52 protein-coding genes and 1 pseudogene (1 of these 53 cut by a window edge) are annotated in these 56,104 nt (G+C 63.5%); 20 read left to right on the top strand and 33 right to left on the bottom strand.

What is annotated here, in order from left to right; translation table 11 throughout:
- Positions 1-857 carry the 3' portion of a sugar kinase gene (locus ACR9YP_RS33495; protein WP_438110072.1) on the top strand. The gene continues 37 nt to the left of window position 1, outside the view, so only the last 857 of its 894 coding nucleotides appear in the window; its start codon lies beyond the left edge, outside the window; its stop codon occupies positions 855-857.
- A 14-nt stretch (positions 858-871) separates the two neighbouring features.
- Positions 872-1,780 (top strand): ribokinase, encoded by a 909-nt coding sequence (gene rbsK / locus ACR9YP_RS33500; protein WP_474217897.1) that lies wholly within the window; start codon positions 872-874, stop codon positions 1,778-1,780.
- A gap of 168 nt (positions 1,781-1,948) precedes the next feature.
- Here the strand turns inward: rbsK and ACR9YP_RS33505 are convergent, their stop codons facing one another.
- Positions 1,949-3,169 carry an NAD(P)/FAD-dependent oxidoreductase gene (locus ACR9YP_RS33505; RefSeq protein WP_438110076.1) on the bottom strand — a complete coding sequence of 407 codons (1,221 nt, stop codon included), beginning with the start codon at positions 3,167-3,169 and terminating at the stop codon, positions 1,949-1,951.
- Between the two features lie 228 nt (positions 3,170-3,397).
- Between ACR9YP_RS33505 and ACR9YP_RS33510 the strand changes: the two genes are divergently transcribed.
- Complete coding sequence (locus ACR9YP_RS33510; RefSeq protein WP_438110078.1) at positions 3,398-4,192, top strand: enoyl-CoA hydratase/isomerase family protein; 795 nt, start codon at positions 3,398-3,400, stop codon at positions 4,190-4,192.
- 16 nt (positions 4,193-4,208) lie between these two features.
- On the opposite strand, the gene ACR9YP_RS33515 is transcribed toward ACR9YP_RS33510, so the two are convergent.
- From ACR9YP_RS33515 to ACR9YP_RS33530, 4 genes are all read right to left on the bottom strand, one after another.
- Positions 4,209-5,549: a TRAP transporter large permease gene (locus ACR9YP_RS33515; RefSeq protein WP_438110079.1), complete on the bottom strand. Its 1,341-nt coding sequence runs from the start codon at positions 5,547-5,549 to the stop codon at positions 4,209-4,211.
- Entirely contained in the window at positions 5,546-6,124 is a 579-nt protein-coding gene (locus ACR9YP_RS33520) for a TRAP transporter small permease (protein WP_438110081.1), read from the bottom strand. Before ACR9YP_RS33520 ends, ACR9YP_RS33515 begins: the two co-directional genes overlap by 4 nt.
- A 210-nt stretch (positions 6,125-6,334) precedes the next feature.
- Positions 6,335-7,342 carry a TRAP transporter substrate-binding protein gene (locus tag ACR9YP_RS33525; protein ID WP_438110083.1) on the bottom strand — a complete coding sequence of 336 codons (1,008 nt, stop codon included), beginning with the start codon at positions 7,340-7,342 and terminating at the stop codon, positions 6,335-6,337.
- Between the two features lie 61 nt (positions 7,343-7,403).
- Positions 7,404-9,122, bottom strand: coding sequence for an IlvD/Edd family dehydratase (locus tag ACR9YP_RS33530; RefSeq protein WP_474217898.1), 1,719 nt, complete (start codon positions 9,120-9,122; stop codon positions 7,404-7,406).
- Between the two features lie 176 nt (positions 9,123-9,298).
- Here ACR9YP_RS33530 and ACR9YP_RS33535 point away from each other — a divergent pair, with 176 nt between their 5' ends.
- From ACR9YP_RS33535 to ACR9YP_RS33545, 3 genes are all read left to right on the top strand, one after another.
- Positions 9,299-9,985, top strand: a complete 687-nt coding sequence (locus ACR9YP_RS33535; RefSeq protein ID WP_438110087.1) for a GntR family transcriptional regulator — start codon at positions 9,299-9,301, stop codon at positions 9,983-9,985.
- A gap of 184 nt (positions 9,986-10,169) precedes the next feature.
- A complete protein-coding gene (locus ACR9YP_RS33540; RefSeq protein WP_091891678.1) occupies positions 10,170-11,342 on the top strand; it encodes a TAXI family TRAP transporter solute-binding subunit in 1,173 nt (390 codons plus the stop codon).
- A gap of 35 nt (positions 11,343-11,377) precedes the next feature.
- Positions 11,378-11,953 (top strand): hypothetical protein, encoded by a 576-nt coding sequence (locus tag ACR9YP_RS33545; RefSeq protein ID WP_438110089.1) that lies wholly within the window; start codon positions 11,378-11,380, stop codon positions 11,951-11,953.
- A gap of 190 nt (positions 11,954-12,143) precedes the next feature.
- Here ACR9YP_RS33545 and ACR9YP_RS33550 read toward each other — a convergent pair whose 3' ends face one another.
- The 3 genes from ACR9YP_RS33550 to ACR9YP_RS33560 are packed head-to-tail and all read right to left on the bottom strand — an operon-like array spanning position 12,144 to position 14,635.
- Positions 12,144-12,686, bottom strand: coding sequence for a 4-hydroxylaminobenzoate lyase (locus ACR9YP_RS33550; protein ID WP_091891737.1), 543 nt, complete (start codon positions 12,684-12,686; stop codon positions 12,144-12,146).
- Between the two features lie 24 nt (positions 12,687-12,710).
- Positions 12,711-13,439 (bottom strand): nitroreductase, encoded by a 729-nt coding sequence (locus ACR9YP_RS33555; RefSeq protein ID WP_438110091.1) that lies wholly within the window; start codon positions 13,437-13,439, stop codon positions 12,711-12,713.
- Positions 13,415-14,635, bottom strand: a complete 1,221-nt coding sequence (locus ACR9YP_RS33560; protein ID WP_438110093.1) for an ABC transporter substrate-binding protein — start codon at positions 14,633-14,635, stop codon at positions 13,415-13,417. Before ACR9YP_RS33560 ends, ACR9YP_RS33555 begins: the two co-directional genes overlap by 25 nt.
- Before the next feature lie 209 nt (positions 14,636-14,844).
- On the opposite strand from ACR9YP_RS33560, the gene ACR9YP_RS33565 reads away from it, so the two are divergent.
- Positions 14,845-15,822 (top strand): LysR family transcriptional regulator, encoded by a 978-nt coding sequence (locus tag ACR9YP_RS33565; RefSeq protein ID WP_474217899.1) that lies wholly within the window; start codon positions 14,845-14,847, stop codon positions 15,820-15,822.
- Between the two features lie 43 nt (positions 15,823-15,865).
- Here ACR9YP_RS33565 and ACR9YP_RS33570 read toward each other — a convergent pair whose 3' ends face one another.
- A complete protein-coding gene (locus ACR9YP_RS33570) occupies positions 15,866-16,690 on the bottom strand; it encodes an NAD-dependent epimerase/dehydratase family protein (RefSeq protein WP_438110095.1) in 825 nt (274 codons plus the stop codon).
- Positions 16,691-16,780: 90 nt separating this feature from the next.
- Between ACR9YP_RS33570 and ACR9YP_RS33575 the strand changes: the two genes are divergently transcribed.
- Positions 16,781-17,761 (top strand): SMP-30/gluconolactonase/LRE family protein, encoded by a 981-nt coding sequence (locus ACR9YP_RS33575; protein WP_438110096.1) that lies wholly within the window; start codon positions 16,781-16,783, stop codon positions 17,759-17,761.
- A 159-nt stretch (positions 17,762-17,920) separates the two neighbouring features.
- Here the strand turns inward: ACR9YP_RS33575 and ACR9YP_RS33580 are convergent, their stop codons facing one another.
- Together ACR9YP_RS33580 and ACR9YP_RS33585 are read right to left on the bottom strand one after the other, a co-directional pair.
- Entirely contained in the window at positions 17,921-19,351 is a 1,431-nt protein-coding gene (locus ACR9YP_RS33580; RefSeq protein ID WP_438110098.1) for an aldehyde dehydrogenase family protein, read from the bottom strand.
- A gap of 189 nt (positions 19,352-19,540) precedes the next feature.
- Positions 19,541-21,904: a transketolase gene (locus ACR9YP_RS33585; RefSeq protein ID WP_438110100.1), complete on the bottom strand. Its 2,364-nt coding sequence runs from the start codon at positions 21,902-21,904 to the stop codon at positions 19,541-19,543.
- 135 nt (positions 21,905-22,039) lie between these two features.
- Here ACR9YP_RS33585 and ACR9YP_RS33590 point away from each other — a divergent pair, with 135 nt between their 5' ends.
- Positions 22,040-22,501: an Lrp/AsnC family transcriptional regulator gene (locus tag ACR9YP_RS33590; protein ID WP_438110101.1), complete on the top strand. Its 462-nt coding sequence runs from the start codon at positions 22,040-22,042 to the stop codon at positions 22,499-22,501.
- 240 nt (positions 22,502-22,741) lie between these two features.
- Here the strand turns inward: ACR9YP_RS33590 and ACR9YP_RS33595 are convergent, their stop codons facing one another.
- The 12 genes from ACR9YP_RS33595 to ACR9YP_RS33650 form a co-directional block, all read right to left on the bottom strand.
- On the bottom strand, positions 22,742-23,821 hold the full coding sequence (locus ACR9YP_RS33595; RefSeq protein WP_474217900.1) for a zinc-binding dehydrogenase: 1,080 nt from the start codon (positions 23,819-23,821) through the stop codon (positions 22,742-22,744).
- Between the two features lie 59 nt (positions 23,822-23,880).
- Complete coding sequence (locus tag ACR9YP_RS33600) at positions 23,881-24,822, bottom strand: DMT family transporter (RefSeq protein WP_438110860.1); 942 nt, start codon at positions 24,820-24,822, stop codon at positions 23,881-23,883.
- A gap of 188 nt (positions 24,823-25,010) precedes the next feature.
- Positions 25,011-25,850 (bottom strand): aldo/keto reductase, encoded by an 840-nt coding sequence (locus ACR9YP_RS33605; protein ID WP_438110105.1) that lies wholly within the window; start codon positions 25,848-25,850, stop codon positions 25,011-25,013.
- A gap of 178 nt (positions 25,851-26,028) precedes the next feature.
- Positions 26,029-26,925 carry an SMP-30/gluconolactonase/LRE family protein gene (locus ACR9YP_RS33610; protein WP_474221157.1) on the bottom strand — a complete coding sequence of 299 codons (897 nt, stop codon included), beginning with the start codon at positions 26,923-26,925 and terminating at the stop codon, positions 26,029-26,031.
- Between the two features lie 264 nt (positions 26,926-27,189).
- The gene (locus tag ACR9YP_RS33615; protein ID WP_438110107.1) at positions 27,190-29,892 is read right to left on the bottom strand and encodes a nitrate reductase; all 2,703 of its coding nucleotides are present in this window, start codon (positions 29,890-29,892) and stop codon (positions 27,190-27,192) included.
- Positions 29,893-29,919: 27 nt separating this feature from the next.
- Entirely contained in the window at positions 29,920-31,137 is a 1,218-nt protein-coding gene (locus ACR9YP_RS33620) for an NAD(P)/FAD-dependent oxidoreductase (protein WP_438110109.1), read from the bottom strand.
- Positions 31,138-31,147: 10 nt separating this feature from the next.
- Positions 31,148-31,576 carry a globin family protein gene (locus ACR9YP_RS33625; protein WP_370985068.1) on the bottom strand — a complete coding sequence of 143 codons (429 nt, stop codon included), beginning with the start codon at positions 31,574-31,576 and terminating at the stop codon, positions 31,148-31,150.
- A 122-nt stretch (positions 31,577-31,698) separates the two neighbouring features.
- Positions 31,699-33,078: an MFS transporter gene (locus ACR9YP_RS33630; RefSeq protein WP_370985067.1), complete on the bottom strand. Its 1,380-nt coding sequence runs from the start codon at positions 33,076-33,078 to the stop codon at positions 31,699-31,701.
- A 337-nt stretch (positions 33,079-33,415) separates the two neighbouring features.
- On the bottom strand, positions 33,416-34,210 hold the full coding sequence (locus tag ACR9YP_RS33635; protein WP_474217901.1) for an ABC transporter ATP-binding protein: 795 nt from the start codon (positions 34,208-34,210) through the stop codon (positions 33,416-33,418).
- A gap of 12 nt (positions 34,211-34,222) precedes the next feature.
- Positions 34,223-35,119, bottom strand: coding sequence for a nitrate ABC transporter permease (gene ntrB, locus ACR9YP_RS33640; RefSeq protein ID WP_438110112.1), 897 nt, complete (start codon positions 35,117-35,119; stop codon positions 34,223-34,225).
- A gap of 60 nt (positions 35,120-35,179) precedes the next feature.
- Positions 35,180-36,499, bottom strand: a complete 1,320-nt coding sequence (locus ACR9YP_RS33645) for a CmpA/NrtA family ABC transporter substrate-binding protein (RefSeq protein WP_474217902.1) — start codon at positions 36,497-36,499, stop codon at positions 35,180-35,182.
- Between the two features lie 297 nt (positions 36,500-36,796).
- A complete protein-coding gene (locus tag ACR9YP_RS33650) occupies positions 36,797-36,931 on the bottom strand; it encodes a hypothetical protein (RefSeq protein WP_474217903.1) in 135 nt (44 codons plus the stop codon).
- Positions 36,932-37,170: 239 nt separating this feature from the next.
- Here ACR9YP_RS33650 and ACR9YP_RS33655 point away from each other — a divergent pair, with 239 nt between their 5' ends.
- Together ACR9YP_RS33655 and ACR9YP_RS33660 are read left to right on the top strand one after the other, a co-directional pair.
- Positions 37,171-38,010, top strand: a complete 840-nt coding sequence (locus tag ACR9YP_RS33655; RefSeq protein ID WP_474217904.1) for a formate/nitrite transporter family protein — start codon at positions 37,171-37,173, stop codon at positions 38,008-38,010.
- Positions 38,011-38,069: 59 nt separating this feature from the next.
- Complete coding sequence (locus ACR9YP_RS33660) at positions 38,070-39,806, top strand: bifunctional protein-serine/threonine kinase/phosphatase (protein ID WP_474217905.1); 1,737 nt, start codon at positions 38,070-38,072, stop codon at positions 39,804-39,806.
- A 129-nt stretch (positions 39,807-39,935) separates the two neighbouring features.
- Here the strand turns inward: ACR9YP_RS33660 and ACR9YP_RS33665 are convergent, their stop codons facing one another.
- Entirely contained in the window at positions 39,936-40,853 is a 918-nt protein-coding gene (locus tag ACR9YP_RS33665) for an intradiol ring-cleavage dioxygenase (RefSeq protein WP_091892781.1), read from the bottom strand.
- 177 nt (positions 40,854-41,030) lie between these two features.
- Between ACR9YP_RS33665 and ACR9YP_RS33670 the strand changes: the two genes are divergently transcribed.
- The gene (locus tag ACR9YP_RS33670) at positions 41,031-42,305 is read left to right on the top strand and encodes a serine hydrolase domain-containing protein (protein ID WP_438110116.1); all 1,275 of its coding nucleotides are present in this window, start codon (positions 41,031-41,033) and stop codon (positions 42,303-42,305) included.
- A 65-nt stretch (positions 42,306-42,370) separates the two neighbouring features.
- Here ACR9YP_RS33670 and ACR9YP_RS33675 read toward each other — a convergent pair whose 3' ends face one another.
- The 4 genes from ACR9YP_RS33675 to ACR9YP_RS33690 form a co-directional block, all read right to left on the bottom strand.
- Positions 42,371-43,690, bottom strand: coding sequence for a TRAP transporter large permease (locus ACR9YP_RS33675; protein WP_438110118.1), 1,320 nt, complete (start codon positions 43,688-43,690; stop codon positions 42,371-42,373).
- Positions 43,687-44,202 carry a TRAP transporter small permease gene (locus tag ACR9YP_RS33680; RefSeq protein ID WP_438110120.1) on the bottom strand — a complete coding sequence of 172 codons (516 nt, stop codon included), beginning with the start codon at positions 44,200-44,202 and terminating at the stop codon, positions 43,687-43,689. The genes ACR9YP_RS33675 and ACR9YP_RS33680 overlap by 4 nt, the downstream gene beginning before the upstream one ends.
- An 81-nt stretch (positions 44,203-44,283) precedes the next feature.
- Positions 44,284-45,282: a TRAP transporter substrate-binding protein gene (locus ACR9YP_RS33685; RefSeq protein WP_474217906.1), complete on the bottom strand. Its 999-nt coding sequence runs from the start codon at positions 45,280-45,282 to the stop codon at positions 44,284-44,286.
- Positions 45,283-45,685: 403 nt separating this feature from the next.
- Positions 45,686-45,889 carry a hypothetical protein gene (locus ACR9YP_RS33690; RefSeq protein WP_438110124.1) on the bottom strand — a complete coding sequence of 68 codons (204 nt, stop codon included), beginning with the start codon at positions 45,887-45,889 and terminating at the stop codon, positions 45,686-45,688.
- A 168-nt stretch (positions 45,890-46,057) separates the two neighbouring features.
- On the opposite strand from ACR9YP_RS33690, the gene ACR9YP_RS33695 reads away from it, so the two are divergent.
- Complete coding sequence (locus ACR9YP_RS33695) at positions 46,058-46,402, top strand: DUF1236 domain-containing protein (protein WP_370985059.1); 345 nt, start codon at positions 46,058-46,060, stop codon at positions 46,400-46,402.
- 341 nt (positions 46,403-46,743) lie between these two features.
- A pseudogene (locus ACR9YP_RS33700) lies at positions 46,744-46,932 on the top strand (sensor histidine kinase); the annotation flags it as partial.
- 147 nt (positions 46,933-47,079) lie between these two features.
- Here the strand turns inward: ACR9YP_RS33700 and ACR9YP_RS33705 are convergent.
- From ACR9YP_RS33705 to ACR9YP_RS33715, 3 genes are all read right to left on the bottom strand, one after another.
- Positions 47,080-47,544, bottom strand: a complete 465-nt coding sequence (locus ACR9YP_RS33705) for a DoxX family protein (protein WP_438110125.1) — start codon at positions 47,542-47,544, stop codon at positions 47,080-47,082.
- Positions 47,545-47,611: 67 nt separating this feature from the next.
- A complete protein-coding gene (locus ACR9YP_RS33710) occupies positions 47,612-48,970 on the bottom strand; it encodes an MFS transporter (RefSeq protein WP_438110127.1) in 1,359 nt (452 codons plus the stop codon).
- Positions 48,939-50,006: an amidohydrolase family protein gene (locus ACR9YP_RS33715; protein WP_474217907.1), complete on the bottom strand. Its 1,068-nt coding sequence runs from the start codon at positions 50,004-50,006 to the stop codon at positions 48,939-48,941. Before ACR9YP_RS33715 ends, ACR9YP_RS33710 begins: the two co-directional genes overlap by 32 nt.
- A gap of 159 nt (positions 50,007-50,165) precedes the next feature.
- On the opposite strand from ACR9YP_RS33715, the gene ACR9YP_RS33720 reads away from it, so the two are divergent.
- The 4 genes from ACR9YP_RS33720 (at position 50,166) to ACR9YP_RS33735 (ending at position 52,793) form a co-directional block, all read left to right on the top strand.
- A complete protein-coding gene (locus ACR9YP_RS33720; protein WP_438110131.1) occupies positions 50,166-50,720 on the top strand; it encodes a MarR family winged helix-turn-helix transcriptional regulator in 555 nt (184 codons plus the stop codon).
- 20 nt (positions 50,721-50,740) lie between these two features.
- A complete protein-coding gene (locus ACR9YP_RS33725; RefSeq protein WP_474217908.1) occupies positions 50,741-51,433 on the top strand; it encodes an FAD-dependent oxidoreductase in 693 nt (230 codons plus the stop codon).
- A 16-nt stretch (positions 51,434-51,449) separates the two neighbouring features.
- Positions 51,450-52,198 (top strand): IS5 family transposase gene (locus ACR9YP_RS33730; RefSeq protein WP_438102468.1). Its coding sequence is split into 2 segments (ribosomal slippage): positions 51,450-51,780 and positions 51,780-52,198, totalling 750 coding nucleotides; the frame shifts between segments, so codons are not numbered across the junction.
- A 19-nt stretch (positions 52,199-52,217) separates the two neighbouring features.
- On the top strand, positions 52,218-52,793 hold the full coding sequence (locus tag ACR9YP_RS33735) for an FAD-dependent monooxygenase (protein WP_474217909.1): 576 nt from the start codon (positions 52,218-52,220) through the stop codon (positions 52,791-52,793).
- A gap of 25 nt (positions 52,794-52,818) precedes the next feature.
- Here the strand turns inward: ACR9YP_RS33735 and ACR9YP_RS33740 are convergent, their stop codons facing one another.
- Positions 52,819-53,550 carry a cytochrome c biogenesis CcdA family protein gene (locus ACR9YP_RS33740; protein WP_091892757.1) on the bottom strand — a complete coding sequence of 244 codons (732 nt, stop codon included), beginning with the start codon at positions 53,548-53,550 and terminating at the stop codon, positions 52,819-52,821.
- 203 nt (positions 53,551-53,753) lie between these two features.
- The gene (locus tag ACR9YP_RS33745) at positions 53,754-53,990 is read right to left on the bottom strand and encodes a hypothetical protein (protein WP_244551239.1); all 237 of its coding nucleotides are present in this window, start codon (positions 53,988-53,990) and stop codon (positions 53,754-53,756) included.
- A 511-nt stretch (positions 53,991-54,501) separates the two neighbouring features.
- Here ACR9YP_RS33745 and ACR9YP_RS33750 point away from each other — a divergent pair.
- Positions 54,502-55,551, top strand: coding sequence for a LysR family transcriptional regulator (locus ACR9YP_RS33750; RefSeq protein WP_474217910.1), 1,050 nt, complete (start codon positions 54,502-54,504; stop codon positions 55,549-55,551).
- Positions 55,552-55,577: 26 nt separating this feature from the next.
- Complete coding sequence (locus tag ACR9YP_RS33755) at positions 55,578-55,949, top strand: helix-turn-helix domain-containing protein (protein ID WP_020608151.1); 372 nt, start codon at positions 55,578-55,580, stop codon at positions 55,947-55,949.
- Positions 55,950-56,104 lie beyond the last annotated feature (155 nt).

The raw sequence follows: 56,104 nt of genomic DNA on the forward strand, positions 1-56,104 counted from the left end.
TCGTCTTCATCACCGACCACATGCCGACCGGCGACGAGAAGCACGTGGCTTCGGACTACGCGGTTTCCTTCGGCGGCAACGCGGTGACGGCGGCGTTCTGCTGCGCCAAGCTCGGCATCGTGCCCGACCTCATCGCCACCGCCGCCAATGACTGGCTGGGGCGGATGTTCCAGGACATGTGTGCAAAATACGCGATCTCGCTGCATGCGCGGAAGGTGAAGCAATCTTCGCTCTCCTTCATCATGCCGAAGGACGGCAAGCGTGCCATCGTCCGTTGCCGCGACGACGAGCACATTCATCCGTTCCCGATGCTCAATCTCGGCGGCTGCCGCGCGCTGCACGTCGACGGCCACCAGCCGGATGCGGCGATCCACTATGCCAAGGTCTGCCGCGAGGCCGGCATTTTGACCTCGCTCGACGGCGGCGGCCTGCGCACCAACACTCACGAGCTGCTGGAATATATCGACGTCGCCATCGTCGCCGAGCGGCTGTGCGAGCAGATGGATCTGACGCCGGAGAAAATGCTCGATTACCTCAAGAGCCGCGGCTGCAAGATCGGCGGCGTCACCATGGGCGAGAAGGGCCTGCTCTGGTACGACGAGACCGGGACGGTGCAGGTGATGCCGGCGATGCCGATCCCGCGCGAGCGCGTGATCGACACCAACGGCGCCGGCGACGTCTTTCACGGCGCCTATGTCTATTCCTACCTCGCCCATCCCGGCAAAAGCTGGCGCGAGCATTTTGATTTTGCCCGCGCCGCATCGACTTACAAGATCCAGCGCCTCGGCAACGAGGCCGGCCTGCCGACGCTCGTCGACATCGCCAAGGTCAGGCACGAATTCGAGGTCAGGGTCTAGCGGAAGGGTGTGTCATGGGGCGCGTGTTCGTCGCCGGCAGCATCAACATGGATGTGGTGGCGACGGCCGATCGCCATCCCAAGGTCGGCGAGACCGTCGCCGGCCGCCAGGTGCTGTATTTCCCGGGCGGCAAGGGCGCGAACCAGGCGGTGGCGGCGTCGCGGCTCGGCGCCAGGACCACGCTGATCGGGCGGCTGGGGAAGGACTCCTTCGGAGCTGAGCTTAAGGTTTTCCTGCGCAGTCAGGGGATCGATCTCGGCTATCTCCAGGAGGCGGCTGACGCGCACACCGGCACGGCCATCATCACGGTGGCGGAGGCCGACAACACCATCGTCGTCATCCCCGGCGCCAACGCGTTGGTCGACGCCGATGACGTCAGCGTCGTGCCGCTGCTGGAGGGCGACGTCGCGGTCAGCCAGTTCGAAATTCCGCTGCCGGCGATTGCCGCGTTCTTCCAGCGCGCACGCGCCGCCGGAGCCACGACGCTGCTCAACCCGGCGCCGGCGCAAAGCATGCCCGGCGAGCTGCTCGCGCTGGTCGACATCCTCGTGCTGAACGAGACCGAGCTCGGCTTCCTCGCCGGCACCGAGCTCTCCGACGGCGACGAGGCCGCGCGGATCATCGAGGTGGCACGGCAGCTTCAGGCGCGGCCGGATCAGACCATCTGCGTCACGCTCGGCAGGCGCGGCGTGCTCGCGCTGGCAGGGCGCGAGGAGATTTCGGTGCCGGGGCGCGCGGTGCAGGCGGTCGACACCACCGGCGCCGGCGACTGCTTCGTCGGCGCGCTCGCGGCGCGCCTCGCCGATGGCACGGCCTTGCACGACGCGCTCACCTTTGCCAACGCCGCCGCTTCGATCAGCGTGCAGCGCATGGGCGCCGGGCCGTCGATGCCGACGGCAAAGGAAGTGGCTGCGGTCTTGTAAGACGGAGCGCTTTCTTCACCTCGCCCCGCTTGCGGGGAGAGGTCGGATTGCATGGAAGATGCAATCCGGGTGAGGGGGAATCTCCGCGAGCCCCGGCTATCACCGTCCCCGCGGAAAGTCCCCCTCACCCCGACCCTCTCCCCGCAAGCGGGGCGAGGGAGAAGAGACTCAAGCCAGCGCGCTCTTTAGGTCAAAGCTCTCGTCGGCGGCCTGCTCCGGCGTGATCGAGCGATCCATCGCCTGCAAGCGGCGGCCGAACATGTGGTCGCCGGCGCGGTTGATCGATTCGATGCCGAGCAGCTTGTCGCCGTGGTAGCAGAACGCCGAGAACGCCTTCTTGGCGGGATCGCCGCGCAGCACGACGCGGTCGTAGCCGGTGGTGAGGCCGGCAATCTGGAGCTTGTCCTCGCCCTGGTCGCTCCAGAACCAGGGATGGCCGTCATAGGGCGTTCGGTCGCCGGTCAACCGCGCCGCGAGGCAGCGGGCGTGATCGGTGGCGTTTTGCACCGATTCCAGCCGCAGCGAGCCGCCGAAGCGCGGGCTTGCGAACAGCGCGCAATCACCGATCGCGGAGATATTGGGATCAGCCGTCACAAGATATTCGTCGACGATGATGCCGGCGGCAACCGGCAGCCCCGCTTCCGCGGCAAGCTCGATGTTCGGCAGCACGCCGACGCCGACCACGACGAGATCGGCGGGCAGATGCCGTCCGTCGCTCAAGGAGACGCCGGTGACCTTGCCGCCCTCCGCCTCGATGCTGGTTGCCTGCACACCGAGGTGAATGCGGATGCCGGCCTCGCGATGCCGCGCCTGAAAATACTCCGAGACCTCCGCCGTCACCGCGCGCGCCATGACGCGCGGGGCGAGCTCGAGCACGTCGACCTCGAGGCCCTTGATCCGCGCGGTGGCGGCGAATTCGAGGCCGATGAAGCCGGCGCCGATCACCACGACGCGCGTCTTCGAAGGGATGATCTGGCGCAGCGCCTCGCTCTCGTCGAGGATGCGCAAGTATTTCACGTCGGGCAGATTGGCGTTGGGCAGGTCGAGCAGGCGGTTGCGCGCGCCCGTGGCCAGCACGAGGTGGCCGTAAGGCAGTGTCTCGCCCGAGGCGAGATGCAGCTTGCGGCCGGCGCGGTCGATCGACACCGCGCGGCCAGCGATCAGCTCGATGGTCTGGTCGTGGTAAAACTTCTCGGGGCGGAACATCAGGCTCTCCGGCCCGGCCGAGCCCTTGATGTAGGCCTTGGACAGCGGCGGCCGCTGATACGGCAGATGCGCCTCGTCATTGATCAGGCAGATGCGCTGCGAAAAGCCCGCCTGGCGCAGGGATGCCGCAACCTGGTAGCCGCCATGGCCGGCACCGACAATGATCACCGGACCATCCGTCATTGCAACAGCCCACTTCCGGAGACACGAGCGTGACCCATGTCGTCTCCTCTCTCGCTGATTTTGATTTGCTGGCCTTACGAGGAGCCGGCGCTCGTGTCCGTCCCTTGGCGAAGGCGGGCCCATTTGAGCCTATCGTTCCGCCCAGCGCAAGAGCGGCGGACGGGGATTGTCACCCCTCGCCTTCTGCGATTTAGTTGCAGCAACGAACCTCTTGCCGGGGATTTCAAGATGCCAGCTCCCGTCTCCCAGCCCGATGATCCTGCCCTGCTGCGGATCGATGGCCCGATCGCGACCATCACACTCAACCGCCCCGCCGCGTTCAATTCCATCAACCTCGCCATCGCGCAGAGGCTCGAACAGCTCGCGTCCCAAATCGAAGACGACGCCAGCATCCGCGTCGTCGTCCTCGAAGGTGAAGGCCGTGCCTTCAGCGCCGGCGGCGATTTGCAGACGATCGGTGCTGCCGCCGAAGCGGGCACGGTGACACCCGTGGTCGGCGAACTGCTCAAGCATTATCATGCCTTCATCGAGATCCTCCGCCGTATGCCAAAGATCTCGCTGTCGAGCGTCCACGGTTCGGCCGCCGGCGCCGGCATGGGCCTCGCTTTCGTCACCGATCTCTGCATCGCCGCAGACGACGCCAAGTTCACGCCGGCCTATGCCAAGATCGGGGTGTCGCCGGACGGCGGCTCGACGGTCGGCATCGTCGGCACGGTCGGCTCCCGCCGCGCGCTGCAAATCTTCCTGGCCGAGGATAATTTTACCGCGCAGCAGGCCCACGACTGGGGTCTGGTCGCCAAGATCGTTCCTGCCGCGGAGCTGAAGGCGGCGACGCGGCAACTCGCCGAGCGGCTGGCGCAGAACCCGCCGGCGGCGATCGCCGGCACAAAGTCCCTGGTCTACCAGGCCGCGACCACGCCGGTGAAGCAGCAGTTAGATGCCGAGGAGCACAAGATCATCATGGCGATGAACACGGAGGCGTTCCGCACCGCCGTGAAGAAGTTCACCAGCAAGAGCAAGTAGCGCTCACTCAAGAGGCCTACTGCGGACAGATATAGCCCGTGCCGCCGGGCGATTTGAAGCAGCCGACCGACTCGGGGAGCACGTGCCGCGGCAGCCACAGCACCACGCTCGGGAAATAGATCGCAAACGCGATGGTCGCCAGGAACACCAGATAGATCGGCAACGCCGCCCGCAAGGCCTTGGCAAAACTGATGCCGACGAATTTCGACGCCATCAGCAGCACCAGCCCATAAGGCGGCGTGATCAGGCCGAAGGCGAGCGTCGCGATCAGCACCACACCCATATGCACGGCGTTGATCTCGCCGGCCTCCGTCAGCGCATTGACCAGCGGCATGAAGATGATGATGGTCGGCACCGGCTCGATGAAGTCCCCGACGATGGTGAAGAGCAGCACCATCAACAGCATGATTAAATGCGGATCGTTCCCGGCGATCGAGGTGATCCACTCGGCGATGTAGGTCGCCCCGCGCAAATAGGCCAGCATCCAGCCGAAGGCGTTGGCAGCGCCGATCGTGATCAGCGGCAGCGAGAAGATCAGGCCGGCCAGGCAGAAATCGTAGGGGATTTTCCTGAAGTGCCCGCGGTTGAGCGCGGGGATCACGACCAGGACGATCCAGACCACGGCGACGACGCCGGCTTCCGTCGGCGTGAACCAGCCGGTCAGGATGCCGCCGAGCAGGATCACGGGGATCATCAGCGGCAAGGCGGCATCGCCGGCGGCGAACACCACCTGTCGCAGCGGCGCACGCGGCTTGCGCAGGCCGGAGGGGCCGAAGAAGTAGCAGTAGATCATCAGGCCAAAGCCAATCGTCAGGCCCGGCACCACGCCCGCCATGAACAGGCCGGCGATCGAGACGTTGCCAACCGCGCCATAGACCACCGCGGTGATGCTCGGCGGCACTAAGGCGGCGATAGTCGAGGCAGAGGCAATGATGGCGGCGATGAAGGCGGGCTCATAGCCCTCGCGTTTCATCGGCCCACCCAGCGCGCGGCTCATCACGGCGACGTCGGCCGTGGTCGAGCCCGACATCTCCGAGAAGAACATGCTGAAGACCACCACGACTTGCGACAGCCCACCCCTGATATGCCCGACCAGCGACACCGAAAGATTGGCTATTCGCACCACCACATTGGCCGAGCTCATGAGCTCGCCGACCAGCAGGAAGAACGGGATCGCCAGCAGCGCCTCGGAATCGACGCCGTCAAAGATCTTCTGGATGATCGCGGCGAGCGACACGTCCGACAGGAGCGCGCCGATGAAGACGCCGGCCATCAGCGAGAACGGCACCGGCACGCCGAGATAGCCGAAGGACAGAAAGCAGACCGTCATCAAGGCCAGGACGATGGGTGCGCTCACGGCTGCGCCCTCATCTGTGCGGCAGCGGCGATCGGCTCCGCATCCTCATCCGGCGGCTCGGGGTGATCGAAGCCGTTGCGCAGGCCATTGACGAGCTGCTCGATGGTAAACAGGCCGATCAGCACGCCCGACAGTGGAATGATCGCATAGAGCGAGGCGATCGGCGTGCCCGACGGCAGACGAAAGCTGCCGAAGCCGCGCAGATAATTCTGGTAGCCGTACCAGATCAGGCAGAAGGCGACGCCGAGCACGACGAGGCGGATGATCACCTCGACGATGAGCCGCGAGGTGCCGTGCATCGCCTCGGAGATCGCAGTGAGATAGAGGTGGTCGTTGCGCCGGGTCGCAGCCGCCGTGCCGATGAAGATCGCGTAGATGAACAGCGTCGACGTCACCTCCTGCAGCCACAGCCAGGGATGTCCGATGGTGCGGGTGATGATGTCGGCGGTCACCGACAGCGAGAAGCCGAAGCACAGCAGGCCGCAGAGGATCATCAGCGCAAGCTCGAGCCAGTCGAGCCCGCGCCATTTCAGGTGGCGTTGGCGTTGAACGAGCAGTTTGTCGGCGATAGCCATTCAATGTCCCCCGTCGTTCCGACGTGGTCCGGAATGATTTAGTTGAGTCGGTGGCTGTGGGTTGTCTGAACCTCTCCCGCTTGCGGGAGAGGTCGGCGCGGAGCGCCGGGTGAGGGCTCTCGCCTCATTGGGAGTCTCTCCGAGGAGACACCCTCTCCCCTACCCTCTCCCGCAAGCGGGAGAGGGAGCGCACCGTCTTCCGGCACCACATCAATTAATCGACCGGATCAAATCCTTGATCTTCTCGGCATGCGGGCCGAGCTCCTTGGCGAGCTTGTCGAGATAGGGATCGGCGACCGCCGTAAAGCTCTTCTTGTCGACGTCCTGGACGAGCTTGACGCCCATCTTCTTCAGCTTCTCAGCCGCGGTTCGCTCAAGCTCGAACGCTTTCGCCGGCTCCTTGGTGCTGATCTCGTTGGCCGCCGTCTGCACCCACCCCTTCTGCTCGGCCGACAGGCTCTGCCAGAGCTTGTCGGAGACGAACACCAGCGCGTTGTTGGCCTCGTGCTCGGTGATGTTGAGGACGGGCGCGACCTCGTAATGCTTGTTGACGAGGTAGACGTTGATGCTGTTCTCGGCGGCGTCGACCACGCCGGTTTGCAAGCTCGTGTAGACGCTGCCGAACGGCATGTGCACGGTCTGGGCGCCATAGGCGGGGAACATGGTGTCCTCGGTCGCGGTGGCCTGCACCCGGACCTTCAGGTTCTTGACGTCGCCGACGTTGTGGATCTCTTTCTTGGAGTACATATGGCGCACACCCTGCGATCCCGTCGCGATGACGTGCAGGCCCTGCGTGGTCTCGTCGATCATGGCCCTGAGCGCTTCGAACACGCGGGGATCGGCCAGCCCCTTGATCACGTGCTTCTCGTCGCGGAATAAATAATGCAGCGACATCACGCCGGCCTGCGGCGAGATCGTCGCGGTGTTGGCCGAGGAGATGATCGAGAATTCGACGTCTCCGGCCTTCACGAGCTGGAGCACCTGCGGCTCCTGCCCGAGCTGGGCGCCCGGATATTGATCGATGATCATGGTGCCTTTGCTCGATTCCTTGAGCTTCTCGGCAAAGAGGTCGCCCGCGATGGAATAGCCGGTGTTGCGGGGCTGGTCATAGGCGAAGCGATAATGCTTCACCTCCTGTGCCCCGGCCCCCGTGACGAACAGCACGGCGGCCATGGCCGCCAACCCATGTAAGAATCTTGGCATGGATCGCGCAATCATCGTTTCCCCCCTGTTTTATCGCCCGCCGCTTGTGCGGTCTGAGCGCTCGTTCGAGTCTTGATCAGCCCTTCTCGGTCTTCTTCCCAGTCCTTTGCATGAAATCGAAGTCGCAGCCCTCGTCGGCCTGCATCATGGTCTCGTTGAACAGCCAGGCGTAGCCGCGCCTTGCCTCTTCCGGCGCTGCGGCCGGCTTCAACGCGGCGCGGCGCCGCTCCAGCTCGGCCGCATCGACCAGCAGCTCGATGCTGCGCTTGGCCACATCGAGGCGGATCATGTCGCCGTTCTGCACCAGCGCCAGCGGCCCGCCGACGGCGGATTCGGGTGTGATGTGCAGCACGATGGTGCCGAACGCGGTGCCGCTCATGCGCGCATCCGAAATGCGCACCATGTCCTTGGTGCCGCCGCGCGCCAGCTTCTTCGGGATCGGCAGATAGCCCGCCTCGGGCATGCCCGGCGCACCCTTGGGGCCGGCATTGCGCAGCACCAGCACGTCGTCGGAGTTCACGTCGAGATCGGGATCGTCGACGCGCAGGGTCATGTCCTCGACGGATTCGAACACCACCGCGCGCCCGGTATGCTGCAGCAGTTTTGGACTGGCGGCCGACTGCTTGATCACTGCACCGCGCGGCGCGAGATTGCCGTGCAGGACGGCAAGGCCGCCCTCTTTCTTGATCGGATTGTCGCGCGGACGGATCGCGTCCTGGCCGGGCACATCCTCCGCATTCGCCGCGATATCGCGCAGCGTCTGGCCGGTGATTGTCCTGGCGTCGAGATCGACGAGATCGCCAAGCTGGGCCAGCAATTTCGGCACGCCACCGGCGTGATGGAAATGCTCCATGTAATGTTCGCCGGACGGCTTGAGATCGACCAGCACCGGCACCTCGCGGCCGATCTGGTCGAACACTTCGAGATCGAGCCGGTGCGGCGAGCGATGCGCCATCGCGGTCAGATGGATCAGGCCGTTGGTCGAGCCGCCGATCGCCTGAAGCACGACCTGCGCGTTCCTGAAGGACGCCGGCGTCAGCAACTCGCTCGGCTTCGGCCCCTTGGTCTTCGCCATCTCGGCGGCCACCTTGCCGCTCGCCTCCGCCAGACGGAAACGCTCGGCATGCGGCGCCGGAATCGTCGCGCTCATCGGCAACGACAAGCCCATCGCCTCGATCATGCAGGCCATGGTCGAGGCCGTGCCCATCACCATGCAGGTGCCGACCGACGGCGCGAGGCGCCCGTTCACCGCCTCGATCTCGGCATCGTCCATGTCGCCGGCGCGATATTTTGCCCACAGCCGGCGGCAGTCGGTGCAGGCGCCCAGCACTTCACCCCTGTGATGGCCGACCACCATGGGGCCGACCGGAATGACCACCGTCGGCAAATCGGCGCTGATCGCCGCCATCACCTGCGCTGGCAGCGTCTTGTCGCAGCCGCCGATCACGATGACCGCATCCATCGGCTGGGCGCGGATCATCTCCTCGGTGTCCATCGCCATCAGATTGCGCAAGTACATCGAGGTCGGATGCGCAAAGCTCTCGGCAATCGAGATGGTGGGGAATACGAATGGCATCGCGCCCGACAGCATCACGCCGCGCTTGGCGGCTTCGATGATCTGCGGGACGTTGCCGTGGCAGGGATTGTAGTCGCTATAGGTGTTGGTGATGCCGACGATCGGGCGCTCCAGCGCGTCGTCGGAATAGCCCATGGCCTTGATGAACGCCTTGCGCAGGAACAGCGAGAAGCCGGCATCGCCATAGCTCGTCAGACCCTTGCGCAAACCACTCGTCATCGTGCCGCTCCATTCACCTTGCCATTGTGGTACAGGCTGCCCCTCGATTGTCAATAAGATTGGCCAATACTGTCGCACTTTCTGGCTTTTCGCATCGCTTGCGGCACAAATTATTGACAATCCAGGCTTCCCCTGCTCCACAGGGCGAACCGGCCAACCGCCGGGAGGCCGAGGGCATGTCCGACATTCGCACTGCAGACAGCATGCCGGTCCGGCGCGACGATCCGGACGACGTCGTCGCGCGCCTGGAGGAGGACATCATCTTCGGCCGCCTCGCACCGGGCGCGCGCCTCACCGAGGACGCGCTGATGTCGCGCTACGGCACCTCCAGGCACTTCGTGCGCCAGGCGCTGGTGGATGCCGAGCGGCGCGGCATCGTCCGCCGCGAGAAGAACGTCGGCGCCACCGTAAGGTTCTACTCGGCGGAGGAAGTCCGGCAGATCTACGAGGTGCGGGAGATGCTGACGCGGCAGGCCGCGCTGATGATCCCCCTGCCCGCACCGAAATCCCTGATCGACGAACTCTCCGCGCTGCAACGGCAATATTGCGCGAAGGCGGATGTGCAGGATCTGCGCGGCATTCACGAAGCCAACGACGCCTTCCACCTTGCGCTGTTCTCGGCCTGCGGCAATCCGTATCTGGTGCGCTCACTCCAGGACTACATGAACCTGACGCTACCGATGCGCGCAAAGAATCTCGCCGACCGCGACGGCCTCGCTCAATCGCGCCGCCAGCACGAGCTGATGATCGAGCTGCTCAAGGGCCGCGACAGCTGGGCGTTGGCGCAGCTGTGTGTCGACCACATGCAGTTCAGCAAGTCGGATTATCTCAAGCGCATCGCTGAGGATAAGGCCGGGCTCTAGGTGAGGGCTTCCCGCCACGAAACGAGCCTTATTCGCTCCCCGGAACGTCGCAAGCCCCGGCGCGTTGGAAGGCTCGAGCGAGCTTCATTCGCCCGTCATGCTTTGGACGTGGCCGGGTGACGATCGATCAGCATGTCGGCCCAAGGGAGGGCCGGCTATTTGAACAATGAGGGTCTGCGGAGCGATGCGGGCCGGTTTGTTCATCGCTTTGATTGCAGCGGCCTGGCTCGGCGGACAGGTCCAGGAGTCCCTCGCACAAAAGCGGCTGCCCGCGTCTCCGAGCGAAACCGGGAAAGCTCTGCGAAAAGAAAGCACCCCGCGGAAGGAAACGGGACGATCTGCGGACCCGTATACGGTGGGATTCGTAACCGGTACACCGCAATGCACTGAATTCGCGATCGCTCAGGACATTGCAACCACGCTCGCCGGCGGCCAAGAGACCGGCCCTCGTGGCGAGGTCGCCTTGCGGGTCCTGCCCATCGTGGGAAACGGCGGTATCCGCAACGTCCTTGATGTGCTCACCCTCGCAGGCGCCGACGTGGCGATCGCGCCCGTCGTCCTGGTCGACCGGCTCCGGGAGACAAGGACCTTCGGAGATATCTCTGACAAGCTGACCTACATTGCCCCGCTCCATATCGAAGAGTTCCATCTTCTCGCGCGGCTGGAGATCAGAAGTCTGTCGGAGCTGTCGGGAAAGAGGGTCAATCTCGGGGACGACGGCAGTGCCGGCGCCATACTCGGCCGCGAAGTGTTGAACCGTCTGGGCGTCAAGGTCAGCGAGTCGAACTTGGGACCGGAGGCCGCGCTGGATGGTCTGAGGAAGGGAGATCTCTCCGCCGCTCTGTTGGTCTCAGGAAAACCGGTCAACTTCCTGACGCAGGTCTCGCAGCTCGATGATATTCACCTCCTGCCCATCCCCTACTCCAAAGAGCTACTGCAACAAGACTATCTACCATCGACGCTTCGCCATCAGGACTACCCGAACATCATCGCGGCCGAAGCAAGTGTCGACACGATCGCGATCAAATCCGCTCTCTTCGCCTACAACTGGCCAAGCGGCAACGAGCGATTTCGGTTGCTGGAATTCTTCGTCCAGACATTGTTCGCGCGCTTTCCCGAATTTCTCGGCGACGCACATCACCCAAAATGGCGCGAGGTGAACCTGGCCGCGCTGCTCCCGGGATGGCAACGATTCCGACCGGCAGAGCGCTGGCTCCAGCAGCAATCCGGGGGCGAGGCCGCGCTTCGCAAGGCGTTCGGCCGGTTCCTCGAGGGAAAGCCAACCGCCAATCCGCCAGACCGCGAAGAATTGTTCCGGGACTTCCTGCGCTGGCGAGAACGCAATCCGGATAAGTGAGCAAAATTTGGCAGGCAAATCCGGGGGAGGTGTCGATGCGCAACGCGCTTATGAAGGCAGCCCTGGTTGCGTTGCTCGCCTTGATCGCCGACGTAAGGCGTCCTGCCGCCCAATTTGCTCCCTTCTTTCCGCCAGCGCCGCAGACGCTCGCGCCAGCCACCGCGCCGCCGGCCGCCAAGGTCGATCAAACCAGGACAGCCCCTCACCGAGGCAGCAAGGCGCACAGGAAGCACGAAGAGAAGCCCGAAGTCGTTCGTCGGCCGCCAAATCAGCGGAAGGTCGCCGAAAAAAACGGATATAAGCGGGTCAGCGATCTCGTGAACTTCCCGAAATTCTTTCCGGGCCTCGGCATCATCTTCGTCAAGCCCGACACTTTGCCGCTGGGGCCGTTCCTGTGCTTCGATCGCAGGGATCGCTTGGTGGCGACCGTGTACATGGTCCCGAACAAGGACATCGACGATCACAAGTCATTGGAGGGGGCTGGGTCCGCGGCACCAGTTGACCACGTCAGCCTCTACTTCAACGCGGGTCATCCCGGCGTGGATGTACCGCATTACCATGTGGTGCTCTGGCATGTGACCAAGAAACAGGAAGCGCGCGTTGCAAAATGACGTGCGACAGCTCGTGCGATCAAAGGGGCCCGCTTGTTCGAACACGTCACGGACGATCTGCGCGCGGCGCTCGCGGAGATGCGGTGATCGACGACAATTGCCCGGCTTGAGCCGCAAGCCGGGCGCTTGCCCGGCCGCAGCAATTGTCAGGAATTGACGAGAGCGCACCCGAGCGCTTCGCGTCGCGCAATCATCCGGCCGGCGCCTTGAAATCGTATGAGATGCGCCCAGCCGGCAGATAGAACAGTGCAATGACCGCGCCGCCCCTGACTTCAGGATAGTGCCTGCTGCCTGGATCAGGCGCCGTCCAGCCGGCTCCCTGCCACCCCTGTAATCCCTTCAACTCCGCGCCCTTGTTCAAGGGCACCACAAGGTTGAGCTCGCCGTAGGGATGGCCGTGATATTGTCCCCGCAACACGTCGTGATCGTCCTCGTCCTTGAAGCGGCGCGGATCGGCGCTGTTCATGTACACAGCAGTGATGCTGAACTGGAACGTGTCAGCCGTCGGCTCCAGGATGCGGCTGCGCCGGTAGTTTGGGCCGTCCACCTCCTGGTTTGCGGCCCATCCTTCCTCGACCCCAACCTTGATCAGGCGAGCGAGATCCTGATAGAGCGCGCTCTCTTCCCCATATGTCTCGTTGAGCCAACGCTCCATCTCAGCTCCTGGGGTCATGTCCTTGACCTCCCGAAGAAACGGAATGCTGCACTGGATCAGTTCTTCTCGGCTTTGCATCGTGATCTCCTCTTCGACCAACCTTCAATCTTCGAAACCAAGGAACGTCGCGAACTCATCGATGTCCGCCCGAGGCATCAATCTGTCCTGCCCCTGAAGCTTGGCCTTGCCGACCGAGATGCCGCACACCACCATCTGCTCCGCCGGAATCGACAGCAGCGGGCGCAACACCCGGTGGTATTTTGCGAACGTTTCTTGCGGGCACGATTGAAGCCCGTGTCCTGCCGCCGCGAGCATTATGTTCTGCACGAACATGCCGAGGTCGAGCCAGCTACCGACTTCCAGGCGACGGTCGATGGTCACGATCAATCCCACGGGCGCGCCGAAGAATGTGTAGTTCTTCGCGGTCTGTCTGCTCCTCCCCTCGGAATCGGCTTGATGAATGCCGAGCGAGCCATAGAACAGCCGGCCGAACTCCTGCCGCCGTTTGAGATACAGACCGGGTAAATCACTGGCGTAGTATTTGTACTCTGAGACGTGTTCGTCACGAGAGGTCTCGTGCGCCTCCAGCAGCGCCGCCGACACCTTGCCCTTGACCTCGCCCGTCAGCACGTAGACATGCCAGGGCTGGATGTTCGCACCGCTGGGCGCGAATCGCGCGACACGGAGGATCTGCTCGATCGTTGGTCGGGCGACGGGAGCGTTGCAGAACTCGCGGCATGCAAACCGGCCGGTCAGGATCGCGTCGATGGGGCTCTGCGCAACGACACGCGCCTCATCTCCGGCCATCACGGCTTCTTCAGGAGCGGGCATCCTCCGTCCTCCATCGGCCTGAAGGCCTCTTCTCCGGGAATGGTCGCGAGCAGCTCATAGTAGTCGAACTTATGTTTCGATTCCTGCGGTGACTTGACCCGGAAGAGATACATGTCCCGGATCAATCTGCCGTCTTGGCGGATCCGGCCATTCTTCGTCATGAAATCATTCACCGGCATCTCGCGCATCTTGGCGGCAACGGCAGGTCCATCGAGCGTGCCCGCCGCTTCGGCCGCCTTGAGATAGTGCATCACCGCGCCGTAAGTGCCGGCATGGATCATGGTCGGGACCTTCTGGGTCTTCTCGATGAAGCGCTTCGCCCATGCACGCGTGTCGTCGTTCATATCCCAGTAGAATGCCGAGCTGAGCATCAAGCCTTGAGCACTCTGCAATCCCAGACTGTGAATGTCCGCGATGAAAACGATCAGACCGGCAAGCTTTTGCCCGCGCGTGATCCCGAACTCGCCGGCCTGCTTGACCGCATTGATGAAATCACCGCCAGCATCGGCCAGTGCGATCACATCCGCCTTCGAAGATTGCGCCTGCAGCAGGAAGGAGGAGAAATCCGGCGTGTTGATCGGGTGCTTGACCGCGCCCACGACCTTGCCACCGGTCGCGCCGATGACCCGGCGGCTATCGGCCTCGAGCTGTGCGCCGAGCGAATAATCAGCGGAGAGGAAGAACCAAGTCTTTGCGCCAAGGCGGGCGATCGCTTTGGTTGTGCCCTGCGACAAAGCAAAGGTATCGTAGGTCCAGTGAATGCCGGTCAGCGAGCATTCGTCGCCGGTGAGACGCGAAGTGGCGGCGCCAGTGGCGAGAAACAGCTTCTTCTTGTCACGGGCAATGCCTTGTACAGCCAACGCGACGGCCGAATTGGGGACATCGAGAATCACCTCGACACCCTCGTTCTCGATCCAGCGCCGTACAATCACCGATCCTACGTCAGCCTTGTTCTGGTGGTCGCCGGCAATGATCTGGACGGGACGCCCCAAAACCCTGCCCTTGAAATCGTCAACGGCCATTTGCGCCGCGACCACTGACCCTTGCCCGCCATTGTCGGCATAAAGCGAGGACATGTCGGTCAGCACCCCGAGCTTGATCGGTGCCTCGTCGGCAATCGCGGCGGTCGTGAGCATCAGCGAAATCAACGTCGCAACAACCGCCTTACCGGTACCTGTCGTCGCGGTCGATCGCATCGCTCACCTCCTCCGAACACAGCGATTGAATAATGCCGGGATCGGTCTCTTGCGGAAGTGAAACTCTTGCAGATTGATCCTGAACCGCCTTCAGTTTGCCCGGGACTCAAGGCTTGGTTCGATCGTTTGCACCGGTTGCATCTACGGCGCCCCTGACCTTAACTGGTCGCCGTCGCGGCGCGCCGTCAGCCATCAACTGGATCCTCATCGTGTCGGTTTCATTCAAGACATTGGACCTGAATCTGCTCAAAGTGTTCGACGCCGTCATGGAGGAAAGGAGCGTATTGCGCGCCAGCCAGAAAGTCGCACTCAGCCAGTCCGCCGTAAGCCACTCGCTCGCCCGGCTTCGAGAGATGCTGGAAGACGAACTGTTCGTGCGCACGGCCGCGGGCATGCAACCGACGGCGCGGGCCTTGACGATGGCCCCCCAAATTCGCGAGGCGCTACGCGTGCTCGAGGCAGCTGTGGAACTGCCGACCTTCGTTCCTGCGACGTCAACCAAGCAGTTTACGCTGGCTGCCAATGACTTCGCCACGATGGTGCTGGCGTCGCCTCTCTTGAAGATACTCGGGCGCGAGGCGCCCCACATTGACCTGACGATCAAGCCGGTCACGCGGATCGACCTTGCCGAGCAGATCGACCTCGGTCGCATCGACGTTGCGATCGGCGTCTTCTCGCTCCCGCCGAGCCGTTTCCGCACGTCGCTGCTATTCGAATATGACGACGTGCTGATTGTCGGCAAAAAGCGCAAGCTTGGCCGGCTGGACAAGGCGATGCTTGCACGGCTGCCGCTGGTGGTGGTCTCCTTCGGTGGAGAGCAGGAGGGCGCGATCGGCGGCTTCATCTCCGAACGCGGCCTGGCGCGGCGCTCGGAAATGTACGACCGCGATGCGCTCGAGCGGGCACTCGCCGAGAGCGACCAGCCGCCGCGAATGGCGGTGTCATTGCCGCATTTTCTTGCCGTCCCAGCGCTGCTTCGGGATTCCGAACTGGCAGCCATCGTCCCGCGCCCGCTCGCGCAAGCACTGGAGCAGAACTATCCGATCGCGATCTACGAGCTTCCCTACACAGCGACTCCGCTGGAGGTCCGGCTGCTATGGCACGAGCGTGTCGACGGCGAGCCCTCGCACGAATGGCTCCATGACGTCCTTAGACGCGCTGCCGAGAACCTCAGACGCGGAGGCTAGGACGGCGAGCTTACGGAAGTACTGAACAAGATTATCAACATCCCTACCGCTTATTCCAGTCGATGATGCGGCTCGCATCACCGTCGAACTCGCTGCTGCAGAAGGCGCCGCCCTGGTAGTGGTCGCCGATCGGATCGGGCATGAGCTTGGCCTGCTCGGCCATGGCGTGCGCCACATGATCCTCGGAGCGGCCGGTGGGGCGGTAGCCGAGCTCGTAGGCACGGTGGTTGTCCCACCAGGCGCGGTCGTTCAGGGACACGCCGTAGAAGATCTCGAAATGGATGTCGGGATGCTCGAGCCCGATCTGGCAGAGCTGCACGAGGTCGTCGGGCTTGAGCCAGATCGCGAGCCGGCGCTGGTCGAGCGGCATGTCGCCGAAATTGCCGATGCGCAGGCAAGTCACCTTCAGCCCATGCTTGTCGGCGTAGAGCGCGCCGACGGCCTCGCCGAACACCTTGCTGACGCCATAGCGGCCGTCGGGGCGCGGGGTGACGTCGGTGCCGATCTTGTGGTGGCGCGGATAGAAGCCGACGGCGTGGTTCGACGAGGCGAACACCACGCGCTTGACGCCCTTGCGGTACGCGGCCTCGAACAGATTGTAGCAGCCGATGATGTTGGCCTGAAGGATGTCGTCCCAGGGGCCTTCGACCGAATAGCCGCCGAAATGGATGATGCCGTCGACGCCCTCGCAGATCGCCTCGACCTGCGCCATGTCGGACAGGTCCGCCGCTTTGAACTGCTCGTCAGGGCCGAGATCAGCCGGCTTGCGGATGTCGCTCAGCAGCAGGTCCGGATAGATCGGAGGCAGCAGTTTCCGCAGGCGCGTTCCAATTCCGCCCGAAGCTCCCGTCATCAAGATGCGCGGCATGTCTTTCCTCATAAGTAGCGACCGATTTGCGGCCGTAGATATCTGATGCTAGCAGACTTGCACAGAGGGAACGCAACAACGAGACTGCACATGAACGATGCATCGTCCCACACCCAAGAACGGCCGCAAGGCTGGCGGCCGGCGACCTGTTACCCCGATCCGGCGATACGTGCACTCGATCCCCGCTTCGAAAAATACTGGCTGAAACTGTCGGCGGTGGAGCGGCTGACGACCGGCCTGCGCTGGGCCGAGGGGCCGGTGTGGTTCGGCGACGGGCGCTATCTGCTGTGCAGCGACATCCCGAACCAGCGCATCATCAAGTGGGAGGAGGAAACCGGCGCCGTCAGCGTGTTCCGCAAGCCGTCGAATTTCGCCAACGGCAACACCAGGGATCGCCATGGCCGGCTCGTCACCTGCGAGCATGGCGGCCGGCGCGTGGTGCGCACCGAATATGACGGCAGCATCACCGTGCTGATGGATCAATTCAACGGCAAGAGGTTGAACTCACCGAACGATGTCGTTGTTAAATCGGACGGCTCGATCTGGTTCACCGATCCGACCTTCGGCCTGCTCGGCAATTACGAGGGCTACAAGGCCGAGCCCGAGATCGAGCCGAACGTCTACCGGCTCGATCCCGCGACCGGCAAGGCGACGATCGTCGCAGAAGGCGTGTTAGGGCCGAACGGGCTGTGCTTCTCGCCGGACGAGAAGATTCTGTACGTCGTGGAATCGCGTGGGCAACCGAACCGAAAGATCCTCGCCTATGATGTCTCGCCTGATGGCACCACGATCTCGGGCAAGCGCGTACACATCGATGCAGGTCCCGGCACGCCGGACGGCATGCGCTGCGACATCGATGGCAATCTCTGGTGCGGCTGGGGCATGGGCGATCCCGAGCTTGACGGCGTCGTGGTGTTCGCGCCCGACGGCGTCATGATCGGCCGCATCGCGCTGCCCGAGCGCTGCGCCAATCTCTGCTTCGGCGGCGTCAAGCGCAACCGCCTGTTCATGGCGGCGAGCCAGTCGATCTACGCGCTGTATGTGAATACGCAAGGCGCGGTTGGGGGATGAGGTCTCTCCACCGTCATTGCGAGGAGCACTTGCGACGAAGCAATCCAGACTATCTCCGCGGAACGATGCTGGATTGCTTCGCTTCGCTCGCAATGACGAAAACAAAAAACGCCGGAGCGGTTTCCCGCTCCGGCGTCGTGTTCATTCAGACGATAAAGCTTACGCCGCGTTGAAGCCGGCGACGGCCTTCACTTCGAGGAAGTCCTCGAGGCCGTACTTGCCCCACTCACGGCCGTTGCCGGACTGCTTGTAGCCGCCGAACGGCGCGGTGCGGTCGTTGGGCGCGCCCTGGAGGTTGACGTTGCCGGCGCGGATCTGGCGGGCAACGCGCTTGGCGCTTTCCACCGTGTCGGCCGAAACGTAGCCGGCAAGACCATACGGCGTGTCGTTGGCGATCTTCACCGCGTCGGCCTCGTCCTTGGCGCCGATGATGGTCAGCACCGGTCCGAAGATTTCCTCACGGGCGATCGTCATGTCAGGGGTGACGTCGGCGAAGATGGTCGGGCGGACATAGAAGCCCTTGTTGACGCCTTCGGGCAGGCCCGGGCCGCCGGCGACGAGCGTTGCGCCCTCGTCGATGCCCTTCTTGATCAGCGCCTGGATCTTGTCCCACTGGCCGCGGTTGACGACCGGGCCGATGGTGGTGCCTTCGCCGCGGGGATCACCGGCCTTGGTCTTGTCGGCGACGGCCTTCGCGATCGCGGCGACTTCCTTCATCTTCGAGGCCGGCACGATCATGCGCGAGGGCGCGTTGCAGGACTGGCCGGAGTTGTTGAACATGTGCATCACGCCCCCGGTCACCGCCTTCGTGAGGTCGGCGCCTTCCAGGATGACGTTCGGCGACTTGCCGCCGAGCTCCTGGCTGACGCGCTTCACGGTCGGCGCCGCGCGCTTCGCCACGTCGATGCCGGCACGGGTCGAGCCGGTGAAGGAGATCATGTCGATATCGGGGTGCTCGCTCATGGCCGCGCCGACCTCGGGGCCGAGGCCGTTGACGAGGTTGAACACGCCCTTCGGCACGCCGGCGTCATGGAGGATTTCCGCGAAGATCAGCGCCGAGGTCGGCGTGAACTCCGACGGCTTCAGGATCATGGTGCAGCCGGCGGCGAGCGCGGGCGCGACCTTGCAGGCGATCTGGTTGAGCGGCCAGTTCCAGGGCGTGATCATGCCGACCACCCCGATCGGCTCGCGCAGCACCATGGCGGTGCCAACCGGCTCCTCGAAATGATAGCTCTTGAGCACGTCGAGCGTGGTCATGAGATGGCCGAGGCCGGCGCCGGCCTGGAGCTTCTCCGCCATCGGCAGCGGCGCGCCCATCTCATCGGAGACGGCAGCGCCGATCTCCTTGAGCCGGCCCTTGTAGATCTCGATGATCTTGGAGAACAGCGCGACGCGCTCTTCGCGGCTGGTCTGGGAGAACGTCGCAAAGGCGCGCTTGGCAGCGGCCACGGCCTTGTCCACGTCGGCCTTGGAGCCCAGCGCAACCTCGTACATCGCCTCTTCCGTCGCCGGATTGACCACGGCGGTGGACTTCTTGACGGCGGGATCGACCCAGGCGCCGTCGATGTAGAATTGCATGCGATTGACCATCGTTAACCTCTTCTTGGGGGCTTGGAGGGGGCGTTTCGGCAGGCATCCTTGCACGAAAGCGCCAGCAATTGAACCCGCCATATGCGGGGCCAGCGTTGCGGCGGACGGAGATTATATGAGCCGGCGGCGGGAGCGAGGCAAGGTCTCAACTGCGGTCGTCCTGGCGAAGGCCAGGACGACGACGGAGACTTACACCGCCATCTTCCGATGCAGCACCGGCGCACCGGTGGTGAGGCTTTCGGCCGCATCGATGATGGCGTTGGCATCCAGGCCGTAGTAACGGTGGAGGTCCGCTATCGTGCCGGTCTGGCCGAACTGCTCGACGCCGAGCGCCTCGACGCGGTGGCCACGGACGCTGCCGAGCCAGCCGAGCGCGGAGGGATGGCCGTCGATCACGGTCACGATGCCGCAGTCGCGCGGCAACGGCGCCAGCAGTTTTTCGATGGGGCTGAGGTGCTGCAGGCCGCGGCGGTCGCGGCGCAATTTTCGCGCGGCAGTCCAGCCTGCGTGGAGGCGGTCGGCCGAGGTGATCGCGAGCAGGCCGACGTCGCGGCGGCTCTCGCCGATGAAGCCGGTCGCCTCGATCGCCTCCGGCGCGACCGCGCCGGTATAGGCGATCACGACTTCGGCATTCGGCCCCGGCTTGCGCAGCCAATAGGCGCCGTCGGTGATGCCCTGCCTCAGCTCCGGCGTCATGATGCGCTGCGCCTGCTCAATGCTGCGCGTGGAAAGCCTTAAGTAAACCGAGCCGCCCTCGCCGGCTTCGCGCTGCATGTGCTCGAAACCGAAAGCCATGATCACGGCGAGCTCGTCGACGAAGGCCGGCTCGAACGAGGCCAGGCCATCCTGCGCCATGCCGATCAACGGCGTTGCGATCGACTGGTGCGCGCCGCCTTCGGGCGCGAGCGTGATGCCCGATGGCGTCGCCGCCACCATGAAGCGCGCGTCCTGGTAGCAGGCATAGTTCAGCGCATCGAGCCCGCGCTCGATGAAGGGATCGTAGAGCGTGCCGACCGGCAGCAGCCGCTCGCCGTTGATCTGGTGCGACAGGCCGAGCGCCGAGAGCATGATGAACAGGTTCATCTCGGCGATGCCGAGCTCGAGATGCTGCCCCTTGGGGGAAGCATCCCAATTGTAGGTCGAGGGAATTTTCTCGCTGCGGAATAAGTCCGCCTTCTCGGCGCGCGCGAACAGGCCGCGGCGATTGACCCAGGGGCCGAGATTGGTCGAGACGGTGACATCAGGCGAGGTCGTGACGATGCGCCTCGCGAGCTCGCTGTCGCTGCGTGCGATCTCGTTCAGCACGAGACCAAAACCCTGCTGGGTCGACATCTGCGGCGACGGCTTGAACGCGAGCTGCTGCGGCACCTCGACGACAGGCGCGCTCAACCGGCGGCCGTCCTGGTTGAACGGCACGCGCGCGAGGAAAGCCTCGAGCTCGGCCGCATCCTGCACGAGGCCCTCGAACTTGTCCCATTCGTGCCCGGGACGGATGTTCTGGCTGTCGCGATATTTCTCCATCTGCGCGACGGTCATCAGGCCGGCGTGGTTGTCCTTGTGGCCCTGGAACGGCAGGCCGACGCCTTTGATGGTGTAGGCGATGAAGCAGACCGGGCGATCGTGGTCGATGGACTCGAACGCCTCCAGCATGCTCGCCATGTCGTGGCCGCCGAGATTCGACATCAGCGCCAGCAGCTCGTCGTCGTTGCGCTTGTCGATCAGTTTGGTGATCGGGCCCTGATCGCCGATCTCGTCATGCAGATGCTTGCGAAACGCCGCACCGCCCTGGAAGCACAGCGCGGCGTAGAGCGCGTTCGGACAATTGTCGATCCAGCGCTTCAGCGCCTCGCCGCCGGGCTCGGCAAAGGCCTCGCGCATCAGCCGGCCGTATTTCACGATCACCACGTCCCAGCCGAAATTGCGGAACATGGTCTCGAACTTTTCCCAGAGCCCTTCGCGCACGACGGCGTCGAGCGACTGGCGGTTGTAGTCGACTACCCACCAGGTGTTGCGCAGGCCGTGCTTCCAGCCTTCTGCAAGGGCTTCGAAGATGTTGCCCTCGTCCATCTCGGCGTCGCCGACGAGTGCAATCATCCGCCCCTCGCGGCGATCCTTCATCCAGCCATGCGCCTTGACGTAGTCCTGCACGAGCGAAGAGAACAGCGTCTGCGCGACGCCGAGGCCGACCGAGCCGGTGGAGAAATCGACGTCGTCGACGTCCTTGGTGCGCGAGGGATAGGACTGCGCGCCCTTGAAGCCGCGAAAATTCTCCAGCTTCTCGCGGGTCTGCCGGCCGAACAGATATTGGATGGCATGGAACACCGGGCTCGCATGCGGCTTCACCGCGACGCGATCCTCAGGGCGCAACACATGGAAGTACAGCGCCGACATGATCGTGGCGAGCGAGGCGGATGAGGCCTGATGGCCGCCGACCTTGAGCCCGTCCGCATTGGCGCGGATGTGGTTGGCGTGGTGGATGGTCCAGGACGACAGCCACAGCGCCTTGCGGCTAAGAGCGGTCAATGTGTCAAGACGAGCGGAATCAACGGGCATGGCAATGCTCCCGGGAAACAGACGCTGCGATGATACGCCTGCGGGCGGCGCCAAACTTCTCAATTTTTCGCGCCATACCTCCAGATATTGGGATATTTTACCAAGGTAGCCCGACTAAGGACAGGTTCCATTCCAATGCCCGAGCTCGACGCCATCGACCGCAAGATCCTCGCTTTGCTCCAGACCGACAGCCGCATGACCATGCAGGAACTCGCCGACAAGGTCGGGCTCTCGGTCTCGCCCTGCCATCGCCGCGTCAAGCTCCTGGAAGATCGTGGCGTCATCTCGCGCTACGTTGCGACCGTCGACCAGAAGGCGCTTGGCCTGCATGTCAGCGTCTTCATCTCGATCAAGCTGGCGCGGCAGAAGGAGGAGGACCTCAACCGCTTCGCCCGCGCGATCTCGAAATGGGACGAGGTGCTGGAATGCTATCTGATGACCGGCAACCGCGACTATCTGCTGCGCGTCGTGGCGGCCGACCTCGCCTCCTATGAGACGTTTCTCAAGACCAAGCTGACCCGGCTCGACGGCATCGCCTCGATCGAGTCCAGCTTCGCGCTGAGTCAGGTGAAGTATTCAATCGCGCTGCCGGTGTGATGGTTGTGGCCACCTCTCCCGCTCCTGTCCGCCGAAGCCTTGGCGGAGGCGGATGCGGGAGAGGCGTAGGCCGCCTCCGGCGGCCGTCATCTCAAAAGACGCCGAGGCAAAGCCTCGGCTATGGCGCAGCGCCGGGTGAGGGTTCTTTCCTCTAGGGGGTTGTCCCGATGCGGATGCACCCTCTCCCCAACCCTCCCCCGCAGGCGGGGGAGGGAGCGCACTGCCGTCGCGGCTAGATGGTCACCGCCACGGCTGCACGATGATCTTGGTGTGCGCCTCCGGATTGGCGAGATCGGCGAAGGCCTTTGCGACGCCGTCGATACCCACCTCCGCAGTCACCATCGCCGCGGCATCCACCCGCCCTTCCGCGATCAGGCGCAACGACGCTGCGAATTCGTCCGGCGTGTAGCCGAGCACATACTGGACATTGAGCTCCTTCATGATGCCCAGCATCGGCTCGCTTGTGTCGGTTTCCATGCAGACACCGACCACGACAATGCGCGCGTCACGCGGCGCGCCTTCGAACACCTGCTGCAACAGGCCAGGCACGCCGACACATTCGAAGATGATCGCAGGCTTCAACGCCGGCAGCATGGCCTGGAACGGCGGCCGCGGCGCTTTCTCCGCGCCCGACATCTGTGCGTGCGCGGCCCAGGCCGTATAAGGCTGCGACACCTTGGGGTCGACGACGATATCGGCGCCGAGCCTCGCCGCAAGCGCACGCCGCGCCGGCGAATAGTCGGCGGCGACAATCGGATGCAAGCCCTTGAGCTTCAGCGCTGCGATCACCGCGAGGCCGACCGGGCCGCAGCCGATCACGAGCGGCACCTCGTCACCACGGATATTGGCTTTTGCGACGGCGTGAACCCCGACCGCGAGCGGTTCAGTCAGCGCGGCATGTTCCGGCGCAAGACCGTTGGGCACCTCGAGCAGCAGCGCTTCGCTGAGCAGCATCGCCTCGGAATAACCGCCGATATTGTCATTGGAATAGCCGATGCCTTCGATTCCCGCAGGCGTCACCAGCGCCGGCAGCGAGCAGACGCGCGTGCCCGGCTTGAGCTTGCGCGCGGTGCCTGGACCGTAGTCGACGATCTCGCAGCAGAACTCATGACCGAACACGACGTCGCGGCTGAGGTCCATCGGCTTGCGCCCGGTCTTCCGCGCCATCTCCACCATGCGGTGGGCGTGCTGGCGCGCGTGCAGATCGGAACCGCAAATGCCGCAGGCGAGCGTCTTGACCAGAACCTGACCGGGACCCGGCGTCGGCTCCGCCATCCGGTCGACGACAATCTCACCGTTCCTGAAAATCGCAGCGCGCATCCGGCTCCTCCCCTGGTGTTGGAGCCGTTGATAGCACGACGCGGGACGCCGATCTTGCGTCAGGGGTTCGGGGAACGCTCTTCCAGCACCAGGAGCTGGGCGCGGCGCACCCGCTCGCGATGGGCGATGTAGAGGCCGCTCGCGACGATGAAGGCCGCGCCGATGATGGTCCAGAGATCAGGCACCTCACCAAAGATGAAGAAGCCCAAAATGCTGACCCAGAGCAGCTGGGTGTAGGAGAACGGCGCCAGCACCGAGGCATCGCCGTAGCGGTAGGCGAGCACGATGATCCACTGGCCGACGGTGGAGGCAACGCCGATCACAATGCCGAGCCCGATCGCGGTCCAGTTCGGCGTGACCCAGACGAACGGCACCATCACGGAAAGGATCGCAACGCCCGTCAGCGCGGAATAGGCCATGGTGGTGAGCACGGCCTCGCGACCGCTCATCATACGCGTCAGGATCAGCGCGGCAGCCCAGCAGAACGCCGAGATGATCGGGAAGAACGCGGCGGCATGAAACGCGCTGGAGCCGGGGCGCAGGATGATCATCACGCCGGTCAGACCGATCGCGGTGGCGATCCAGCGGCGCAGGCCGACCTTTTCGCTCAGGAAGATAATCGACAGCGCGGTGACGAACAGCGGCGAGACGAAGCCGGTGGCAGAGGCTTCCGCAATGGGGAGGAACCGCAGACCGGTGATGAAGAACAGCGAGGAGCCAAGCAGCGCGGCGCCGCGCATTAGCTGCAGGCCGATCCGCTCGGTGCGCATCGCATGCAGCGGTGAGCCCGGCAGCATCACCGGCGTGAACATCAGCGCGAAGGTGACGAAGCGGATCCAGGTGATCTCGATCGAAGGCAGACTGGTCGAGAGATATTTCGCGGTCACGTCGGAGGTGCCGAGAAACACCGTCGACAGCAGCACCAGCGCAATGCCCTTGAAGGGATGATCGACGCGCGCGGGCGCACGGCGAGCCGCCTGCTTCTTCTCCGGCACGGGCATGGGAATATTGTCGAGCCTTGCGGCTGCGGCGGGCGGCGGTGTCACGGCTGGAACCCGGAAATAATGCGAATCGAGAACGCTCGTAAAAAACGACAAATGCGCCGCGTTCACAACTTCCGAAAACAGGATGCCGATATGCGCTGACGTCCGCGCGCGTCAATATTCCATTAATAATGGGTGTTTTTGTACTACAACATGGGCAGGCTGCGCGGCTTCGGCCCGCGCGGAAACGCCGCATCGAGCGCCGCAATCTCCTCTTTCGTCAGCACGAGATCGCCGGCGGCCGCATTTTCGGCGGCATGTTCCGCGCATGAGGCTTTCGGAATCGCGAACACCGTAGTTGCACGGGTGAGGAAGCTCAGCACGACCTGACGCGGTGTCGCGCGACGCGTCTCCGCGATCTTCACCAGCACGGCGCCGCCCTTGCTGCGCACATCCGGAAAATCATCGTGACCGAACGGCGAATAGGCGACCACGGCGACACCATGCCGCTCACACCAGGGAATCACGGCATGCTCGATCGCGCGTTCCTTGAGATGATAGAGCACCTGATTGCATGCGATCCGTCCCTCGCCCGCAACGTCGAGAATGTCGTCGAGATCGTCGGCATCGAAGTTGGAGACGCCCCAGGACTTGATCTTGCCCGCTTTCACCAGCTCCTCGAACGCAGCGACGGTGTCCTCGAGCGGATAGGAGCCGCGCCAGTGCAACAGATAGCAGTCGAGCCGATCGGTCTTCAGCCGCTGCAGCGAACGCTCACACGCCGTGATCGTGCCGCGGCGCGAGGCGTTGCTCGGCAGCACTTTTGAAACTAGGAACACCTCATCGCGCCGGCCGGCAATCGCATCCGCAATGACGAGCTCGGCGTCACCGTACATCTCCGCGGTGTCGATGTGGGTCATGCCGAGATCGAGCCCACGCTGAAGCGCGGCAATGGCGCGCTTGCGGTCGCCGTGGTCGAGGTACCAGGTGCCCTGCCCGATGACGGAGACGTTGGCGCCGGTCTTGCCGAAAGGGTTTGTGTTCATGTTCTTTTCCGATCTCCGCTCTGTTCTCTCCCTCTCCCCGTTCTTACGGGGAGAGGGTTGGGGTGAGGGGCTGCCTCCGCCAATTCGCTAGCAGTTGGACTCGCGAGACTCCCCCTCACCCGCCGCGCTTCGCGCGTCGGCCTCTCCCCGCAAGCGGGGCGAGGCGAAGAGCCACGCGCTACAGACCGCTGATGTCAGCGACTAGTACGCTCCCGGTCGAGGACTCCGTGATATAGAGACGATCCTTCCTTTCGCCACCGATCGCGACATTCGTGCAATTCGGCCCCGCGCACGACTTGATCCGCGCAATCAATTCGCCGTTGGGCGCGAATACGAAGACGTGACCGAGCGAAGCGTGGCCGACGAACAGGCGACCTTTGGCATCCATGGTCAGGCCATCGGGGCCGCTGGTGCCGAACAGCGAGCAGAAGCGGCCGACCTTCGACACGCTGCCATCCTTCATGAACGGCAGCCGCCACACCGCATTATCGCGCGTCATTGCGACGAACAGGACGGTCTCGGTCGGATCGAGCACGAGGCCGTTCGGGCTGATGCCGGTGTTGATCAGGCAGTCGAGCCGGCCACTCGATGCCAGCCGATAGACCCGACCACTCGGATCGTGCAGGCCGGTCTGGCCCTGATCGGTGAAATAGATGTCACCGTTGGACGCGAGATGCAGATCGTTGCAGCCGCGAAACGATTCTGAATTGCGCGCGGTCAGGACCGGCGTGACGCGGCCGGCTTTGGCATCGAGCTCCATGATGCCATGCATGTAATCGGCAATCAGGATGCGGCCGTCGGATGCGATCTTCAGCCCGTTCGGCCAGCCCTCATATTCGGCGACCTGCGACCACGCGCCGTCAGGCGCAATACGGAAGATGCGGCCGAAGGGAATATCGACGATGTAGAGATTGCCTTCCTTGTCGAAGGATGGCCCCTCGATGAAGCTATCGGTCGGCACGCCCGGACGGTTGGCGTCGGCCCAATCCGTCCGCACGCCCTTGCGGCGGAACTTGTCAGGCATGGTGGAGAAGATTCTTGTTTCGATCAGGCGCGGCGGCGTTTCCAGGTACATCATTGTTGTTGTGTGTGTCGAGCTGGCGGGATGCGGAGCAGCATAGGGCACAACGACAGGGCCGTCGATTGGAGCGCACGTCGTCGTGCCGCTGGCACAACCGGCCACTCACACTCCGCCGTCGTCCCGGCGAAGGCCGGGACCCACAGCCACAGGGAGATATTTGGCGAAGACTGGTCGTCCGGTACTGCCACCGGCTACGACGGACAGATCCCGCGGTATGGGTCCCGGCCTTCGCCAGGACGACATTTGAGAGTGCCGAAACTACCCCGCCGCGCCCGCGAGCTTGGCCTGCTTCGCCGGCGCTTCCGTCGTCGCGATCAGCCGCTTCAGTTCGGGGATGCAGGAGCCGCAATTGGTGCCGGCCTTGAGCTTGGCGCCGATCTCGGCCGCGGTGCGTGCGCCAGCGGCGATGGTGTCGCAGATGGTGCCGCGGCCGACACCGAAGCAGGCGCAGACGATTGGCCCGGTCGAGGCCGTTCCCTCCGTCGACTTGCCTGACAGCAGCACGCGGCGCTGCTCGTCGGTGACGTGATCGGCCGCAAAGGCAGTTCTGATCACTTCCCAATCGCCGGCGTCATGCCCGGGGCCGACGAACAGACAGGCCTCGATGCGATCGCCAGCGAACGAGGCAGCGCGATAGATGCCGCCGCCGAAATCGCGATATTCGGCGATGTCCTCGCCGACAACGCCGTCGAGCCAAGCCGGCCAGCGCGACAGATCCGCGTTGTCGGCGAACAGATAGCCGAAACCGCCGGCAACCGTGACGCGGGTCCACAACAGGTTCGACGGCAGATCGAGCTGCTGTCGCGACAGCGCAAAACCGCGGAAGACGAATTCGTAAGGCGCGATCGCGGCCGGCGTCGCCTTGGACTCGGGCTGGCCCGAGAACGGATCGGTAAACGACTGCACCAGCGCCCCGACGCGGCCATGCGAGGCGTTCATCGCGCTCCAGTGGATCGGCGCGAACAGCGTGCCGCGCTGCTGGCGCTCGCTGACGACGACTTTCAGGATGCACTGGCCGTAATCGGTGGTGATGCGGGCATAGCCGTCGTGAGCGAGGCCGTATTTGCTGGCGTCATCGGGATGGATCTCGACGAAAGGCTCGGGCAGATGTGCGCCGAGCCGCTGGCTAAGGCCCGTGCGCGTCATGGTGTGCCACTGGTCGCGGATGCGTCCGGTATTGAGCCTGAGGGGGCGCGAGGCGCCGGTCTCGCTGCGCAACGACGGCACTTCCGGCGCGACGAAGCGGCCCTTGCCGTCATTGGTGAAGAAACCGCCTTCCGCAAAGAAGCGCGCGCGAGGCGCCTCGCCTTGGCGCGCCGGCCACTGCACCGGCTTGAGCGCATCGAAGGCTTCGTTCGACAGCGAGGTCAGCGCGCCGATGTCGAAATCACGGCTGCCGTCGTTCTCGAAGGCCGAGAGCGCCGCGTGCTCGCGAAAAATCTCGGCGGCCGATTTGTAGTTGAAGCTGTCGCCGAAGCCGAGACGTTTTGCGGTCTCGCTTAGGATCCACCAATCGGGGCGCGCCTCGCCCGGCGCCGGCAGGAACGAGCGCTGGCGCGAGATGCGGCGTTCGGAGTTGGTCACCGTGCCCGACTTCTCGCCCCAGGCGAGCGCCGGCAGCAGCACATGCGGCCCGGCCGCGACCGTGTCGTTGGAGAGCACGTTCTCGGACACCACGAACAGCTCGAGCTTCTTCAGCGCCTCGCGCACCAAGTCGGCATCGGGCAGCGACACCGCCGGGTTGGTCCCCATCACCCAGAGCGCTTTGACCTCACCGCGGTTGATCGCCTCGAACAACTGCACCGCCTTCAATCCCTCATGGGTGGCGATGCGCGGTGCCTTCCAGAACCGCTTGACGCGATCGATGTCGGGCGGCGTGAAGCCCATGTGGGCGGCAAGCATATTGGCGAGGCCGCCGACCTCGCGACCGCCCATCGCGTTGGGCTGGCCGGTGAGCGAGAACGGCGAGGCGCCCGGCTTGCCGATGCGCCCGGTGGCGAGATGGCAGTTCAGGATCGCATTGACCTTGTCGGTGCCCTGCGCCGACTGGTTGACGCCCTGCGAATAGAGCGTGACGACGCGCGGCGTGTCGCGGAACATCTGGAAGAAGGTCGCAACGTCCCGCTCAGACAGGCCCGTGGCCAGCGCGGTCGCGCTGACGCTGCCGGCAATGTTGCGCGCGCGAGCCAGCGCGTCGTCGAAGCCGGACGTGTTGTTCGCGACGTAGTCCTTGTCCAACGCTCCGCTATCGACGAGATCAACGAAGAGCCCGGAGAACAGCGCGGTGTCGGTGCCGGGCTTGAGCCCGAGGAACAGATCGACGTCATCAGCGGTGTCGGTGCGGCGCGGATCGATCACGATCATGCGTGCGCCACGCTCCTGCCGATTCCTGAGCATACGCTGGAACAGAATGGGATGGCACCAGGCGGCGTTCGAGCCGACGAAGACCAGCAGATCCGCCTGGTCGAGATCCTCATAGCAGCCGGGCACGGTGTCGGCGCCGAAGGCGCGGCGGTGGCCGGCGACCGAGGACGACATGCAGAGTCGTGAATTGGTGTCGACATTGGCAGTGCCGACAAAGCCCTTCATCAGCTTGTTGGCGACGTAATAATCCTCGGTCAGCAGCTGACCGGAGAGATAGAATGCAACCGCGTCGGCGCCATCGCGTGCCACGATATGCTGCATGCGATGGGCGACATGATCGAGCGCATCGCTCCAGGCGACGCGCTCCAGCACGCCCTTGCAGCGGATCATCGGATAGAGCAGACGGCCTTCGAGCCCGACGGTCTCGCCGAGCGCCGAGCCTTTCGAGCACAGCCGGCCGAAATTGGCGGGATGATCAGGGTCGCCCGCGATCGCCGCGCCACCCTTGCCGTCGGGTGTCGCCAGCACGCCGCAGCCGACGCCGCAATAGGGACAGGTCGTCTTGGTGGCGCGGAGCGTGGGGTCGATCGCCGTCATATCGAGCTGCCTTATCAAGCTGTCTGGTCAAGCCGCCTTGGAGGGATACGCCAGCGCGCGGCCGAACATCATGTCGGTGCGGATCGCCGCCACCTTGTCGCCATTGCGGATCAGCTCGAGGTACCAGAGCGCATCGACGGTATCGCCGATCAGCACGGCGCCGGTGAGCCGGCCGTCGGCGATCACGAGCTTCTTGTAGGTGCCGCGCCTGCGGTCGGTGAGAACGAGGCTCTCGCTGCCCTCGCCGCCCATGAAGTCGCCGGCCGAGAACACGCTGACGCCGGAGACCTTCAGATTGGTCGAGACCACGCTGCCCTGATAGGCGGCGGGACGGCCGGCCAGATGCCGCGCCAGCACCCGCGCCTGCTCATAGGCCGGCTCGACCAGGCCATAGCAGGTGCCGCGATGCTCGGCGCATTCGCCGAGGGCGAAGATGTCGGGCGAAGCCGTCTGCATCACGTCGTTGACGACGACGCCGCGGTTCACCGCGATGCCGGCCTCTTTGGCCAGCGTCACGTTGGGCCTGATGCCGGCGGCAAAAATCACGGCGTCGGCCTCGATGCGGCTGCCGTCGGCAAGCTCGACGGCCTCGACGTGACCCTCGCCATGAATGCGGGTGGTGGAGGCATTGAGCAGGATGCGGATGCCCTTGCGCTCGACCAGCATCTTGAGCAGATCGGCGGCCGGTCCGTCGAGCTGACGCTCCATCAGTCGGTCCATCAGATGCAGCAGCGTCACCGGCGCGCCGGCCTTGGCGAGTCCATACGCCGCTTCGAGACCGAGCAGGCCGCCGCCGACCACGACGACGCGCTTCTTCGCCGCAGCCAGCGTCAGCAGCAGATCGACGTCGCGGGTGTCGCGGAAGGTGTGCACGCCGGCGAGATCGGCGCCCGGCACGTTGAGCCGCAGCGGCGTCGAGCCGGTGGCGAGCACCAGCTTGGAATATTCCATGCTCTCTTCGCCGGCGATCTTGAGCTCGCGGCGGCCGGTGTCGATCTCGGTGACGCGATAGCCGTAGCGCACGGTGACGCCGCGATGGCGCCACCAGTCGGCCGGCCGGAGCTCGATCTCGTGCGAGCCGGTCTCGCCGGCCAGTACGGATGAGAGCAGCACGCGGTTGTAAGCGAGCCGCGGCTCTTCGCCGATCACGGCGACCGCGTAGCGGCCGAGCGCGGTCTTGGCGAGCTCGTCGACCAGACGCGCGGCCGCCATACCGTTACCGACGATGACCAGCGGTTCACTCACGAGGCATCTCCTATTCAGCGGCCTGCGGCCGGGCGCCGTAGGCTTCGGACATCATGTAGCCGGACAGCACGCCATAGGCGTCGGTCCAGGCTTTTGCCAGTTCGGGCGTCCATGCTTCGCCAAGACCCTTCTCCAGGGTCCACAGCAGGGTCGCGCCGACCACGGGATAGTGCTCGGCCATCGCACCGTAAGCGACGTGACGCTTGGCGAGCGCGGAGGCCGCGGGAAGAATCGAGTCCAGGTTCGACAGGCCGCCGACGACGGCAGCGAGCATGCCCATCAGCTTCTTGCGCTGCTCGGTCATGTCCTCAGGAAACATCGCGCGCACGGACGGCGCCACCTCGAACAGACGATCGTAGAACAGCACCGCGGCCTGCTCCGATATCGGCGCGACCTTGGCGAAGCTCTGTTGGATGAGAGTGATCTGTTCGGGCGTCATGTGGTTCTCCTGTCTGTTTCAGTTTGCCTTGGTGCGCGCCGTTGCGAACAAGGTTCATGGGTCAAACGTCATCAGAGAGTCTTCTCCCCGCGTACGGGGAGAAGCGAGATTCGTACCAAGTATTAGACCCTTGCTTCGGCGAGGCTTGCCGCGCCTTCGCCCTGCGGGCTGCGACGCAGGTAGAACCACCAGGTCAAAGCGAGGCAGGAGGCGTAGAAGGCGAGATAGATCGCGAGCGCGAGCTGCGGCCCACCGGTCATGGCAATCGACTTGCCGAAGCCGGTCGGGATCAGATAGCCGCCGACAGCGCCGATCGCGCCGATGAAGCCGACCGCCGCGCCGCTCTCGATGCTCGCCGTCTTCAACGCGAGCGCGCGCGCCGCATCGCCCTTGCCTCGCACCTTGAACAGGTTCTCCTCGCGGAAGATCGAGGGGATCATGCGATAGGTCGAGCCGTTGCCGATGCCCGTCGTCACGAACAGGATCAGGAACATCGACAGGAAGCCGATGAAATCCTTCTGTCCGACGAAGTAGAGCACGCCAACCGTGGCGCCCGCCATCGCGATGAAATTCCAGAAGGTGATGATCGAGCCGCCGAGCCTGTCGGCCAGCCAGCCGCCGAGCGGACGCGAGAGCGAGCCGACCAGCGGTCCCAGGAACGCGATCGAGATCGTCACGGCCGGGAATTGCGTCTTGATCAGCAGCGGAAACGCGGCGGAGTAGCCGATGAAAGATCCGAACGTGCCGATATAGAGGTACGCCATGATCCAGGTGTGCTTGCGCTTGACGATCGCGAGCTGGTTCTTCACCGACGATTTCGCCGAGGTGAGGTTATTCATGAAGAACACCGCGCCGAACACCGCGATCGCGATCGGCAGCACCCACATCAAGCCGGCATTCTGCAGGAAGATGCCGTCGACGGCCGTGGCCTGGAACAGGTTGAAGACTGCGAGCGTCATCAGGATCGGGGTCAAGAGCTGCACGCTGGAGACGCCGATATTGCCGCCGGCGGCGTTCAACCCCAGCGCCCATCCCTTCATCCGATCGGGGAAGAAGAAGGAGATGTTGGTCATGCTGGAGGCGAAATTGCCGCCGCCGAGACCCGCGGTCGAGGCGACCAGCAGCATCAGCCAGAACGGCGTGTCGGGATGGCTCACGAAATAGGCAAGCGACAGCGTCGGAATGAACAGGATCGCCGCACTGAAGATCGTCCAGTTGCGGCCGCCAAACGTCGTCACTGCGAAGGTGTAGGGAAAACGGATCAAAGCGCCGATCAGGCCCGGCACGGCAATCAGCTGGAACAACTGATCGGTGGTGTAGTGGAAGCCTGCCTGCGGCAGCTTGGTGGTGACGATGCTCCAGATCAGCCAGACCGAGAAGCCGATATGCTCGGCCACGATCGACCAGATCAGGTTGCGTCGCGCGATAGTCTTGCCAGTCGCATTCCAGAACGCCTCATCTTCGGGGCGCCAGTCTGAAATCCAAGTAGGATTTTTCGTCATTGAGTATCCCTTCCAGGCTCACCGCTGCGTCGTTGCAGGCTCAGCCTCCGACCACGGAGGCACGCTCCAAGGCTTCACCCCGGTGGCGAGTCACGATGCTGATTGATGATGTTGAGGGACGTCGTCGTTGGCGTCGCGCAAAGACACTTCAATTTCCGTGCCAGTTGCGCGCATGCTGGAAATATAGGGATTTCAGCACGTTATTCGTATTACCCGAATTTCCTGCAGGCTTTTTCGCACGCTAAATTTGCGATTCGCTCAATCCTTGTGCGGCGCACAAGGATTGAGCGGGATGTCGATTATTTAGGCGCGGACGTTTCGCGCATTAACCTTTGGTTTATGCGGCTTCTACGAAGCGATGACGCTCGTAGAGAAATTCGAGCACGCGCTGCCGGCACTTCAAGTATGTGGCGCTGGTCGCAAGCTCGAGCCGCTTGCGCGGGCGCGCCAGCGGCACCTCCAGCACCTCGCCGATGCGCGCGGAGGGCCCGTTGGTCATCATCACGATGCGGTCGGACAAGAGCACGGCCTCGTCGACGTCGTGAGTGATCATCAAAATGGTGTTGCCGAGCTTCTGATGCAGCGCCATCACGGAATCCTGGAGATGCGCTCGGGTCAGCGCGTCGAGCGCGCCAAACGGCTCATCCAGCAGCAGCACCTTCGGCTCCATCGCCAGCGCTCGCGCGATGCCGACGCGCTGCTTCATGCCGCCGGAGATTTCGGAAGGACGCTTGTCCCTGGCGTGAGCCATCTGCACCAGGTTGAGATTGTGCATCACCCAGGCGTCGCGTTCGGCACGGGACTTGGTCCTGGAGAAGACCTTGTCGACGCCGAGCCTGACGTTCTCGTACACGGTCAGCCACGGCAGCAGGCTGTGGTTCTGGAACACCACGGCGCGATCGGGTCCCGGCGAGTTGACCTCGCGGTTCTCCAGCAGCACGCCGCCGATGGTGGCATTGGTCAGGCCCGCGATGATGTTGAGCAGGGTCGACTTGCCGCAGCCGGAATGGCCGATGATCGAGACGTATTCGCCTTTCTCGATCGTAAGATTGATGTCCTTCAGCACCTCCGTGGTGGCGGCGCCGCGGGTGAAGATCTTGTCGATGTGGTCGAGCTTCAGATAGGCGGTCATGTGCCCCTCCTCTCAATTCTGCGCGGTGCCGCGGGTGACGAACTTGCCGAGGCCCGCGATCAGGCGGTCCAGCACGAAGCCGACGATGCCAACATAGAACAGCGCCAGGATGATCTCGCTGATATGCGAGGAGTTCCAGGCGTCCCAGATGAAGAAGCCGATACCGACGCCGCCGATCAGCATTTCGGCGGCGACGATCGCGAGCCACGACAGGCCGATGCCGATGCGCAAGCCCGTGAAGATGTAGGGCGCTGCCGCCGGGATCATGATCTTGGAGAAGAATTCGAGCGGATTGAGCTGCACCACCGCGGCGACGTTGCGATAGTCCTGCGGGATGTTGCGGATGCCGACCGCGGTGTTGATGATGATCGGCCAGATCGAGGTGATGAAGATAACGAAGATCGCCGAGGGCTGGCCGTCGCGAAACGCGGCGAGCGAGAGCGGCAACCAGGCCAGCGGCGGGATGGTGCGCAGCACCTGGAACAGCGGATCGAGCCCGCGCATCGCCCAGACCGACTGTCCGACCAGAACGCCGAGCGCGATGCCGGCGACCGCGGACAGCGAATAGCCGAACGCAACGCGCTGGAGACTGGCGGACAGATGCCAGAACAGACCTTTGTCGATGCCGCCATGGTCGAAGAACGGATCGAGGATCAGCTCCTTTGTGTCATTGAACACTTTTGACGGTGGCGGCAGCGCCGAGCCGGCACGGCGGCAGACCAGCTCCCACACCAGCGTCAGCAGCGCGATCACGACCAGCGGCGGGATCACGCGCACGGCCGTCTCCCGTGCCATGCGTGCGTAAGCTTCGGTGCGCGGGGGACGCTTTGGCGTCATCGCGACGACGGGCGCGGCGGTGATCGCAGGCGTCGCGGTCTCAATATCAATCTTGGCGGCAGACATATTCATTGCAATCTCTCTCGGGCTTCAAAAGACGATGCGGCCGCCCGAAGGCGGCCGCTGGCTCCATCAGACTTCGACACGCTTGATCGCGAGCGACTTCAGATAGGCAGCCGGATTTTCCGGATCGAACACCTTGCCGTCGAAGAAGGTCTCCTTGCCGCGCGAGGTGGAGACCGGGATCTCGGAGGCCGCGACACCGAGCGTCTTGGCAGCGTCGCGCCACAGATCCTCGCGGTTGACCTTGGCGACCAGCGCCTTGGTGTCGAAATTCGCCTCGTATTTGCCCCAGCGGATGTCCTCGGTGAGGAACCAGAGATCGTGGCTCTGGAAGGGGTAAGAGGCGAAGTCGCGCCAGTACTTCATGATGTGTGGGGAATTCTCGACCACCTTGCCGGGGATGCCGTAGTCGAACTTGCCGGCGGTGCGGTCGAGCACGTCCTCGACCGGGCAATTCATCCACTGCCGCTTGCCCATGATGGCGGCGAGCTCGGCCTTGTTCTCGGCCTTGTCGGACCACTGCTGGGCTTCCATCACGGCCATCAGCAGCGCCTTTGCCGCCTTCGGATATTTGTCGACGAAGGCCGCGCGCATGCCGAAGGATTTCTCCGGATGCTTGTTCCAGAGTTCGCCGGTGGTGACGGCGGTATAGCCAATCTTCTGGTGGATGAGCTGCAGGTTCCAGGGCTCGCCGACGCAGAAGCAGTCCATGGTACCGACCTTCATGTTGGCCACCATCTGCGGCGGCGGCACCACGATGGTCTCGATGTCCTTGTCGGGATCGATGCCGCCGGCGGCGAGCCAATAGCGGATCCAGAGGTCGTGGGTGCCGCCGGGGAAGGTCATCGCGGCCTTCACGGCCTTGCCGGAGGCCTTCTTCTTCTCCAGCGCCGCCTTGAAGGGCGATGCATCGACGCCGAGCTTGAGGTCGGCGTATTCGTTCGCGACGGAGATGCACTGGCTGTCGAGATTGAGCCGGGCCAGGATGTACATCGGCGTCGGCTGGTTGTTTTGCGTCACCTTGCCGGCCGAGATCAGATACGGCATCGGGGTGAGGATATGCGCGCCGTCGATGCCGTTGCCTTCGGAGCCGAGCACGAGATTGTCGCGCGTCGTGCCCCAGGAGGCCTGCTTCTGTACATCGGTGTCGGGCATGCCATATTTGGCGAACAGGCCCTTGTCCTTGGCGACGAAGAGCGGCCCGGCGTCGCTGAGCGCGATGAAGCCGAGCTTGGCGCCCTTGACCTCGGGGCCCGCCTCCTGCGCGAAGGCGCCGGCGGGGAAATTCAGCTTTGCGGCGGCGAGGAGTGCGGCGGTAGAGCCTGCGGCCTTCAACAATTGGCGGCGGCTGAGCCCGTTATCCGAGGGCCGGCGGGTGCGCTTCGTCATAGGCAGTGTCGTCCTTTGCGTCGTTGCAGAATTGATTGGCGTCAGTGCACACGAGCAGCCCGTCCGTCCGGTGGCGCCGTCTTTGGCGCGTGCGAACGCACGACGGGGAGACCCCCGTCTGGTGGCGTCAGCAAATCGGATGAGAAGTCTCGCGGGACGGCTTCAATGGCGTCGGCCTGGAACTATTCAAGCTTCATGCCAAGCCCGACGACTTAGAAAGGATTGAATAATCAATATGTTATGGAGGTCGCGACAGGCCGCCGCAGGACCGCTCCGCATGTGAAACTTGCGGGCTGCTCAATCCTTGAGCGCCGCACAAAGTTTGTGCAACAGCTCAAGCACAATGCCGGCGGCGCGGTTGGAGAGAATCAGGAAGCAGACTATCGTATTGATGTTGCTTTCATTTTCCTGACGCACCCAGACGGCACGCAACTTGCTTATCCCTAAGCGTCAACGAAGACTGCGGCTTGCCGCATTGTTGCAGCCTCTGGCGGCTGCATTCCGGAAGCTCAACTGCTTCGCGGCCCTCTGGGCCGTCGTGACGCGATTCCCAAGGCTTCCAATCTCCATAGCCCTCGTGCGCGGCAGGCCAGCCCGCACGGCCCAAGACGTTCAGCCGCGCTCTCCAAAAGGGTGTGTCGATCTCACTTACGAAGCAAAAGGAACCATTGATGTCGTATCTCGCGCCTTCGGAATTCGTCACCAAGATGGTGGATGCAGGCGAGTCCAAGATCTTCATGTCCACCCGGGATACCATCATCCGCGCCTACATGGCCGGCGCGATCCTCACGCTCGCCGCATGGTTCGCCGTCACGATCAACGTGAACACGGGCCAGCCGCTGCTCGGTGCGCTGCTGTTTCCGGTCGGATTCGTCATGCTCTATCTGCTGGGCTTCGACCTCCTGACCGGCGTATTCGTGCTCTCGCCGCTTGCGCTGATCGACAAGCGCCCGGGCGTCACTCTTGGCGGTGTGCTCCGCAACTGGGGCCTGGTCTTCGTCGGCAATTTCGCCGGCGCCTTCACCGTGGCCTTCATGATGGCCTTCGTGACAACGTTCGGCTTCACGCAGGCCCCCGACAAGGTCGGCGCCGCCATCGGCATCATCGGCGAAAGCCGGACGCTCGGCTACGCCGCGCATGGTGCGGCCGGCATGGCGACGCTGTTCATGCGCGGCATGCTCTGCAACTGGATGGTCTCGACCGGCGTCGTCGGTGCCATGATCTCGACCTCGGTCCCCGGCAAGGTCATCGCGATGTGGATGCCGATCCTGGTGTTCTTCTACATGGTGTTCGAACATTCCGTCGTGAACATGTTCCTGTTCCCGTCCGGGCTGCTGCTCGGCGCAAAATTCTCGATCCTGGACTATCTGATCTGGAACGAGATCCCGACCGTGCTCGGCAATCTCGTCGGCGGCCTCGCCTTCACCGGCATGACCCTCTATGCCACGCACGTCATGACCCTGCCGAAGCGCCAGGCCGACAAGGCCATAAAGCCCCGCGTCGCGGCCTGATCAAAGCGACTCGACAGGAGAGCCTCACCCGCGCAGGGTGAGGCTCCCCTCTTCCGGTGATGACGATGACCCCCGGTCTCCTGATTTCGGTCGGCCAGCATTCCGACAAGGGTCGCAAGCCCATCAACCAGGATTTTCACGGCGTCCTGATTCCGGAGGAGCCGCTCCTCAGCCTGAAGGGCATCGCCGCCGTCCTCGCCGACGGCATCTCGAGCAGCACGGTGAGCCAGATCGCCAGCGAGTCGGCGGTCAAGAGCTTCCTGATGGACTATTACTGCACGTCGGAATCCTGGACGGTGAAGACGTCCGCCCGCCGCGTGCTGGACGCCACCAATTCCTGGCTGCATGCGCAGACGCGCAAGAGCCAATACGCCTATGACCGCGACAAGGGCTATGTCTGCACGCTGAGCGCCATGGTCATCAAGGCGACCACCGCGCACATCTTCCATGTCGGCGATTGTCGCATCTACCGCGTGGCCGGCAAGGCGCTCGAGCAGCTGACCGACGATCACCGCATCATCGTGTCGTCGGAGCAGACCTATCTCGGCCGCGCGCTCGGCATCAACCCGCAACTCGAGATTGACTATCAGGCCTTCGAGATCGAAGCGGGCGACACCTTTCTGCTGGCGACCGACGGCGCCTACGAATTCGTCGACGCGCGCTTCGTCACGAGCGCGCTGAACGAGCATGCAGGCGAGCTCGACGGGGCGGCGAAGGCCATCGTCGAGGAAGCCTACCGGCGCGGCAGCGACGACAACATCACGGTTCAGATCCTGCGCATCGACGCAGTGCCCCAGCGTGAGCCGTCCGGCATCTTCAATCAGACCTCACAGCTGCCGCTGCCTCCGCTGCCGGAGCCACGCGCGCTCTTCGACGGCTACAGGATCGTCCGCGAGATTCACGGCAGCAGCCGCAGTCATATCTATCTTGCCGTCGACACCGAGACCGAGGAGCCGGTCGCGCTCAAGCTGCCGTCAGTCGACCTGCGCGACAATGCTGCCTATCTCAAGCGCTTCCTGATGGAGGAATGGATCGCGCGCCGGATCGACAGCCCGCACGTGCTGAAGCCGCTGTCACAGTCGAGACGGCGCAGCTATCTCTACGTCGCGACCGAATTCGTCGAAGGCCAGACCTTGAAGCAGTGGATGACCGACAATCCGCGCCCCGATCTCGAAACCGTCCGTGGCCTCATCGAGCAGATCGCCGCCGGCCTGCGCGCCTTCCACCGCATGGAGATGCTGCATCAGGACCTCAGGCCGGACAACGTCCTGATCGACAAGACCGGCACCGCGAAGATCATCGACTTTGGGTCAGTCAGGGTCGCCGGCGTCGCGGAAGCCGCGCCGCCGGACGAAGCCGACGAAATCCTGGGAACGGTCCAGTACACGGCACCGGAGTATTTTCTTGGGCAGGGCGGCTCGCCGCGCTCCGACATGTTTTCGCTGGCCGTGATCTGCTACCAGATGCTGACGGGAAAGCTTCCCTATGGCGCTCAGGTCGCCAAGATCCGGCGCAAGGCGGACGTGCGGAGACTTCAGTATCGCCCAGCCGACGACGATCGCAACGTGCCGGCCTGGGTCGACGGCGCGCTCAGGCGCGCGCTGCATCCCGACCCGTACAAGCGGCACGAGGATCTGTCCGAATTCGTCTTCGAGCTTCGCACGCCCAATCCGGCCTATCTCAACACGCGGATCACGCCCCTGTTGGAGCGCAGCCCGCTGATGTTCTGGAAATTGACCTCGGCGGCGCTCGCCTGCGCGGTCGTCGTGCTGCTGGCACTGCTACACGCGCGTTAGAGCATGATCCGGACCCGAAGGGCCGCGTTAGCGCAAAGTGTGCAGCGGTTTTCCGAAAAGATCATGCTCAAACAATAACTAACCTAAAGCGCGATGACGATTCATCCTAATCTCATCGCGCGCTAGTCGTCAGGCCGGCTGGGCCGCCTTCGTCCCCAGCGGCTTCGGCGCCATGCCGCCGCCGGGCTTGAGGTGGAATTCGTAGCTCATCAGGTGCCACTTCCCATTCGCCTTACTGCCGTCGGGCATTGCCGGATCGTTGCGCGGCTCGACCTTGGCGATGAGGTCGTCTTTCACGCCGAACACGACGTCGGTATCCAGATATTTGTCGCCGTCCATGAAAACATGGGTGATCAGCGGCTCATAACCCTTCGCATTGACCAGGAAATGCACATGCGCCGGCCGCATCGGATGACGCTTGGTCTGCGTAATCATCTCGCCGACCGGGCCGTCGGTCGGAATCGGGTAGCTGCACGGCAGGATGGTGCGGAAGAAGAAGCGGCCGTCGTCGTCGGTGATGAAGCGCGCCCGCGCCGAGGCGCCGACCTCGTCATAGTTGGCCTTTTGTGAATCGTAGAAGCCGTCATCATCGGCATGCCAGACGTCGACGGGGACGTTCGCGAGCGGCTTGCCCTTCAGATCCGTGACTCGGCTCTGCACGAACATCCGCTCGCCGGTCTGGTTGTTGGGGGAGATATCGGTGCCGTGCGCGGTGACCTTGTGCTCGCCGACATAGAACGGACCGAGCACGGTGGTCTCCGTCGCGCCCTCGCGGTCACGGTGGTTGACGGCATCGACCAGCATGGAAACGCCGAGCACGTCGGACAGGAGAATGAACTCCTGGCGGGTGTCGGTGCACTTCTGGCCGGTGCGGGTCAGGAAGTCGATGGCATATTCCCATTCCGCGAAGGTGAGATCGGTCTTGCTCACGTAATCGTGCAGGGACTTCACCAATTCCTGGAGCAGGAATTTCGCACGCGGGTTCGGTGTGCTGTCGAAGCTCCTGACGACGGCTTCGGTGAGTTCGGTCTCGTTGAACTGGGTCATGGTGAGTTTTGCCCTGGGTTTTTCTCGTTGGCCCCCTGAGAGGCCCTTGGGGCTCCCTGGAGGCGTTCCAGGCTGCAGCCTACACCAGCAGGCCTGCTCCCGTTAAGCGCGCCGCCCTTGGAATGAGGCCGGCATTTCGGCTATCAACTGACGGACAAAACTGCCCCGGAGGAACTGATGCTCGCGCCCACCCCTGCCTCGCCCGAATCCGTCGGCATGTCCAAGACTGCACTCGACCGCGTGGATGCGCATCTGAAGAGCCGGTACATCGATGCCGGCCGGTTCCCGGGCGCGCATCTTCTCGTCTTCCGCCGTGGCAAGGTCGCACACAGCTCGGTTCAGGGCCTTGCCGACGTCGAGCGCAAGCTGCCGGTCAAGGACGACACCATCTACCGCATCTATTCCATGACCAAGCCGCTCACCAGCGTCGCCTTCATGATGCTGGTCGAGGCCGGCCTCGTCGCCATCGACGAACCCGTCGCCAAATACATTCCGGAATGGAAGGATCTCGGCGTGTTCGTCGCCGGCACCTATCCGGCCTTCCTGACCCGGCCGCCGTCCCGGCCGATGCTGATCGTCGACCTCCTGCGTCATACCTCCGGCCTCACCTATGGCTTCCAGCAGCGCTCCAATGTCGATGCCGCCTATCGCGCCGAGAAGATCGGCGAGGTCGAGAAGTCTGGCACGCTCCAGACCATGATCGAGGGCCTGGCAAAGATCCCGCTGGAGTTCTCGCCGGGCGAGGCCTGGAACTACTCGGTCGCGACCGACGTGCTCGGCTATCTCGTTGGCAAGATCTCAGGCATGCCGTTCGAACAGTTTCTGAAGGCACGCATCCTCGATCCGCTCGGCATGAGCGACACCGATTTCCATGTGCCGGCCTCGAAGGCCCATCGTTTCGCCGCCTGCTACTCGGCAGACCCCGGCGGCGGCATGACCTTCCATGCCGGCCAGCGGCGCGAGGGCCTGACGCTCCAGGACGATCCGGCAACCAGCTCGTTCTTGTCGCCGCCCTCCTTCATCTCCGGCGGCGGCGGGCTGTGCTCGACGGTCGCCGATTATCTCACCTTCTGCCGCGCGTTGCTCAATGGTGGCGAGCTCGGCGGCGTCAGGCTGATCGGGCCCAAGACGCTGGCGCTGATGGCCACCAATCACATTCCGGGCGGACGATTCCTGCCCGAGGTGTCACGCTCGCTGTTCTCGGAAGCCGCCTATAACGGCATCGGCTTCGGTCTCGGTTTCGCCGTGACCATGCGCCCGGCGGAAACACTGATCGCCGGCAGCCCCGGCGAATATAATTGGGGCGGCGCGGCCACGACCTCGTTCTGGATCGATCCGGCCGAAGAACTGATCACCATCTTCATGACGCAGGTGTTGCCGTCGAGCGCCTACCCGATCCGGCGCGAGCTGCGGAGCATGGTCTACGCCGCGATCACCGAGAGCAATCTGTAGCCATTGAATCGATCCCGCGGCCGTCGGCCGCGGGACTGCACTCTCAGAAGCTCATTTGCAGACGCTCATCTGAGCATCTCCGGCACGATCAGGCGCGGCAGGAACAGCGACACGCTCGGCCAAATGATGACTGCCGCCAGTACGAGCAGCATCGGAACCAGCATGATCACCGTATCCTTCAGAGCATAGCGCAGCCGTACACCGGCGATCGAACAGGCGATCATCAGGCATAAGCCATAGGGTGGCGTCACCAGTCCGAAGGCCAGCGATACGATGGAAATGATCGCGAACTGGACCGGATGGAGATCGACGGACTTTGCCAGCGGCTCCAGCACCGTGCCGACGATGATGATGGCCGGAATGGCGTCGAGGAAGCAGCCCACCACCAGAAAGCAGAAGGAAATGAAGAAGCCGGCGGTGACGGTGCCCATGCCCCATGTCGAGACATTGGCCAGCAGCTCTTGCGGAATCCTATAGTAGGCGAGCAGCCAGCCAAACGCACTTGCGGTGCCGACACAAAACAGCGCCACGCCGGCAAGGCGCCCGGTGTCGAGCAAGGCCTTGTACAATTCGCGTGGACCTGTCTCGCGGTAGAAGAACGCCGAGAGCGCGATAGAATAGAGCACCGCGACGCAGGCAGACTCGGTCGCGGTGAACCACCCGAGCAGAATGCCGCCAACGATGATGAGCGGCGTCATCAGCGCCGGTAACGACTGCCAAATGGCGCATCGCATCTCGACCCAGGTCGCCTTCGGATAGGTCGGGTAGCCGCGGCGCACCGCATAGACGTGCACCGTCGCCATCTGCGCGCCGGCAATCAGCAGGCCCGGCACGATGCCGGCCAGATACATCGCCGCAATCGAGGTCGAGATCAGCCCGCCCCACACGATCATAAGGATCGACGGCGGGATGATGACCGCTAGCACTGCCGACACCGCCGTGATGGCGATCGAAAATGAGAGATCGTAGCCCTCCTTGGTCTGTGCATCGATGAAGATCTTGGACTGGCTCGCCGCATCGGCCGTGGAGGAGCCTGAGATGCCGGCAAAGAACACCGACAGCACGACGTTGATCTGCGCCAGCGATCCCGGCCAGTGCCCGACCATCGAGCGCGACAGCGCCACCAGGCGGTCGGTGATGCCGCCGATGCTCATCAGGTTCGCCGTCAACAGGAAGAACGGCACCGCCAGCAGGATGAATGAATTGTATGCATTGAAGGTCTCCTGCGCGAGCGTCATCAGCGACAGACGCGGCTCGATCAGCAGGATCGGCACGCAGGCAAGGCCGAGCGCGAAAGCGACCGGCACGCGCACGATGAGCAGGCCGATGAAAACCCCGAACAGCACCATCGCGGACTGTCCGGCAGAGAGCACATTGCCGCTCATCGCCCTGCCCCAACCAGAACGCGCATCTCATCAACGATCTGTTCACCGGCAAAGACGATCCACGTCGCGCCGGTCACAGGCCAGGCAACGTGAATCAGCCAAAGCGGCAGATCTGCCAGTTCCGAAGTTCTGTTCCAGCCAAAGCGGGTGAACTCCATGCCGGCCGATACGAACACCAGCGCCAGAGCCAGTACGCCGAGACGCGCAAGGATCCGCACCGCGGCCTCCGATCGCCGCGACAGATTGGGCCACACGTCGACCTCGAAATGCTGCGCTTCCCGCACACCGACCATGGCACCGATCATGATCGTCCAGATGAACAGGAACCGCGCCATTTCCTCCGTCCAGATGTAGGAGGGAATGAAGGGCGTGTAGCGCGAGATGATTTGCAGCGTGACCGGAACAATCAGGACGCCGACACAGGCGGCCAACAGGAACTCCAGCAACTTCGCATAGGCCGCGGTGACGCGACGCCACAGCGACCGTGTGGACAAGTCGGGCGTTTCAGACATTGGGGCTCCGTGCGGCAGCTCATCCGCCTTCCGGGCAAGAAGCGGGGCCTGCCCGGACTATTGTCGGCGGACGCAGCGACCTCAGACGACGTTGATCTTCTCGAAAATGCCTTCCGCGCCAATTTCCTTGGCGTAGGTGGCCATCACGGGATCGGCGAGCTTCTTCATCGCGTCCCGCTCCTCGAAGGGAACGCGCTTGAGCTTGCCGGCTTTCTCGAGCGTGTCGAGCTTCACGACCTCTTCGCTCGATTCGAGCTGACGGCCGTAGTCGCCTGCCTCCTTGCCGGCCTTCATGATCGCGTCCTGCAAATCCTTCGGCAAGGTCTTCAGCGTCTTCACCGAGAAGCAGATCGGCCGGATCGACACGGCGTGCTGGGTCAGGCTGAGATGCGGGGCCACTTCGTAGAACTTCATCGCCTCGACGCCGGCCGCCTCGTTTTCGCCGGCCGAGATCACCCCGTTCTGGATCGCGTTGTAGATTTCGTTATAGGCGATCACCGTCGGGCTCATGCCGACTGCCGCAAAGGTCTTCGACCAGATCGGCGCTCCCTGCACGCGAACCTTGAGACCCCTGAGATCGGCGAGATTCTTGAGCGGCTTGTTCGCGAAGATGTTGCGGATGCCACCGCCGGCATAACCGATCAGAACGACCTCGGCCTTCGCCGCGACCTCGTCGGCGATCGGCGCCAGGATATTGGCCTCGACGACCTTGTTCATGTGCTCGATGCCCTTGAACACGAAGGGCGCATCGATGAACGGGGCCGCCTTGGCGAAGGTTGACATATGGGCCGGCGAGACGATGCCGTAATCGACCGCCTTGCCCTGCGACATGTACTCGAAATACTGCTTTTCGAGGCCGAGCGAGGAGTTCTTGTGCAGCGTGAAATTGACGGGCTTGCCGTAGTACTTCTTCACCAGCTCCTCGAACCGGATCAGCGCGCGGTTGAAGGCATGGTCGTCGTTGAACTGGACCGCGCCGTTCAGCGTGATCGGCGCTTGCGCCCTGAGGATCGACGGCATGCCAATCGCAGCTGCCGCAGTGGTCGCACCGATACCGGCGAGAAATGATCTTCGCTTCATCGTCTCCCCTCCCATTGATGCCCCGCCCCTGTCGCCGGGGCGTGAGCGCAGCCGGTTAACGGCCAGCGTTCGGGGAGCGTATGAAAAACGACGGCGGGACGGAAGTCATTTCGCGTAACCTGGAGGCACTCTTCGTCGCAGAGCGACACCTCCACGACCTGTTGCACTGCAACTCGCACTCCTGCTGGCGTGCGGGGCCGCATGGGCGACCTCCCGCTCTCGTAGAAACGGCAGACTTGCGGACCTTTGCGCTGCACGCAGAGGCCCGCTCGCCTCCCTCGACAGGCCTAGTGCATGTGACCAATCAGATAGATGCCGCCGCCGATCACAATGATCGCTGGCACGGCCCAGAGAATAAATACGGGGATCACGGGCATCACATTCTTCCTAATTGGATGTCTTCCTAATTGGATGTGCAGACCTTGACGGTCTTCATGCCGCTCTCAGCCTCGGTGAGCGTCTTGTAGATCGTGCCCGACGGGCTGACCACGGTCATGGAGGCGTCTGTCGGCTTCTTGTCGACGATGGTGCACTTCTTGGTCTTGACGTCCTGGACCACGTAGAACTCGTCGGCCGCGAACGCCGGCAAGGACAATGCAGCAACCATCAGCGCTGCACTCGCTATTCTCAGCGTCCCTTTCTTCTCCTCAATTTCCCGAGCTTCCGGGCCCGGTCGATTCAGAAACGGGAAAAAATAGCAATTTGTTCCTACGCGGGAGGAACGCGGCGCATGGTGAGATGTTGTTGCGGCGCATATTCCTGTGAGGAGGACAAGATGAAAAAGCTGTTCCTGCTGTCCGCCGCAGCCGTCCTGATTTCGACCGGCGCGTTCGCGCAGTCCACCGTGGTGACCACCACTGGAACCGGTCATGCGGCGGCAGTTCAGATCGAGCCGGAGTACCGCACCAAGATCAAATCCTACATCACCGAGCACCGCGTTCGTCCGGTGGTGACGAAGGAAAAGATCATCGTCGGTGCGACGGTGCCGACCGACGTCGAGCTTGAGGCCGTTCCGGCGGATTGGGGCCCGTCACTGACGAAGTATCGCTACGTTTATTCCAGCGATCGCGTGATGCTGGTGGATCCGGGCTCGCGCGTGGTCATTCAGGAAATCGATTGATCGCGACGCGACCTCCGGGCGGCTGCTCCCCAACGGCGGCCGCCGACCTGGAGTTGAGCGTATGAAATCGCATCGAGAGGCCCGGATCGTCGGGCTCAGTCTGGCGGCTGTCTACGCCACGTGTCTGCTATTGACCGCGATCACGATGATCTGACCCGGCCCCCGACTGCATCGCAAAATCTTCTCCCCGCTCGCAGATGCGAAAATCGTGGCGCCGGGCAAGTGCTGCCCTTATGGTCTTGCCAAAACCATAATCCGGTGCCGCTGCGCCGGAATCGGGACGCCCGCGCTTGTCAAAGCTTACGCTGCCGGTCCGGCTCGCTCTCCTGGTCGCTGGAACGATGTTGCCGCTGATCATCTTCGCGGTCGGCATCGCTGTCTACAATTACAAGCAGGATCGAAGTGACGCGACCAGCCGCGTGCTGGAGAACGTGCGCAGTATGCGCCTTGTGCTGGACTCCGAAGTGCAGCGGATGACCGGCGGCCTGCAGGTTCTGGCGCTGACGAACTCGCTGCGCAACGGCGACTTCCTGCCGCGCGGCGTCGTCTGCACAGTGACGTGCGTACTGGACGAGACGCGTTGAACGGACGAAAAGGATATCGGCGATGAAGATCACTCATGTGGACCGCAAGGCGCTGGCGCGCTTCGCGGTCAGCTCATCGGCGTAGCTAAAGGATCACGAGAGCTCGGGAGCACCTTTGGAGCCGGGCTTGATGGCCGCTTGCACGGCATGGGCGCCCGGCCCGTAAGAGGCGATGAGCGCAAGGGCGCCCAGCAGGCCGAGATTCTTCAGGAAGTTGATGGTCTGCATCACGACCTGCGCTTCGGGCGCGGCCCAGAAATTGTGAAACATCAGCGTGGCGGCGATGGTGAACGGGATCAGGACCGCCGCCGCCGGGCGCGCAAACAGGCCTAGCAGCAGGGCCGTGCCGCCTCCGAGTTCGACTGCAATCGCGCCAGCGGCCAGCACCGCGCCGAATCCCTCGGCGCCGCCGGGAAGCCGGCCCGCGGTCGTGGCAAATGCCATCACCTTTCCGATGCCGCTGTAGAGAAATAGCGGCGCAATCGCGACGCGTGCGAACAGAAGTACCCAGGCGTCGAGCGGCCCTGCGGTCGCAGCGGAACGAGTGGATGTGGACATTTCGGATCTCCTTTGGTGAAGCTGGCCAGTCAAGGCGCGGCCGGTGATTGTCGATCGGCCCGCCTCATCACTCCGCGGGTGCGATATCGGCGCGCGGCAGACGATTTGCTGCGGCAGCACTGAGCGATCCGATCGCCAGCGCACCGACCATGGACGCGCCGCCGATCGCCCAGAACACGGCGTCGGGGCCTCCGGTCGCCTGCTGCAACAGACCGATGACATAGGGGCCGAGGATCGCTCCCACCCGGCCGATGCCCAATTCCATTCCGACGCCGCTGGCGCGGAAACAGGTCTCGTATGACCCGGCGGTGAAATTGTTGAGCACGTGCTGGGCGCCGATGATGCAGAAGCCCGCAACGGCGACGATGGCGAGATTGACGCCATGACCGCTGACGAAGACGAGCGCCAGCACGGCAATGCCGCCGGTCAGCCACCAGGTCGCGAGATAACGTGGCGTCAGCAAGAAATTGCGATCGGCCAGCATTGCGAGCGTGAGGCCGCCGATGAACGACATCGCCTGCATCAAGGCACCGAAGCCGAATGATGCCGCGAAGGTCTCGCCGCGCTTGAGCATGACCGTCGGAATCCACCCGGTGAGACCGAAGATCGCGAACAGGCTGAGAAACGCCGTGATCCAGATGGTCAGCGAAACGCGGCGATAGCGCGGGCTCAGCAACGCTCCAATCGTGCTCTGCGGCCGCGTACCGTCATCCGATGCGAACGTCGCATTCTGGTAGACGGCGGCCCGCTCGGGCCGCAGCCGTGCCAGCAGCGCACGCAACTCCGGGATCCGCGATCGGGTCGCCAGGAATTGCGGACTTTCCGGCAGGATGGCGTGTGCCACGAAAGTCAGCGGGATCGACAGCGCGCCAACGTAGTAGAGGATCTGCCAACCGTGCTGCGGCGTCAGGAATACGCCGACGAGACCGGCGCAGACGCCGCCGAGCGACCAGCCCAGCGTCACGCCCCACAGCGAAAACGTGTTGCTGACACGCTTGGGCGCGAGCTCGTTGATGAAGGTCGTGCCGAGCGGCAGCAGCACGCCGAGACCGAGCCCGGTGACGAAGCGAAGAGCGCAGTAGCTCCAGAAATCGTACGCCAGCACGGCGGTCAGCAATGTGAAGACGTTGACGACCCACAATCCTGCGAGCAGCGTGCCACGCCGGCCGAAACGGTCGGCTACGCTGCCGTGACCAATCGCGCCGAACAGAAAGCCGACGAGACCCGAGCTCACCAGAAACCCCGCTTGGCTTGGCTGGAGTCCCCAGGGCTGGACCACGTAGTGGATGACATAGGCGGGATTGAAGGTGTCATAGCCGTCGAACAGCGTGATGAGCGTGATCAGGATGCCGAGCAGCTTGTGGAACGGGCCGATCGGAGCGCCGGACAATTCCTCATGCACGTCGATTTCGGACGAGATGCTCACGGGTTTCCTCCATTGAGATTGCTGACACGTTCTGCTCTGCGGCAGATTGGGTCGTTGCTTTGCCGAGCCCGAACAGGGCACGCGCATTGTCGCGGCCGATCTTGATGCGATCGCCTTCGGAAATCGCCGCGCTATCGAACCAGTCGGCGGCATGATCGATGTTCTCGAACGGCCAGTCGGCCGAGAAGAGAATGCGGTCGGCACCGATCTCCAGGATTGCGTCGATCAGCGCCTGGGTGCGGAAGTTGCCCGACGTGGTGATGTAGAAATTCTCTCGGAAATAGTCGGCGATCTTGCGCCGCGCGGGATAGGCATTCTGGCTCCGCATCCACTTGTTGTGGTTGTCGACCCGCCACATCGAGTACGGCAGCCCCTCCCCCATGTGCCCGAGAATGATCTGGAGCCGCGGATGCGCGTCGAACAGTCCGGAGCCCATCAGGCGCAGGGCATGGACCGCAGTCTCCTGCCCAAACGCCCAGGTCGGTCCCAGCAGCCAGCGATGCCCTTCATAGATCGCCGAGTCTTTCGGCAGCGGATTGCGTGGGTGCAGATAGAAGGGAACGCCGAGGCGTTCGACTTCCGACCAGAACGGCCAGAACTCCTTGCGGTCATAGTAAATCGCATGATCGGTGCCGGCGAGCTCGCTGAAGCCGTTGACGAGCGCCCCGCGAAATCCAAGCGTGCCGACGCTGCGATCGAGCTCGCGCGCGGCCGCGTCGGGATCCTGCATCGGCAGCGCTGCAAGGCCCTGGAAGCGATCCGGCCGCTTGGCGACCTGCTCGGCGAGGAAGTCGTTGGCACGGCGCGACAGCTCCAGTGCACGGCTGCGGTCGGGAATGGCCTGGACGGCCGGCGCGTTCAGCGACAGCAGCATCATCTCGATTCCGTGACCGTCCATCTCCGCGAGGCGGCGGTCGTGAATGTCGAGCAGCCGCGCTTCCAGCTCGCGCCAGTCGTCGGTCGGCGCGAAGCCCGCGCTGTCCTGAACAGTCTCCCGAAGCGCGAAGTGCTCCTCGAGCGCGATCTTTTCCTGCATGGCGTCGTCCCTTCAACTCTGGCGTTGACAAAGCAAAGCACCGGGCGCAAATAGTTGTCAATGATAAAGTTGCAAATGCAAATGATTGAAACGCAAATATTGCACGTGCGAAGGTTGACCCTTATTCCGGGCGGAGTTCTCCCGCCAGGATCCAAGTCCATGTATCGATTTTCGAATTCGCTGCCCTATCTGCTCGCCCGGCTCGGCGTTCGCATGGGCGACCTTTTCGCGCGCGTGATCCGTCACGAGAAGTTGACGCTTCCGATGTACCGCGTGCTGGCCGCACTGTCAGAGCAGGGCCATCCGTTGCGCCTTGGAGAGATCGCCGAACTGACGTCGGCCGACGTGTCTACCCTGTCGCGCATCGTCGCGGAGATGAGCCGCGCCGGCCTCTTGACGCGCGACCGGCCTGAGAACGATCAGCGCAGCCTCCAGGTCGTCTTGACGCCCAAAGGTGCTGAGCTGGCAGGGCGGCTCATGCCGCTCGCCGCCTATTATGAAGAAGTCGCAACCGGCAGCATGTCCGCCAAGGAAGCGGCGGAGCTCAAGCGCGTGCTGGTCGAGCTCTACAAGAATATCGATCGGCTCGAGCAGGAAGTCGAAGCCGGATTGATCAAGGTGCCTCCGCCGGCGCGGCCGCAGGACGTTCTTGACGAGCAGCCGGAGGCACGCAGCAAGGCGAGGCAGCCGCGTACCAGGACATCGAGAAAATAGCAAACCACCGAGGAGAGGACATGCGACAGGATCCCATCATCATTGTCGGCGGCGGCATCGGCGGACTTGCGGCCGCGATCGCGCTGGCACGGAAGGGTTTTCAGGTCACCGTCCTGGAACGCGCGCCGCGCTATCAGGAGATCGGCGCCGGCATCCAGCTTGGTCCCAACGCATTCCACGCCTTCGACCGACTCGCACTCGGTGATGTCGCACGATCGATCGCCGTCTTCATCGACCAGCTCCGGCTAATGGACGCGATCTCGGCGGAAGAGATCACCAGCATCGATCTGACCAGCTATTTCCGGCAACGCTTTGGCAATCCCTATGCCGTGGTCCATCGCGGCGATCTTCACGGCATCTTCGTGCGCGCCTGCGAGGCGCACCCCCACGTCACGCTGCGGTCCGATTGCGATGTCGTCGGCTACGAGCAGAACGATGCTTCGGCAACGGCACTGCTCAAGTCTGGTGAGCGTGTCACCGGGTGCCTCGTGGTTGGCGCGGACGGACTTCGCTCCCGCATTCGCCAGCAGATGGTCGCCGACGGCGCGCCGCGGGTCGCGGGCCACACCACCTATCGTTCAGTCATCCCGACCGAGCAGATGCCGGAGGATCTGCGCTGGAACGCCGCGACATTGTGGGCCGGCGCCAAGTGCCATCTAAGGCCTGTTTACAGACAGGATTCCCAAATCAGTAGAAAATTGATTCAAGGCTGAAAATTGGAGATCAGCCTTGATTCGATTGATGTTGAGCGATGCGCAGTGGGAGCGGATTGCGCCGGAATTGTCTGGCAAAGCCGGTGATCCCGGCGGCACCGGGCGTAACAACCGGCTCTTTATCGAAGCAGTTCTTTGGATTGCGCGCACGGGCTCGCCGTGGCGAGATCTGCCGGAAGCGTTCGGCAAGTGGTTCACAGTGTATACGCGCTTCTGGCGCTGGGCGCAGAAGGGGGTCTGGGAGCGGGTCTTCAAAGCTCTCTGTGACGATCCCGATTTCGAATATGTCCTGATCGACGGCACACTCGTCCGGGTCCACCAACATGGCACCGGGGCAAAAGGGGGACTCAAAATCAGGCCATAGGCCGCTCGCGTGGTGGCCTGACTACCAAAATCATGGCTCTGGTCGACGCACTCGGCAATCTCATTCGCTTCGTCCTGCTGCCCGGCCAGCGTCACGACAGCATTGGCGTCGAGCCTTTGATCACTGGCCTCGATTTTGAAGCGCTGATCGGCGACAAGGCCTTCGATAATAACTGGCTGCGCGCCAATCTGAACCAACGCGGCGCCGCAGCGGTCATCCCGTCCAAGGCCGACCGCGCCGGGCGCATCCCGCACGACGCCGAAATGTACAAATGGCGCCACCTGGTCGAGAACTTCTTCTGCCAGCTCAAGGCATTCCGCCGCATCGCAACTCGCTACGAAAAAACAGACGCCTGCTTTGCCGGCCTCCTCAATCTCGTCGCGGCTTTCCTCGCAAACTAGCGACTGTAAACAGGCCTTAGTGCATTATCCGCTCTCGGGCTGGAAGGTGTTCAATCTCGCAATCACCTGCCATAACGATCCCGTCGAGGCGTTTGCGGCAAGGCCCGTGACCCACGAGGAGGTGCTCGAAGGTTTTCAGGACGTGCACCCTCGCGCCAAGGCGATCATCCATCATGGAAGGGACTGGAAGGCGTGGGTGACCTGCGATCGCGATCCGACCGATCGCTGGATCGACCGGCGCGTCGTTCTCCTGGGCGATGCCGCGCATCCGATGCTGCAATATTTCGCGCAAGGGGCCTGCATGGCGCTGGAAGATGCCGTCTGTCTCGCGGACGAACTCGACGAGACGGAAGGCGATGTCGCCCACGCGCTGGACCAATACAGGAATGCCCGGATGCTGCGTACTGCGCGGGTCCAGCTTCAGGCCCGGGAACTCGGCGATCACGTCTATCATCCGGCCGGAGTCCACGCGCTGCTGCGCAATCAGCTGATACGCGAGACAAGCCTGGAGCGCTTCTGCGAGAATCTCGCCTGGCTTTATCAATCCCCGTTCCCGGAACGGCGCCGGCTGAGTGAAAGACCCGGGCGGTTCTGAGCCGGTGCAGCTCGCCGATTCCGCCCTACCCGATCGTCTGCAACGCCGGAAACGTCTCCAGCAGCCAGATGCTCACATTCGAGACCGCGCCGGTGAGGAAGCCGATGCCGGTGATCACCATCAACACGCCCATGGCGCGCTCGACGTTGACGAGCTGGCCCTTCATCCGCGCGAACAGCGCGGAGAACTGCTCGATCATCAGGGCGGCGATCAGGAAGGGAATGCCGAGGCCCGCGGAATAGACGGCGAGCAGGCCCGCGCCCTTGGTGACCGTCGCTTCCGCTGCGGCGATCGACAGGATCGCGGCGAGGATCGGGCCGATGCAGGGCGTCCAGCCGAACGCAAAGGCAAGCCCCATGATGTAGGCGCCCCAGAGCCCGACGGGCTTGGGGATCGGCAGCCGGCCCTCGCGCATCAACAGACCGATCCGGGTCAGTCCCAGGAAGTGCAGGCCCATGATGATGATGACGATGCCGGCGAGGATCGACAGCTCGGCCGACCAGGCGCGGATCAGGCCGCCGATCAGCGAGGCACTGGCGCCGAGCGCCACGAACACGGTGGAGAAGCCGAGCACGAACAAGAGCGCCGACATCAAGATCGCGCGCTTGGAGGCCGCGGCCGGCTCGTCGCTCTCGACATGCTCGATCGTGGCCCCTGTGAGGTAGATCAGATAGGGCGGAACCAAAGGCAGGACGCAGGGCGAGAGGAAGCTGACGAGGCCGGCAATCAGCGCCGCCGGGATCGAAACATTTTGCATGATGCAATCGGAGCCATCTCAGGCCCGACACGACGCGCGGGGAGCGCGCGGACCGGAGCCGAACCGGCTCTGGTGTAACCGATGGCTCGGAATGCGCAACAGAGGCGCGCGAAACCAGGGCTCCTCCCGATGCCGTCCGTGATCACAGATGCGGCATCGGGACGCGCACAAATCTCGCCAAAAAGCGAGACTCGGCGGCGCGGCTACTTCACCACGCGGAGCAGCGGACGCCGGGGCTGGTCCTGCGTCTGCTTGGAAGGGGACCGCGGTTCGCTCGCAGCGCTCCGCAGCATTTCGTCGCACAATGCCTTGAGATCGGCATCGTCAATTCCTTTGAGCTTCATCCTGACGTCGAGGATGACCATGGACAGCAGCTCGGCCGAGTCGCGGCTGTTGCTCGCATTGAGAACCCTGCGGCACTCCTCGAGCGTTTCCAGCACCGACTGCAACTGTTCGTCTGAATGCGACACAAGCGTTCTTTCCGTTAATTCGGCCTGCGAGAATTGTCTGTGACGACCCCTGCGGCCCCCGTGGAGCGCCAAAGATAGCACGAGGCCGCTGAGCCTCTGAACATGATTTCAGTGTGTTTCTGCGATGAAACCGCGGTTCCCGCCAACATCGTGCCACGACGCCACTGGCAATCGTCGGAGCGATTCGGGACAAGACGCTTCGTGCGCTGCGATTGCTCCATCCGGGACCACGGCAACCGCTGTTGCGCAGGAATGTCCACTGCGGACAGCGCCGACAATCCCGCAGCCATCTCGAGGCTTGCAACGGAACTCACGCGATACCCCTCAAACGGGCAACAGGCTGCCCGATCCCAGCCCTGGCAGCACTCAAATACCGCTCGCGCCGCAGTAAGGATGACGTTCAAAACTCATCACCCCCGCAACCCGCCGTGGTTGTAGTTTGCGCCAGATTCTGCCAGTTTAGCAAACCAAAGGGAATTGTATGCACTCCTTGGCGGAAAGGGGCGTTCCGTTGGAAGAACGCCCGAAGATAAATATCAGCGGCCTCTCCGATTGGGACGCGGCCCGCATATTCCTGGAAGTCGTCCGATGTGGAAGTTTCCGCTCGGCGGCCGAACGTCTGTCCCTGTCGATCAACGCCGTCCGTCGCCGGATCGATGATTTCGAGCGTCAGACCGGCACCACCCTGTTCACCCGCGACGTCCACGGCACCCATCTGACCGATGAAGGCGCGATCGTGGTCTCTGCCGTCGAGCGCATGGAGGCGGCGGCCTTCGACGTGATGCGGACCAGCGATTCGACGGTCAACGCCCTGTCCGGCGAAGTCCGCGTCGCCGTCACCGAGGGACTTGGGACGTTCTGGCTTGCCCCGCGGCTGGTCGAATTCCAGCAAGCCTATCCGAAGATCCTGGTCGACCTGCATTGCGCGATGCGCTCGGCCGATGTCTCCCGCCACGAGGCCGACGTCGCTATCCATCTGTCACGTCCCTCGGCGCTCGACGTCAAGCTGGTGCGGCTCGGCCGCATGCATCTGATGTTCTGGGCCTCGGAGAAATACATCGCAAAACATGGCGCGCCGCGCTCGGCAGCGGAATTGATCAAGCATCGCCTGGTGCTGCAATTCGCCGACCAGCTCGCCGCCAAGGAATCTTTCGAGAGCTTCTTCCCGGGCGTTTCGGAACGTGACCTTCTGGTCAAGAAAACCAACGTCTCGAGCGCCAACTACTGGGCGGTCGCGAATGGCGCCGGAATCGGCGTATTCCCGAGCTACGCCATTGCGCTTGGCGGGAAGTTGATTCCACTGGAGGTCGAGCTGAACCGACCGCTGGATATCTGGCTGTCCTACCATCCCGGTAGCGGACGGATTCCGCGCGTGCGGCACATGATTGACTGGCTGATCGAGGCTTTCAATCCGGCTCGCTTCCCGTGGTTTAAGGAGGAGTTCGTGCATCCGCATGAATTCAAGGACTCGTATATGGGCGAACCCCTGACCCAGCTCTTCGGGGGATTTTCAACCGAAGAACAACGGTGAGAAGTATGAAAGCAGCGGCGAAGAGAATGAAGCAGCGCAGTGCCGGCAAGCCGGACATTGAGCTTGGCAAGCGGATTCGTTTGCGGCGGGTCGAGATGAAGATCTCGCAGGCCGAACTGGGCGAGAAGCTGGGCGTCAGCTTCCAGCAGGTGCAGAAATACGAGAAGGGCGTCAATCGCGTCGGCGCGGCCAGGCTTCAGCAGATCGCCTCCGCCCTCGATGTGCCTGTGACCTTCTTCTATGACGGCGACAACAAGGCGCGCGAAGTGGAGAGCCTGCTCTTCCTCGACAGCGCCTTCAGCCTCCGTCTGCTGCGCGCCTACAGCAAGATCAAGGACCAGACGGTGCAGCGTCAGCTCGTCTCGCTGATGGAATCGATTGCAGCGAACGAAAGCTGAGATCGATCGACGGTCCGGCCTTTGCGGCCGACGTTCAATCCGCCGCGTCGCGGGGGCGCGGCCGGATTGGACGAGACCGGACGAGAAGATATGTCTGCGCCGGCGCGCTTGCGCGCGGTCTTTCTCGGGGCGGTCTAGTCGCCCCTTTTTCTTGG

It is taken from the genome of Bradyrhizobium sp. BR14999 (genome assembly GCF_056106085.1).

Bases quoted from the DNA above. Each gene is read 5' to 3' on its own strand.
- ACR9YP_RS33630 (WP_370985067.1), bottom strand. From the start codon at position 33,078: ATGACGAAAAATCCTACTTGGATTTCAGACTGGCGCCCCGAAGATGAG.
- ACR9YP_RS33615 (WP_438110107.1), bottom strand. From the start codon at position 29,892: ATGACGGCGATCGACCCCACGCTCCGCGCCACCAAGACGACCTGTCCC.
- ACR9YP_RS33690 (WP_438110124.1), bottom strand. From the start codon at position 45,889: ATGGTTGCTGCATTGTCCTTGCCGGCGTTCGCGGCCGACGAGTTCTAC.
- ACR9YP_RS33660 (WP_474217905.1), top strand. From the start codon at position 38,070: ATGACGATGACCCCCGGTCTCCTGATTTCGGTCGGCCAGCATTCCGAC.
- ACR9YP_RS33600 (WP_438110860.1), bottom strand. From the start codon at position 24,822: ATGCCCGTGCCGGAGAAGAAGCAGGCGGCTCGCCGTGCGCCCGCGCGC.
- ACR9YP_RS33635 (WP_474217901.1), bottom strand. From the start codon at position 34,210: ATGACCGCCTATCTGAAGCTCGACCACATCGACAAGATCTTCACCCGC.
- ACR9YP_RS33740 (WP_091892757.1), bottom strand. From the start codon at position 53,550: ATGCAAAATGTTTCGATCCCGGCGGCGCTGATTGCCGGCCTCGTCAGC.
- ACR9YP_RS33520 (WP_438110081.1), bottom strand. From the start codon at position 6,124: ATGGCTATCGCCGACAAACTGCTCGTTCAACGCCAACGCCACCTGAAA.
- ACR9YP_RS33525 (WP_438110083.1), bottom strand. From the start codon at position 7,342: ATGATTGCGCGATCCATGCCAAGATTCTTACATGGGTTGGCGGCCATG.
- ntrB (WP_438110112.1), bottom strand. From the start codon at position 35,119: ATGAATATGTCTGCCGCCAAGATTGATATTGAGACCGCGACGCCTGCG.
- ACR9YP_RS33665 (WP_091892781.1), bottom strand. From the start codon at position 40,853: ATGACCCAGTTCAACGAGACCGAACTCACCGAAGCCGTCGTCAGGAGC.
- ACR9YP_RS33695 (WP_370985059.1), top strand. From the start codon at position 46,058: ATGAAAAAGCTGTTCCTGCTGTCCGCCGCAGCCGTCCTGATTTCGACC.
- ACR9YP_RS33510 (WP_438110078.1), top strand. From the start codon at position 3,398: ATGCCAGCTCCCGTCTCCCAGCCCGATGATCCTGCCCTGCTGCGGATC.
- ACR9YP_RS33750 (WP_474217910.1), top strand. From the start codon at position 54,502: ATGCACTCCTTGGCGGAAAGGGGCGTTCCGTTGGAAGAACGCCCGAAG.
- ACR9YP_RS33575 (WP_438110096.1), top strand. From the start codon at position 16,781: ATGAACGATGCATCGTCCCACACCCAAGAACGGCCGCAAGGCTGGCGG.
- ACR9YP_RS33530 (WP_474217898.1), bottom strand. From the start codon at position 9,122: ATGACGAGTGGTTTGCGCAAGGGTCTGACGAGCTATGGCGATGCCGGC.
- ACR9YP_RS33580 (WP_438110098.1), bottom strand. From the start codon at position 19,351: ATGGTCAATCGCATGCAATTCTACATCGACGGCGCCTGGGTCGATCCC.
- ACR9YP_RS33705 (WP_438110125.1), bottom strand. From the start codon at position 47,544: ATGTCCACATCCACTCGTTCCGCTGCGACCGCAGGGCCGCTCGACGCC.
- ACR9YP_RS33550 (WP_091891737.1), bottom strand. From the start codon at position 12,686: ATGCAAAGCCGAGAAGAACTGATCCAGTGCAGCATTCCGTTTCTTCGG.
- ACR9YP_RS33670 (WP_438110116.1), top strand. From the start codon at position 41,031: ATGCTCGCGCCCACCCCTGCCTCGCCCGAATCCGTCGGCATGTCCAAG.
- ACR9YP_RS33610 (WP_474221157.1), bottom strand. From the start codon at position 26,925: ATGTACCTGGAAACGCCGCCGCGCCTGATCGAAACAAGAATCTTCTCC.
- ACR9YP_RS33605 (WP_438110105.1), bottom strand. From the start codon at position 25,850: ATGAACACAAACCCTTTCGGCAAGACCGGCGCCAACGTCTCCGTCATC.
- rbsK (WP_474217897.1), top strand. From the start codon at position 872: ATGGGGCGCGTGTTCGTCGCCGGCAGCATCAACATGGATGTGGTGGCG.
- ACR9YP_RS33585 (WP_438110100.1), bottom strand. From the start codon at position 21,904: ATGCCCGTTGATTCCGCTCGTCTTGACACATTGACCGCTCTTAGCCGC.
- ACR9YP_RS33505 (WP_438110076.1), bottom strand. From the start codon at position 3,169: ATGACGGATGGTCCGGTGATCATTGTCGGTGCCGGCCATGGCGGCTAC.
- ACR9YP_RS33595 (WP_474217900.1), bottom strand. From the start codon at position 23,821: ATGCGCGCTGCGATTTTCAGGAACGGTGAGATTGTCGTCGACCGGATG.
- ACR9YP_RS33725 (WP_474217908.1), top strand. From the start codon at position 50,741: ATGCGACAGGATCCCATCATCATTGTCGGCGGCGGCATCGGCGGACTT.
- ACR9YP_RS33570 (WP_438110095.1), bottom strand. From the start codon at position 16,690: ATGCCGCGCATCTTGATGACGGGAGCTTCGGGCGGAATTGGAACGCGC.
- ACR9YP_RS33720 (WP_438110131.1), top strand. From the start codon at position 50,166: ATGTATCGATTTTCGAATTCGCTGCCCTATCTGCTCGCCCGGCTCGGC.
- ACR9YP_RS33540 (WP_091891678.1), top strand. From the start codon at position 10,170: ATGCGGGCCGGTTTGTTCATCGCTTTGATTGCAGCGGCCTGGCTCGGC.
- ACR9YP_RS33680 (WP_438110120.1), bottom strand. From the start codon at position 44,202: ATGTCTGAAACGCCCGACTTGTCCACACGGTCGCTGTGGCGTCGCGTC.
- ACR9YP_RS33755 (WP_020608151.1), top strand. From the start codon at position 55,578: ATGAAGCAGCGCAGTGCCGGCAAGCCGGACATTGAGCTTGGCAAGCGG.
- ACR9YP_RS33675 (WP_438110118.1), bottom strand. From the start codon at position 43,690: ATGAGCGGCAATGTGCTCTCTGCCGGACAGTCCGCGATGGTGCTGTTC.
- ACR9YP_RS33535 (WP_438110087.1), top strand. From the start codon at position 9,299: ATGTCCGACATTCGCACTGCAGACAGCATGCCGGTCCGGCGCGACGAT.
- ACR9YP_RS33715 (WP_474217907.1), bottom strand. From the start codon at position 50,006: ATGCAGGAAAAGATCGCGCTCGAGGAGCACTTCGCGCTTCGGGAGACT.
- ACR9YP_RS33545 (WP_438110089.1), top strand. From the start codon at position 11,378: ATGCGCAACGCGCTTATGAAGGCAGCCCTGGTTGCGTTGCTCGCCTTG.
- ACR9YP_RS33685 (WP_474217906.1), bottom strand. From the start codon at position 45,282: ATGAAGCGAAGATCATTTCTCGCCGGTATCGGTGCGACCACTGCGGCA.
- ACR9YP_RS33655 (WP_474217904.1), top strand. From the start codon at position 37,171: ATGTCGTATCTCGCGCCTTCGGAATTCGTCACCAAGATGGTGGATGCA.
- ACR9YP_RS33560 (WP_438110093.1), bottom strand. From the start codon at position 14,635: ATGCGATCGACCGCGACGACAGGTACCGGTAAGGCGGTTGTTGCGACG.
- ACR9YP_RS33590 (WP_438110101.1), top strand. From the start codon at position 22,040: ATGCCCGAGCTCGACGCCATCGACCGCAAGATCCTCGCTTTGCTCCAG.
- ACR9YP_RS33645 (WP_474217902.1), bottom strand. From the start codon at position 36,499: ATGACGAAGCGCACCCGCCGGCCCTCGGATAACGGGCTCAGCCGCCGC.
- ACR9YP_RS33625 (WP_370985068.1), bottom strand. From the start codon at position 31,576: ATGACGCCCGAACAGATCACTCTCATCCAACAGAGCTTCGCCAAGGTC.
- ACR9YP_RS33555 (WP_438110091.1), bottom strand. From the start codon at position 13,439: ATGCCCGCTCCTGAAGAAGCCGTGATGGCCGGAGATGAGGCGCGTGTC.